The 57,671-nt window shown below is 42.2% G+C and carries 43 protein-coding genes, 19 tRNA genes and 6 rRNA genes (2 of these 68 only partly in view); 17 read left to right on the forward strand and 51 right to left on the reverse strand.

Annotation, left to right across the window (positions count from 1 at the left end):
- The 16 genes from QNH17_RS26745 to QNH17_RS26820 all read right to left on the reverse strand — a co-directional run.
- A protein-coding gene (locus QNH17_RS26745) for an NAD(P)/FAD-dependent oxidoreductase (protein WP_283876346.1) crosses the window boundary here: on the reverse strand, positions 1-16 show its beginning. 1,256 nt of this gene lie to the left of the window's left edge; 16 of the gene's 1,272 nt are visible here — the first part of the coding sequence; the start codon lies at positions 14-16; its stop codon lies beyond the left edge, outside the window.
- Positions 17-58: 42 nt separating this feature from the next.
- Positions 59-802, reverse strand: coding sequence for an amino acid ABC transporter ATP-binding protein (locus tag QNH17_RS26750; protein WP_283879608.1), 744 nt, complete (start codon positions 800-802; stop codon positions 59-61).
- Between the two features lie 32 nt (positions 803-834).
- The gene (locus tag QNH17_RS26755) at positions 835-1,491 is read right to left on the reverse strand and encodes an amino acid ABC transporter permease (protein ID WP_283876348.1); all 657 of its coding nucleotides are present in this window, start codon (positions 1,489-1,491) and stop codon (positions 835-837) included.
- A gap of 11 nt (positions 1,492-1,502) precedes the next feature.
- Positions 1,503-2,315 (reverse strand): transporter substrate-binding domain-containing protein, encoded by an 813-nt coding sequence (locus QNH17_RS26760; protein ID WP_283876350.1) that lies wholly within the window; start codon positions 2,313-2,315, stop codon positions 1,503-1,505.
- A gap of 65 nt (positions 2,316-2,380) precedes the next feature.
- Positions 2,381-2,659: a YokU family protein gene (locus tag QNH17_RS26765; RefSeq protein ID WP_283876353.1), complete on the reverse strand. Its 279-nt coding sequence runs from the start codon at positions 2,657-2,659 to the stop codon at positions 2,381-2,383.
- A 2-nt stretch (positions 2,660-2,661) separates the two neighbouring features.
- Positions 2,662-4,071 (reverse strand): lysine 2,3-aminomutase, encoded by a 1,410-nt coding sequence (gene kamA / locus QNH17_RS26770; RefSeq protein WP_283876354.1) that lies wholly within the window; start codon positions 4,069-4,071, stop codon positions 2,662-2,664.
- A 252-nt stretch (positions 4,072-4,323) separates the two neighbouring features.
- Entirely contained in the window at positions 4,324-4,803 is a 480-nt protein-coding gene (locus QNH17_RS26775) for a GNAT family N-acetyltransferase (RefSeq protein WP_283876355.1), read from the reverse strand.
- A complete protein-coding gene (locus tag QNH17_RS26780; RefSeq protein ID WP_283876356.1) occupies positions 4,791-6,311 on the reverse strand; it encodes a M81 family metallopeptidase in 1,521 nt (506 codons plus the stop codon). The genes QNH17_RS26775 and QNH17_RS26780 overlap by 13 nt, the downstream gene beginning before the upstream one ends.
- Before the next feature lie 34 nt (positions 6,312-6,345).
- A complete protein-coding gene (locus tag QNH17_RS26785; protein WP_283876357.1) occupies positions 6,346-7,806 on the reverse strand; it encodes an aldehyde dehydrogenase family protein in 1,461 nt (486 codons plus the stop codon).
- A gap of 41 nt (positions 7,807-7,847) precedes the next feature.
- On the reverse strand, positions 7,848-9,143 hold the full coding sequence (locus tag QNH17_RS26790; protein ID WP_283876358.1) for an aspartate aminotransferase family protein: 1,296 nt from the start codon (positions 9,141-9,143) through the stop codon (positions 7,848-7,850).
- Positions 9,127-10,512 (reverse strand): aminotransferase family protein, encoded by a 1,386-nt coding sequence (locus tag QNH17_RS26795; protein ID WP_283876359.1) that lies wholly within the window; start codon positions 10,510-10,512, stop codon positions 9,127-9,129. Before QNH17_RS26795 ends, QNH17_RS26790 begins: the two co-directional genes overlap by 17 nt.
- The gene (locus QNH17_RS26800; RefSeq protein WP_283876361.1) at positions 10,500-11,690 is read right to left on the reverse strand and encodes a thiolase family protein; all 1,191 of its coding nucleotides are present in this window, start codon (positions 11,688-11,690) and stop codon (positions 10,500-10,502) included. Before QNH17_RS26800 ends, QNH17_RS26795 begins: the two co-directional genes overlap by 13 nt.
- Positions 11,690-12,352, reverse strand: a complete 663-nt coding sequence (locus QNH17_RS26805) for a 3-oxoacid CoA-transferase subunit B (RefSeq protein WP_283876364.1) — start codon at positions 12,350-12,352, stop codon at positions 11,690-11,692. Before QNH17_RS26805 ends, QNH17_RS26800 begins: the two co-directional genes overlap by 1 nt.
- A gap of 1 nt (position 12,353) precedes the next feature.
- Positions 12,354-13,010: a CoA transferase subunit A gene (locus tag QNH17_RS26810; RefSeq protein WP_283876367.1), complete on the reverse strand. Its 657-nt coding sequence runs from the start codon at positions 13,008-13,010 to the stop codon at positions 12,354-12,356.
- A gap of 190 nt (positions 13,011-13,200) precedes the next feature.
- Complete coding sequence (locus QNH17_RS26815) at positions 13,201-13,530, reverse strand: DUF3870 domain-containing protein (protein WP_283876371.1); 330 nt, start codon at positions 13,528-13,530, stop codon at positions 13,201-13,203.
- A gap of 451 nt (positions 13,531-13,981) precedes the next feature.
- A complete protein-coding gene (locus QNH17_RS26820) occupies positions 13,982-14,611 on the reverse strand; it encodes an FMN-dependent NADH-azoreductase (protein ID WP_283876372.1) in 630 nt (209 codons plus the stop codon).
- A gap of 221 nt (positions 14,612-14,832) precedes the next feature.
- Between QNH17_RS26820 and QNH17_RS26825 the strand changes: the two genes are divergently transcribed.
- The 6 genes from QNH17_RS26825 (at position 14,833) to QNH17_RS26850 (ending at position 19,769) form a co-directional block, all read left to right on the forward strand.
- Positions 14,833-15,639, forward strand: coding sequence for an alpha/beta hydrolase family protein (locus QNH17_RS26825; RefSeq protein WP_283876374.1), 807 nt, complete (start codon positions 14,833-14,835; stop codon positions 15,637-15,639).
- Between the two features lie 275 nt (positions 15,640-15,914).
- Positions 15,915-16,397, forward strand: a complete 483-nt coding sequence (locus tag QNH17_RS26830; protein WP_283876377.1) for a sigma-70 family RNA polymerase sigma factor — start codon at positions 15,915-15,917, stop codon at positions 16,395-16,397.
- A gap of 349 nt (positions 16,398-16,746) precedes the next feature.
- Entirely contained in the window at positions 16,747-17,235 is a 489-nt protein-coding gene (locus QNH17_RS26835) for a hypothetical protein (RefSeq protein WP_283876379.1), read from the forward strand.
- Between the two features lie 106 nt (positions 17,236-17,341).
- On the forward strand, positions 17,342-18,346 hold the full coding sequence (locus QNH17_RS26840; RefSeq protein ID WP_283876382.1) for a peptidoglycan recognition protein family protein: 1,005 nt from the start codon (positions 17,342-17,344) through the stop codon (positions 18,344-18,346).
- A gap of 175 nt (positions 18,347-18,521) precedes the next feature.
- The gene (locus tag QNH17_RS26845) at positions 18,522-18,785 is read left to right on the forward strand and encodes a hypothetical protein (RefSeq protein WP_349632553.1); all 264 of its coding nucleotides are present in this window, start codon (positions 18,522-18,524) and stop codon (positions 18,783-18,785) included.
- A 219-nt stretch (positions 18,786-19,004) separates the two neighbouring features.
- Positions 19,005-19,769, forward strand: coding sequence for a sulfite exporter TauE/SafE family protein (locus QNH17_RS26850; protein ID WP_283876383.1), 765 nt, complete (start codon positions 19,005-19,007; stop codon positions 19,767-19,769).
- A 202-nt stretch (positions 19,770-19,971) separates the two neighbouring features.
- Here the strand turns inward: QNH17_RS26850 and QNH17_RS26855 are convergent.
- From QNH17_RS26855 to QNH17_RS26970, 24 genes are all read right to left on the reverse strand, one after another.
- Positions 19,972-20,046 (reverse strand) — tRNA-Asn (locus QNH17_RS26855).
- Between the two features lie 10 nt (positions 20,047-20,056).
- A tRNA-Ile gene (locus tag QNH17_RS26860) sits at positions 20,057-20,133 on the reverse strand.
- Positions 20,134-20,137: 4 nt separating this feature from the next.
- A tRNA-Gly gene (locus QNH17_RS26865) sits at positions 20,138-20,211 on the reverse strand.
- An 11-nt stretch (positions 20,212-20,222) separates the two neighbouring features.
- Positions 20,223-20,296: transfer RNA gene (locus QNH17_RS26870), tRNA-Cys, on the reverse strand.
- Positions 20,297-20,312: 16 nt separating this feature from the next.
- Positions 20,313-20,388: transfer RNA gene (locus QNH17_RS26875), tRNA-His, on the reverse strand.
- Positions 20,389-20,393: 5 nt separating this feature from the next.
- Positions 20,394-20,478: transfer RNA gene (locus tag QNH17_RS26880), tRNA-Tyr, on the reverse strand.
- Between the two features lie 14 nt (positions 20,479-20,492).
- Positions 20,493-20,565, reverse strand: a tRNA-Phe gene (locus tag QNH17_RS26885).
- 45 nt (positions 20,566-20,610) lie between these two features.
- Positions 20,611-20,687: transfer RNA gene (locus QNH17_RS26890), tRNA-Asp, on the reverse strand.
- A 3-nt stretch (positions 20,688-20,690) separates the two neighbouring features.
- Positions 20,691-20,764: transfer RNA gene (locus QNH17_RS26895), tRNA-Met, on the reverse strand.
- A 23-nt stretch (positions 20,765-20,787) separates the two neighbouring features.
- Positions 20,788-20,880: transfer RNA gene (locus QNH17_RS26900), tRNA-Ser, on the reverse strand.
- Between the two features lie 8 nt (positions 20,881-20,888).
- A tRNA-Ala gene (locus QNH17_RS26905) sits at positions 20,889-20,961 on the reverse strand.
- A gap of 16 nt (positions 20,962-20,977) precedes the next feature.
- Positions 20,978-21,054 (reverse strand) — tRNA-Pro (locus QNH17_RS26910).
- A gap of 6 nt (positions 21,055-21,060) precedes the next feature.
- Positions 21,061-21,134, reverse strand: a tRNA-Arg gene (locus QNH17_RS26915).
- 22 nt (positions 21,135-21,156) lie between these two features.
- Positions 21,157-21,245 (reverse strand) — tRNA-Leu (locus QNH17_RS26920).
- Positions 21,246-21,250: 5 nt separating this feature from the next.
- A tRNA-Gly gene (locus QNH17_RS26925) sits at positions 21,251-21,325 on the reverse strand.
- Positions 21,326-21,341: 16 nt separating this feature from the next.
- Positions 21,342-21,414, reverse strand: a tRNA-Lys gene (locus QNH17_RS26930).
- Between the two features lie 10 nt (positions 21,415-21,424).
- A tRNA-Thr gene (locus QNH17_RS26935) sits at positions 21,425-21,497 on the reverse strand.
- 21 nt (positions 21,498-21,518) lie between these two features.
- Positions 21,519-21,594 (reverse strand) — tRNA-Val (locus QNH17_RS26940).
- Between the two features lie 5 nt (positions 21,595-21,599).
- Positions 21,600-21,674, reverse strand: a tRNA-Glu gene (locus tag QNH17_RS26945).
- 37 nt (positions 21,675-21,711) lie between these two features.
- A 5S ribosomal RNA gene (gene rrf, locus QNH17_RS26950) occupies positions 21,712-21,828 on the reverse strand.
- A 76-nt stretch (positions 21,829-21,904) separates the two neighbouring features.
- Positions 21,905-24,839: ribosomal RNA gene (locus tag QNH17_RS26955) — 23S ribosomal RNA — on the reverse strand.
- Positions 24,840-25,036: 197 nt separating this feature from the next.
- Positions 25,037-26,574: ribosomal RNA gene (locus QNH17_RS26960) — 16S ribosomal RNA — on the reverse strand.
- The 16S, 23S and 5S rRNA genes sit together here with 19 tRNA genes alongside, the layout of an rRNA operon.
- A 459-nt stretch (positions 26,575-27,033) precedes the next feature.
- Complete coding sequence (locus tag QNH17_RS26965) at positions 27,034-29,217, reverse strand: transglycosylase domain-containing protein (RefSeq protein WP_283876385.1); 2,184 nt, start codon at positions 29,215-29,217, stop codon at positions 27,034-27,036.
- A gap of 101 nt (positions 29,218-29,318) precedes the next feature.
- Complete coding sequence (locus QNH17_RS26970; RefSeq protein WP_283876387.1) at positions 29,319-29,735, reverse strand: hypothetical protein; 417 nt, start codon at positions 29,733-29,735, stop codon at positions 29,319-29,321.
- A gap of 95 nt (positions 29,736-29,830) precedes the next feature.
- Between QNH17_RS26970 and QNH17_RS26975 the strand changes: the two genes are divergently transcribed.
- Positions 29,831-30,850, forward strand: a complete 1,020-nt coding sequence (locus tag QNH17_RS26975; RefSeq protein WP_283876389.1) for a DUF3231 family protein — start codon at positions 29,831-29,833, stop codon at positions 30,848-30,850.
- A gap of 66 nt (positions 30,851-30,916) precedes the next feature.
- Here QNH17_RS26975 and QNH17_RS26980 read toward each other — a convergent pair whose 3' ends face one another.
- The gene (locus QNH17_RS26980; protein ID WP_283876391.1) at positions 30,917-31,594 is read right to left on the reverse strand and encodes a PspA/IM30 family protein; all 678 of its coding nucleotides are present in this window, start codon (positions 31,592-31,594) and stop codon (positions 30,917-30,919) included.
- A gap of 1 nt (position 31,595) precedes the next feature.
- Complete coding sequence (locus QNH17_RS26985) at positions 31,596-32,000, reverse strand: hypothetical protein (RefSeq protein ID WP_283876393.1); 405 nt, start codon at positions 31,998-32,000, stop codon at positions 31,596-31,598.
- A gap of 301 nt (positions 32,001-32,301) precedes the next feature.
- Between QNH17_RS26985 and QNH17_RS26990 the strand changes: the two genes are divergently transcribed.
- From QNH17_RS26990 to QNH17_RS27000, 3 genes are all read left to right on the forward strand, one after another.
- Complete coding sequence (locus QNH17_RS26990) at positions 32,302-32,844, forward strand: hypothetical protein (RefSeq protein WP_283876395.1); 543 nt, start codon at positions 32,302-32,304, stop codon at positions 32,842-32,844.
- 236 nt (positions 32,845-33,080) lie between these two features.
- Positions 33,081-34,391: a phytoene desaturase family protein gene (locus QNH17_RS26995; RefSeq protein WP_283876397.1), complete on the forward strand. Its 1,311-nt coding sequence runs from the start codon at positions 33,081-33,083 to the stop codon at positions 34,389-34,391.
- On the forward strand, positions 34,357-35,214 hold the full coding sequence (locus QNH17_RS27000) for an RNA polymerase sigma-70 factor (RefSeq protein ID WP_283876398.1): 858 nt from the start codon (positions 34,357-34,359) through the stop codon (positions 35,212-35,214). The genes QNH17_RS26995 and QNH17_RS27000 overlap by 35 nt, the downstream gene beginning before the upstream one ends.
- 260 nt (positions 35,215-35,474) lie before the next feature.
- Here the strand turns inward: QNH17_RS27000 and QNH17_RS27005 are convergent, their stop codons facing one another.
- From QNH17_RS27005 to QNH17_RS27025, 5 genes are all read right to left on the reverse strand, one after another.
- Positions 35,475-38,504, reverse strand: a complete 3,030-nt coding sequence (locus QNH17_RS27005) for an efflux RND transporter permease subunit (protein WP_283876399.1) — start codon at positions 38,502-38,504, stop codon at positions 35,475-35,477.
- Positions 38,505-39,367: 863 nt separating this feature from the next.
- A 5S ribosomal RNA gene (gene rrf, locus QNH17_RS27010) occupies positions 39,368-39,484 on the reverse strand.
- Between the two features lie 76 nt (positions 39,485-39,560).
- A 23S ribosomal RNA gene (locus QNH17_RS27015) occupies positions 39,561-42,495 on the reverse strand.
- A 198-nt stretch (positions 42,496-42,693) separates the two neighbouring features.
- Positions 42,694-44,231 (reverse strand): 16S ribosomal RNA (locus tag QNH17_RS27020).
- 337 nt (positions 44,232-44,568) lie between these two features.
- Positions 44,569-44,859, reverse strand: a complete 291-nt coding sequence (locus QNH17_RS27025; protein ID WP_283876400.1) for a hypothetical protein — start codon at positions 44,857-44,859, stop codon at positions 44,569-44,571.
- A 318-nt stretch (positions 44,860-45,177) separates the two neighbouring features.
- On the opposite strand from QNH17_RS27025, the gene QNH17_RS27030 reads away from it, so the two are divergent.
- Both QNH17_RS27030 and QNH17_RS27035 read left to right on the forward strand, forming a co-directional pair.
- Positions 45,178-46,125, forward strand: a complete 948-nt coding sequence (locus QNH17_RS27030) for an L-lactate dehydrogenase (protein ID WP_283876401.1) — start codon at positions 45,178-45,180, stop codon at positions 46,123-46,125.
- A gap of 48 nt (positions 46,126-46,173) precedes the next feature.
- Entirely contained in the window at positions 46,174-47,415 is a 1,242-nt protein-coding gene (locus tag QNH17_RS27035; protein ID WP_283876402.1) for an MFS transporter, read from the forward strand.
- Positions 47,416-47,504: 89 nt separating this feature from the next.
- Here the strand turns inward: QNH17_RS27035 and QNH17_RS27040 are convergent, their stop codons facing one another.
- The 3 genes from QNH17_RS27040 to QNH17_RS27050 form a co-directional block, all read right to left on the reverse strand.
- Positions 47,505-48,182 (reverse strand): copper homeostasis protein CutC, encoded by a 678-nt coding sequence (locus QNH17_RS27040; RefSeq protein ID WP_283876403.1) that lies wholly within the window; start codon positions 48,180-48,182, stop codon positions 47,505-47,507.
- Between the two features lie 78 nt (positions 48,183-48,260).
- On the reverse strand, positions 48,261-48,875 hold the full coding sequence (locus QNH17_RS27045; RefSeq protein ID WP_283876404.1) for a YARHG domain-containing protein: 615 nt from the start codon (positions 48,873-48,875) through the stop codon (positions 48,261-48,263).
- A gap of 314 nt (positions 48,876-49,189) precedes the next feature.
- A complete protein-coding gene (locus tag QNH17_RS27050; protein ID WP_283876405.1) occupies positions 49,190-51,925 on the reverse strand; it encodes a sigma-54-dependent transcriptional regulator in 2,736 nt (911 codons plus the stop codon).
- A 240-nt stretch (positions 51,926-52,165) separates the two neighbouring features.
- Between QNH17_RS27050 and QNH17_RS27055 the strand changes: the two genes are divergently transcribed.
- Genes QNH17_RS27055 through QNH17_RS27070 form a run of 4 tightly spaced genes read left to right on the forward strand, consistent with a single transcriptional unit; the run spans position 52,166 to position 55,549 of the window.
- The gene (locus tag QNH17_RS27055) at positions 52,166-52,489 is read left to right on the forward strand and encodes a PTS lactose/cellobiose transporter subunit IIA (protein WP_144554921.1); all 324 of its coding nucleotides are present in this window, start codon (positions 52,166-52,168) and stop codon (positions 52,487-52,489) included.
- Between the two features lie 15 nt (positions 52,490-52,504).
- Positions 52,505-52,825: a PTS sugar transporter subunit IIB gene (locus tag QNH17_RS27060; protein ID WP_283876410.1), complete on the forward strand. Its 321-nt coding sequence runs from the start codon at positions 52,505-52,507 to the stop codon at positions 52,823-52,825.
- A gap of 26 nt (positions 52,826-52,851) precedes the next feature.
- Positions 52,852-54,132: a PTS sugar transporter subunit IIC gene (locus tag QNH17_RS27065; RefSeq protein WP_283876412.1), complete on the forward strand. Its 1,281-nt coding sequence runs from the start codon at positions 52,852-52,854 to the stop codon at positions 54,130-54,132.
- Complete coding sequence (locus QNH17_RS27070; RefSeq protein ID WP_283876414.1) at positions 54,122-55,549, forward strand: glycoside hydrolase family 1 protein; 1,428 nt, start codon at positions 54,122-54,124, stop codon at positions 55,547-55,549. Before QNH17_RS27065 ends, QNH17_RS27070 begins: the two co-directional genes overlap by 11 nt.
- Positions 55,550-56,002: 453 nt before the next feature.
- Here the strand turns inward: QNH17_RS27070 and QNH17_RS27075 are convergent, their stop codons facing one another.
- Positions 56,003-57,250, reverse strand: a complete 1,248-nt coding sequence (locus tag QNH17_RS27075; protein ID WP_283876415.1) for a TerD family protein — start codon at positions 57,248-57,250, stop codon at positions 56,003-56,005.
- Between the two features lie 229 nt (positions 57,251-57,479).
- On the opposite strand from QNH17_RS27075, the gene QNH17_RS27080 reads away from it, so the two are divergent.
- Positions 57,480-57,671, forward strand: partial view of a DUF1835 domain-containing protein gene (locus QNH17_RS27080; protein ID WP_283876416.1) — the 5' portion only. 861 nt of this gene lie beyond the right edge of the window; 192 of the gene's 1,053 nt are visible here — the first part of the coding sequence; its start codon is at positions 57,480-57,482; its stop codon lies beyond the right edge, outside the window.

Below are 57,671 nucleotides of genomic sequence, written 5' to 3' on the forward strand. Positions count from 1 at the left end.
CCATTTCTTCCTTCATATTGGTTTACATCCTTTGAGATATTTATGGAGAACTCAATTTTTACCTGACCAAACGTAAAAATGATATGAGTCTCTCACTCTTCGGTTGGATCAAGACTTCCTTGGGGTCACCTTGTTCCTCGATAACTCCGTCGGCCATAAAGATGACCCTGTCAGCCACCTCTTTCGCAAAGCCCATTTCATGAGTAACGACTACCATGGTCATGCCCTCAAATGCTAATTGCTTCATTACTTGCAAGACTTCCCCAACCAATTCCGGGTCTAATGCGGATGTAGGCTCATCAAAAAGCATAATCTTCGGATTCATCGCTAGTGCTCTTGCAATGGCGACACGTTGCTGCTGCCCTCCTGATAGCTTTTTTGGATATACATCCTTTTTCTCCTTCAAGCCTACTTTTTCCAAAAGCTTGATCGCTTCCATCTCTGCTTCAGCTTTATTCTTATTCAATACTTGAATGGGACTAACCGTTACATTTTCTAATACGGTCATATGTGGAAATAAATTAAATTGCTGAAACACCATCCCCACTTCTTGACGAACTTTACTAATGTTTTTTATAGAATTGTCCAATTTGATATTGTCGACGATGACATTTCCGCTAGTTGCCGTTTCGAGTCGATTGATACAGCGGAGTAAGGTACTTTTCCCAGAACCGCTTGCACCAATTAATGCAACGACCTCACCTTTATAGATTTGAAGGTCAATCCCTTTTAATACCTCTAATTGATCAAAGCTCTTATGGAGATTTTCAATATGAATAATGGGAGATAATGGGCTCGCCATTTCTATCTTCCTAGCTTCCACTTCATTTCCTCCTAGCGTTCACTTATGGACATTCGTTGTTCAATCTTGTTCAAAATAAACGTAAAAATGGTTGTCATCACTAGATAGAAACCAGCCGCGACAATATAAAATTCAATAAACGCGTAATTCGTAGCCGCAAATCGCTGCGACACCATCATTAATTCGGATACAGTTACAAGTGAAGCCAACGATGAATCCTTCAGCATCATGACAGCTTGGTTTCCAAGGGAAGGTACACTGACTCGAAGAGCCTGTGGCAGGATGATTTTTTTCATAATGGTAGGGTATCTCATCCCTAATGATTCTGCAGCCTCCATTTGTCCAATTGGAACGGACATAATGCCGCCACGGTATATTTCTGCAATGTAGGCAGCCGCATTCAACCCTAATGCAATGACAGAAGAAATAAATGGGGTTAGCTCAATTCCTATTTGCGGTAATCCGAAATAAACGAGAAACAATTGAACGAGCATGGGCGTCCCACGAATGATCCAAATATAGAATTGAGCAACATAGGACAAGATTTTTATTTTAGAAATCCTCATTAATGCAATAAGAAGACCAAAAATCATGCCTATGATTATGGATACTAACGACAGTTGAATCGTTACAATTGCCGCCTTTACCAAGAACGGGATAAACTCGCCAACTAAACTAAAATTAAGCATCCTATCTCTCCTTAGCGAATATCTTCACCGAACCATTTCTTACTAATTTCTTCGTATGTTCCATCTTCCATCATATCCTTAAGATGTTTATTGATTTCAGCTTTTAATGCTTCTTCATGCTTGTTTAATGTGATCCCAGCGGCATCCCTGTAAAGCATGTCTCCAACAGCTTTAACCTTAAATCCTTTTTCTTTAATCATTCTAGAACCAACAGCTTTATCTGTAATAACTCCTACCACACGTTTATTCGCCAAATCTTGGAAGGTTAAAAGATCGCTTTTATAATTCACAATCGTTGCCCCAAGCTCAGTGGCTTTCTTTTCAAATGTCGTACCAATGGCTACACCGATTTTTTTACCGTTAATATCTTTTTTAGGATCTTTAATTTCTGAATAATCCTCATTTACAAATAATTGGGCACCGGTATGATAGTATGGATCCGTGAAGTCTACTTTTTGTTTCCGTTCTTCTGTGATTGCCATACTCGAAATAATAATGTCGTATTTCTTTGATTGTAATCCCCCGATAATCGTGTCCCAAGGAGTCGCTATATAATTAGGCTTAACTCCCATTCTTTTTGTAATTTCATTGGCAATATCGACATCAAATCCTATTAACTTATTACTCTTATCAAAATAGTTAAATGGAGGATACGCACCCTCGATTCCAATATCCATCACGCCTTTTTTCTTAATAGCTGCCAGGGATCCGGAATCTTGATTAGTAGCCTTTCCGCCAGTGCTAGTGGTTTTCTCACTACTGCCGCATGCAGCTAGCATAAAAATGAAACATAACGTCATTACGAGTAACATAGGTTTCTTCATATTAGCCCCTCCTAAATAAAGTTCATCTCCCGCTTACGATTGAAAAACGGGAGATGGCTTGCTAATTATTTCGAAAAATCAAAGTAGTTTCGCTTCAATAAGCGTGGAGCTGTCATAAGTGTTTCATACGTCATACTTCTTTCAAGCTTTGAGCAATCTATTAAAAATAGCTGATCCTCAATTTCTTTCACCGTTTGATCCGTTTGATAGGTCATTCCACATTCCAAGCAATGAATGGTCGGCGTGTCCTGAATCTCGATTACTTTTGTTCCATCTGGAAGTTCCCAATACACTTTGCTGCTCGTTTCACGTGCTGTGTCAGATTCGCACCATTGACAAATCAAAATTATTCCTCCCCTGCTCCCACTGTTTCATATTTCTTCATTTGTGATTGGAATTTTTTCTCTTTTAACTCGTCACGTTTTTCACGTTTATCTTTTAATGAACTATGCTCATTGTTTTCGTTATACGTTTTGCGGCGGTCTAATCGTTTTAATCCTTCAGGTGTAAGGTTAAATTTCGTATCATCAATAATCGATAGGACTCCATTACTTTCAAACTTTTCGAACACTTCAGGATATACCTTTTTGTAGTAATCCTCTGCACTGCCTGACTGATAATTTGTTGGTTCTGGATAAGAGGTAATGACACCTTCAAAGTTACGTAATACAACTTTATTAGCACTTTGAGAAATGATATAGTTCGGCTGCAATGGAATTTTGCCTCCTCCACCCGGGGCATCAACAATAAATGTCGGAACGGCATAACCCGATGTATGACCGCGAAGTCCTTCCATAATTTCCAATCCTTTGCTGATTGGTGCACGGAAATGGCCAATCCCTTCTGATAAATCACATTGATAAATATAATATGGACGAACGCGAATTTTAACAAGGTCATGCATAAGCTGTTTCATGATCGGTACACTGTCGTTAATGCCTGCTAAAATAACCGCCTGGTTACCAACAGGTACACCAACATTTGCAAGCATTTCACATGCACGCTTCGATTCTTCTGTAATTTCAATAGATGTATTGAAATGTGTATTCAACCAAACTGGATGATACTTTTTCAAGATATTACAAAGATTTTCGGTAATACGCTGCGGGAATACGACAGGTGCTCTTGTACCGATACGAATAATTTCTACATGCGGAATCTCACGTAAACTTTTTAAAATATATTCTAAAATATTGTCATTAATAAGGAGCCCGTCTCCTCCGGAAATTAACACATCTCGGATCTGTGGGTTCGATGCGATATAATTAATCGCGGTGTCTAACTGTTTCTTTGGTACGCCCATTCCGATTTGTCCGGAGAAGCGTCTTCTTGTACAGTAACGGCAGTACATGGAGCACTGGTTTGTAACTAAGAACAACACTCGGTCCGGATAACGATGGGTTAACCCAGGTACTGGTGAATCTTCATCTTCGTGAAGGGGATCTTCTAAGTCATATCTGGTTTTATGCAATTCCGCAGAAATCGGAACAGATTGCATTCGCACCGGACATCTTGAATCATCAGGATCCATAAGCGATGCATAATATGGCGTGATGTTTAAAGGGATTGTTTTTGTTGAGATTAAAACCCCTTCCTCTTCTTCTGGTGTTAAGTTGACTACTTTCTTTAAGTCTTCTAAATTTTTGATTGTATTCGTCAGCTGCCAAACCCAATCGTTCCATTGCTCATCCGTTACATCCTTCCAAAGCTCGATTTCTTTCCAATGTCTTTTCGGTTTGAATAAAGTGTTTCTCATGATTAAACTCCCCCTAAATTGGTTGATTTTTTATGACATCTTTAATGAATACTCTGTTTATTAAGAAGGCTGTGTTAAACTTGTCTGTTGATTTCCGTTCCAGGCACTGCGCTTTCCGCGGGCGTGCCGGGGAGCCTCCTCGTCGCTTTGCTCCTGCGGGGTCTCCCCTGCCCCGTACTCCCGCAGGAGTCTTCGTGCCTTCCACTCCAATCAACAGAGTGCCAAAATCAACATTATTCTTTAACACAGCCATTAAGAAATGGCGTATTCCATATAATAGCGATTTTCCCCTTCACCAAATTCATCGAATCTGGTCTCTTTTATAGCAAATCCCATTTTTTCATATAGCTTAACAGCTGACTTATTCTCAACATTGACCGTTAAGCATACTTTTTGAAATCCATCTTGCTTCAAAATCGGATAAATATCCTGAAGGAATAATTTTCCGATTCCTTTTCCTTGCTGGTCGGAGCGGACATAAAACCCAAAAATGTAGGCTTTATGAATATCATTGTAAGCTCTCATCACTTCGCAAATCGCAATCGGCCTTGGATCATCCTGCTGCCGGTATTGAATGAGTTTCCCGTAGCGTGTAAGTGGGACAAGGGCTTGTTCATCTATGGCTCCTAATCCTGGAAACGCATCTCGCTCAAGCTCCATCATCATATTTAGCTGTTCTGGATTCAATGAAGCTGGTACTTCGACATAATAGGTTTGGTTTAATGTGTCCATTTTTCTGTCCCCCTCCGTTTTACTTCATATTGGATATCATCGAGCGGCCAAATTGGCTTAGGAATGTAATGATACGTAAAAGTTGTTAAACGATTGGATGCTACACCAGGTGCATCCACATAAATGATCCGGCCAACAATCGGCTCAAACGCTGCCCGGAAATGATTTTTAGCCTTTAGCCCAAGAATTCTTTTTGTGGCTGGCTCAAGACCAATATGACGAAACATTTCCGGATCATTCGCTGACATTGGTCTTCCAATAAGGAGGATATCCATCTTGCCAACGCGAATGTGAGCCGCCCCCTTTAAATCAACTCTTAAATGCTGATTGAATGGCCCAGAATTGTGAAATACACCGTCTGATAAGGCCACGACTGTTGCTTCAACCTGAACGGGCTCCCCAAATTCTGGTGATACTTTCCCACCGAGGGACAGCGATATCTTGTTTCCGACTCCTGCGTTAAGGCAAGCCTCAATGGATTCTGGATCGTAAAGTCCTCCAAACAGCGTGTCGGGAATGTTCATCTTCACCATCTCCCGAAGCAGCTCTGTTGTATCCCCGCTTCCGCAGCTTAGAGGATTATCCGAGATGTCCGCCAGCACGACCGGTTTGTCGTCTTCAATCGACATCGCCAAAGCGAGCCCTTCTCTTACACCGGGCAAATCCATGATAAATTCTTCTCTTACGCTCCAGAACAAGGAGGCCATCTTTTGGGCGGTCTCTTTTCCTTTTTGTGGATCAAGCGAAACAACAAGAACACTTGCACCGACCACGGGAATATCCGAGTAAGGAAATCCTCCAAATACGGACACATTATAAATTCCTGCTTCCTCTTCGGCTTGTTTCGCCCACTCTATCATTTTGTGCATCGGCCCTTCTGCCGTTCTCATATTGATAGAGGGAGGCATCATCGGCAATTTTTCAAAAGAAGCGTAGTAAGTCACACCTTCCTTTAATTGATTTAACAAAGCGATTGCCGCATGGGTGCCTTGTTCGTACATATCAATATGCGGATAGGTCTTAAATCCAAAATGAAGCGGTGTGTAATCAATCATTTTTTCGCTTAAATTGGCGTGCATGTCCAGGGTCGTCGCAATTGGAACATTCGGTCCAATCAGCACACGAATTTTTCCTAGTAAATGCTCTTCCGGATCAAAGAGGTGCTCCACGACCATCGCACCATGGAGAGCAAGCAATAATCCGTCCAGCCTTCCCGCCTGCTGGATGGACTCCAGCATTTGTTTTTCAATGATGGAGTACGCTTCTGTTGATACTACGCCCGATGGGATCGCTGCCGCACAAAGCAGCGGTACGATTTCTACGTCCTCGTCATGTTTCAATACATCCAGAAACCCACCCACTTCTGTTTTCGTTCCTGTATAGGCATCATAAATTTCATCGCCGATAAAGTAGCCTTCATTTCGAAACTGTTCGATTTCAGTTTTCATCGGGCTGAAACTGTGGGATTCATGGTAAAAGAATGCAATACCAATACGATGTTTTCTCATGTTCTCCCACCTTATAATAGATATTGTCTTTTCATTAATAGTTCGTATAAATGGACTTCCACTCAGTCATGACATCAAATGCATGATGGGAAACTTCACGGTGACCGTTTCCGGACATCTTCATACCCCCAAACGCCACTCCCATCTCGGCATTGGACGTTCCGTTATTTATATAGACAAGTCCGCTTACCGCTTCCTTTGCCGCACGGTTCGCATAATGAAGGCTCTCAGTATAAATGGAAGTCGATAGCCCATAAATCGTTCCGTTATTTACCTCCATGGCTTCCTCATATGAATCTACTTCAATGATGGCAAGAACTGGACCAAATATTTCTTCCTGTGCAATGGTATCATTCGGTTTCACATTCTCAATGATGGTCGGCTCATAATAATAGCCGCCCAATTCTTTGACACGCTGACCGCCTGACACAATTCTTCCACCTTCTTCAATCGCTGTTTTTACATATTTTTCGACTGTATGAAGCTGGTCTTCATTTACGAGAGGGCCCACTTGTTTCCCTTCCTCAAGTCCATTTCCTATTTTCATAGACTTTGTTAAATCTACTACTTTTTGTACGAGCAGTTCCTTTACTGGACGCTCGACGATTACTCGACTTGCCGCTGTACAGCGCTGACCAGTTGTTGTAAACGCTGATTTTACGATTCCGTCTGCCGCCTTGTCCAAGTCCGCATCCTTCAAGACGATCACGGCATTTTTCCCACCCAATTCCAATGAGATACGTTTTAATGTTTTACTGCTCATTTCAGCCAGCTTTTGTCCGACTTCTGTTGAGCCCGTAAACGAAATGATTTTTACATCCGAATGCTCTGCAAGTGTTTGACCGACTGTTCTTCCTGAACCTGTAATTAAGTTCACAACTCCTGCTGGCAATCCTGCTTCGTCTAACACTTCCACAAAAATCTTTGCCGATAGCGCAACCTCTGAAGCAGGCTTCCATACGACGGTATTACCAGCAATTAGGGCTGAAAAGATTTTGTAGGAAGCAAGTGCAACTGGGAAGTTCCAAGGGGTAATGCACGCTGCAACTCCAAGAGGTTCACGAACCATTCTTACATTCCGGTCTGGGAAGCCCGCAGGAACCGTTTCTCCAAAGAGGCGTCGTCCCTCGCCTGCCATATATTGAGCAGTCGCGACGACCACTCCCACTTCGCCTAAAGACTCAGGCAGCACTTTGCCCATTTCCATGGTCATCACTCTAGCAAGTTCATGTTTTCGTATTTCAAACAATTGGGCTGCTTTCGTTAAATAAGCCGCTCGTTCTGGAATAGGGGTGTTCTTCCATTTTAAATAGGCTTTATTCGCTTTTGTGACAGCCTCATCCACTTGCTCCGTTGTGGCGGCCGCACATATCCCGACAAGTTCCCCCGTTGCCGGATTGATGCTTTCAAAGTAGGACTGATCGGGAGCACTCACCCATTTTCCATTGATATAAAGATCTCCCTGAAGAATATCTGTTTTGATTTGACTAGACATAAACTTGACCTCCTTTTTGGTGGTAATCCGAGGTAACAAAATTAGTTTCCTGAGATGGTTTCTGTTATCACATCTTCTAAAATCGATAATCCTCTATCAAGCACATCTTCTTGAATATTAAGAGGTAGCATTAATCGGATGGTTTGTCCGCTTACACCGCAGTTCATAATGAGCAAGCCATTTTCCAGTGCTTTTGATTTAATTTTCGGTACAAATAAAGCAGCAGATTCGGAATCGAATTCAATCCCGATCATCATGCCGACTCCTCGGACTTCAACAATGCCCGGTAAATGCCCGACCGAGTTATGAAGCCTGCCGACAATCTCGGCACCGAGTTTAGCACTTCGTTCTACTAATTTCTCTTCTTCAATAACCTCAATGTTCGCCAATGCCGCAGCACAAGAAACTGGATTTCCTCCAAATGTCGAACCATGACCGGCCGTCGGCCATTTTTCATGAAGTTCTCGACTTGCTACAATGGCCCCAAGAGGCATGCCGCCGGAAAGGGCTTTTGCCAGTACTAAAATATCAGGAGTCACATTCGCATGCTCTGCCGCGAACATTTTGCCTGTACGGCCAAATCCTGTTTGTACTTCATCAAAGATAAGCAAAATGCCGTGTTCCTCTGTAATTTTTCTTAAAGCTTGCAAAAAGCTTGGCGGTGCCGGATAATAGCCGCCTTCCCCCATTACCGGTTCAATGATGATAGCCGCTACACGAGAAGGATCCACTCGTAAATCGAATAATTTTTGAAGCTGATTCAAGCAGTACTCTTCCGCTTCTTCTTCTCTAATGTTTTTCAGCTGGCCTGGATACGGATAGGGAACGTGGTACACCTCGCCTAAAATCGGTTCATAATAACGACGGTATTTAGAGCTTGATGCCGTAATGGCAGTTGCTCCTAATGTACGGCCATGAAACGATCCTTCAAAAGCAATAATCGCAGGTCTGCCTGTGGCCGCTTTTGCTAGTTTAAGAGCACCGTCAATAGCCTCAGCTCCCGAATTGGAGAAAAAGACAGTGTCTAGGTTTCCTGGGGTGATATGTGCAAGCTTTTCCGCCAAATTCGCTGCCGTTTCATAATAACCATAGTTCAATCCAAGATGAATCAAGGCTTCAGCTTGCTTTTTAATGGCTTCTACCATTTTTCCATGGGTATGCCCGACTGCATTAACGGCTACTCCTGAAACGAAATCGATATATTCCTTTCCGTCAGTCGTCCAAAATTTGGCACCATGCGCTTTTTCAATGACAAGCTCCGTTACCCTGGTCATAACCGGTGATAAATGTTTTTGTGCTTTTTTTTGAATATCTTCTGTTTTATTTTGTAATTTCATATAGCTCATCCTTTCTTAATTGACCTTTAAATATCGTGAATGATTCATCTAAAATTCTTACCATCTCATCAATATCTGTTCTCGTAACATTTAAAGGAGGGCTGATGATGAGGTGCTCCCCCTTTGTGCCGTCAATGGCACCGGAACCGGGATAAAAAACCGCACCGAGTTCCATCGCAATTCCATTCAATCTTTCTGCAGCTTTTTCAGATGGATTGAACAGCAGATCCTGCCCGCGATCCTTCACAAGCTCCAAACCGATTAATAGCCCTCTGCCACGAACATCAGATATATAAGTATGTTTTTGCTTCAGTTCCAAAAGACGTTTGACTAGGTAGGAACTTTGTTCTTTGACGTTATCAAGCACCATCTCTCGCTCATATACGTCCAATGCAGCAAGACCGGCAGCAACAGCCACAGGATGCCCGCTATAGGTGTAACCGTGAATGAATTTCCCGTCGCTGTTTTGTATGAGCCCGTCAATTAACCGATCATGAACAATCATTCCGGCAAGCGGCGCATATCCCGCTGATACCCCTTTTCCGAATGTGATGATATCAGGCGTGATTCCAATCTGTTCTGTCGCGAAGTTGGTACCCGTACGGCCGAATCCAGTCATCACTTCATCGATAATTAAGACGATTTCGTAACGATCACACAGTTCACGAACTTTCTCAAAATACCCCGTCGGCGGTGGAACAGCACCTTGCTGGCTTCCGACAATCGGTTCGGCGATAAATGCCGACACGTTCTCAGGACCAAGCTCTAAAATGGTTCTTTCAATATCCGTCACACATGTCCAGTTTTGTTTGGAGAGACAATCCTCTTTTTGACGATCGTACGGACAACGGTGGCAGTACGGAGAATAGACATGGGCATAGTTTAAAAGATTAGGAGTGTATGCATGTCTTCTTTTAACGTCTCCTCCTGCTGATAAAGAACCGATGGTGTTCCCGTGATATGATTGCCATCGCCCGATCACCATATGTTTTTGGGTTCTGCCGGCATCCCGATGATATTGCCGCGCCAGCTTCAAAGCACTTTCATTTGCTTCTGAGCCTCCGGTTGTAAAATACACTTTATTTAAATGGTCTGGGGCCATTTTTCCGATGGTTTCAGCCAGTTCATGCAATGCTTTCGTCTCGAAGCGCATGGTATGGACGAAAGCTGCTTTTTTTGCTTGTTCCGCCATGGCCTCCCCTATAGAAGTAATCCCATGGCCTAAGTTAGCTGCAACCGCACCCGAGCAAGCATCCAAATATTTTTTTCCGTTCTCATCGATGAGATAGACACCTTCACCGTGGGTAATAATCGGATACTCCTTTTTTAAATCCCGATGAAACACGTAGTCTTTTTTTATTCCATCCATCTTTCCACCACCATTGCCAATCCTAATCCCCCCGCCACACAAATCGTCGCAAGGCCATATTGCCGTTTTTGTTTTTCAAGCTCATGACATAATGTAGTGACGATCCTTGCACCGGAGCACCCAAGTGGGTGGCCTAAGGCAATCGCCCCTCCGTTGACATTTACGTTATCTCCTTTTATGCCCCATTCTTTTAAACAAGCAAGACTTTGAGCAGCGAATGCTTCATTTAATTCAATTAAATCGATATCTTCCAAACGAAGACCTGCTTTTTTCAACGCAATTTGGGATGCTGGAACCGGACCAATTCCCATTTCTTTTGGTGATACACCCGCTGCAGCAAAGGAACGAATCCTGGCCAATGGGACCACTCCAAGTTGTCTGGCTTTTTCTTCAGACATCAACAATAGCATCGAGGCCCCATCATTTCTGCCGGAGGAGTTTCCGGCTGTTACCGTACCATCCTTTTGAAACACAGGACGCAGTGTTCCTAACTTTTCAATGTCCGTCAATCTTGGGTACTCATCGACCGCAAAATGTCTGATTCCCTTTTTTCCTTCCTTTACCGGAACAGGAATGATTTCTTCTTCAAAATGGCCCATTTCAATGGCACGTTTCGTTTTCTGCTGACTCATGAAGGCAAATTCATCTTGTTCACGGCGGCTAATCTTATATTTTTCAGCCAGCCACTCAGCTGTTTGCCCCATCGTGAAACGTCCATATATCTCCTCCGGCTGCGATTTTGGCTGACTCTCCGTATTCGAATCATAGAGCGTTATATCTCCCATCTTCTGGCCGAATCGAGTACCAATCATATAATGAGGAGCTTGTGACATGCTTTCGACACCTCCTGCTAAAACGACGTCCGCCTGACCTGTCATAATCGACATCGCCCCGTTAATGACGGCCTGCATACCCGAACCGCATTGACGATGAACGGTATAAGCAGGAATCGATTCTGGAAAATGGGCCTGTAATGCTGAGACTCTTGCAATATTCGGTGCATGCGCACTCTGCTTTGTTTGGCCGACAATGACTTCATCGACAATATTGGCGCCATAACCGGAAGCAGAAAGATTATTTTTCATGATGAGAGATACAAGCTCTTCTGGAGGCGTATCTGCCAATGATCCGCCGAAACTTCCGATAGCAGTCCGAAATGCATTTACAATTACAACCACTACGCGGTCACCTCTTTGCCTTTATTGAAAGATTCAGCAATTTGAAAAGGTGCTTCCGTTTTCTGTTGAACTTCCTCAAGAGAAACTCCAGGTGACAGCTCAATAAGATGGAGCCCATCTTCCTTTACAGCGAAAACTGCTAAATCGGTTATAATTAAATCCACAATTCGCTCCGATGTGATCGGATAGGTTAATTCTTTGACGATTTTTGACTCTCCCTGGTTAGACGTATGCATCGTTGTTACGATTACCTTTTTGGAGCCTTCCAATAAATCCATCGCCCCGCCTACACCAAGAACACTTTTTCCTGGCACGGCCCAGTTGGCGATCCGCCCCATTGCATCGATTTGCAGCACACCAAGAATCGAAACGCTTACATGTCCTCCGCGAATCATCGCAAAAGAGGAAGCACTATCAAAAAAGGATGACCCTTCCAATACTGTGACAGGCAGTTTCCCTGCATTGACAAGATTTTGGTCAATATGCTCTGGATCAGGGGTAGGACCTACACCAAGGATGCCGTTTTCTGAGTGTAAAAAAACCTTAACATCGGATGGAATGTAATCAGCCACCAGCGTTGGAATCCCTATGCCTAAATTGACGATATCGCCATCCTTCAATTCCTTCGCCGCTCGTGCAGCAATGTATTGTTTCACGTTCAAGCTAGTTCCCGCCCTTCACTACGATAAAATCAACGTATAAATGAGGGGTCACAATTTCTTCAGGAGAAATTTGGCCTACCTCCACAATCTCATCCACCTCTGCAATCACCACATCCGCAGCTGTTGCCATCATCGGATTGAAGTTCCTTGCCGATTTGTTGTAGATGAGATTTCCTAATTGATCCGCTTTTTTCGCTTTAATGAAAGCGAAGTGGGCTTTAAGAGGCTCTTGGAAAACATATTTTTTACCGTTAAGGATGCGCTCCTCTTTATTTTCGGCGATTTTTGTTCCTACGCTGACCGGCGTATAAAACCCTCCTAGTCCTGCACCACCCGCTCGAATAGCTTCAGACATCGTTCCTTGCGGGAGAAGCTCCACATCCATTTCCTTTTCCTGATAGGATTTAACCACCTCCGGGTTGGATGTAAAATAAGATCCTATCGCTTTTTTCACTTGTTTTTGCCGTACTAAAACCCCAAGGCCTCTACCTGGTTCACCAAGGTTATTACTAATAATCTCTAAATCTTTCACTTCCGACTGAGCCAAAGCGGCTATTAAACTAAGCGGACTTCCAACAAGTCCAAATCCACCTACCATAATTCGTGAGCCGCTTTTAACCATTTTTACAGCTGCTTCGCATGTAATCAGCTTGCTCATGTTTTTTATCCCTGCCTCTCCATCGACTTTTGTGGATGTTAACAGTTCGGTAAAATAAAAAACCGAGCAAAACATAAATCTCTATAAAGAATGTCGTTCTAAAGAACATTCCTTACAAAGAGTTCATGTTTGCCCGGTTTTAATAAGACCATGGGAAGAGGTCATCCTCCCACTTTATTATAACCAAACGTTATGTATTAATTTGCTTCACATTATCCCAGTAACGTTGAACTGCAGCTTGAAGAGCCACAATGATCGCTTGCTGGGATGGAGCAAAATAAAAACTTTGAATTCGTTTAATCAACTGCTCAACACCGTCTTGTAGACAGTAGCCTATCAGCAGTTTTTGAAAATAATTTTTTGTTAGTTCAGTTACGAATGTGAATTCAGCTCCGATAATCTTATGATCTTTCAGATCTACTTCGAGGACAATTCCCGCATGCTTATACATTTCATACATGGAAGTTCCCTGTGGAGCTTTTGCATATCCTGTAACAATCACTGTTTCCAGTGCTTGCATGCCCTTATCCACCTTTCATAAACCCACTGAACATGTTTCTAACACGAGTATACGGGTCAGAATAAACAATGTCAATGTGAATATTTTAAATTTTCGAAAATGTTGAAGCGCTTTCAGTATCAAAAAAGAGCTTACGACTATTTTTTTAGACCTATCACATTTTCTCCCTTGCCTGTTAAAATCCTTCTAGAAAAGTTGCTTCCTCTGCTACTTTTGCTTTTTCAGGATTCACTCCTTTCATCTCCTAAAAAATATACGAACTTGCTTATCACTATTTTCAACTTATAAACTTGCAATTTCTGTACCAAAATTAAAAACGCTATTTTGCTAACCTTTTTTGGAAACAATATGCCAAATCTTTTGGCACTTTCCTTATTTTTTTGCACCTTAACTGCAAAAAGCTCTTTCCGATAAAATGGAAAGAGCAAAAATTATAATCTATTTTTTTGACTTAGGCAGTCACTCCTGAAAAACTCTTTGCTACCTTAGCCACTTTTGCAAGACCTTCGGCAATAATCGTCTCTGCCTTGTCTGGCGCTGCATTATGACCTTCAATAATTACTTCATCGACGATTTGCATTCCGAATAAGCCGCCTACCATATTTTTAATATAAGTAGCTGCCATCTCCATTGGAGCTGCTTCAGGTGTTGAGTAAATACCGCCGCGTGCAGTTAGGATCACAGCCTTTTTGTCAGACATCAAGCCGACTACACCAGCTTCAGTGTATTTGAAAGTGAAACCTGCTCCAGCTACATAATCAAAAAATGTATGCAATTTTGCTGGGATAGTTAAGTTCCATAGCGGGAATGCAAATACAACAACATCTGCTGCAGAAAGAGCATCCATTGCTTTTTGTTTCGCAGCTATAATACGTTGCTCAACATCAGTTAACTCTACACCAGATTGTAATTTACCGAAAGCATTGAATAGATCTTGGCCAAAGTAAGGCATATCCTCTGCAAATACATCATAAGTTGTTACATTAACGCCTTCAAGATTCTCCATGAATGTTTCATACATTTTACTAGAAACAGCCTCAGAAGCTGGACGGTTGTTTGCTTTTACTACTAATATGTTCATCTATTAAAATCTCCTTTTCCGATATCTTTAGTTTTGTTATCTCGAACTCATAATATATTAATATAAGACATTCGTCAAACAATTGATACTGACAATGGAGGAAAATTTGGGGATTGACTTTGTAAGGAGCATTTCTGAAGAGTTGATTCGTTCGCGATATTGTTCATGATAGTTTAAAATGTACATAGTTTCTAAAATTTCCTATAGATTGAGGGATGGAATTGATAAGAAATGAAAATCCAAGCATGTTAAATCTGTTGAAAATTCCAAGTGGAGAAGATCTTATCATTGGACGAATGTATATTGCGGAGGGGGTAGGCCCGCATGCCACGGTGGTACTATTGCATGGTTTTCCTGGGGTTATGATGAATCTTGATACGGCTTCCGAGCTTCAACGGCAAGGCTGGAATGTCCTGGTTATTAATTATCGCGGCGCCTGGGGAAGTCAAGGCAGCTTTTCATTTACCCATTCGTTAGAAGATGTTCGTGCAGCGCTTCAGTACATCAAACAAACGGAAATTGCCAAGGAAAATAGAATTGATATCGAACGAATTGCGTTAGTGGGACACAGTTTCGGCGGCTTTTTAGCACTGAAGGCAGCCTCTTTAGAGCCATCAATCAAAGCCGTTGCTTCCCTTTCAGGAGCCAACTTTGGTTTATTTGTACAAATGCTCGAGCAAGACCCATCCTTCGAGGCTCAAATAAGGGAAGTTTTACAGGAGGGTATCTTTTTCCTAAATGGTGCTTCTGTAGAGTCGATTATAGAAGAAGTCCGTATCCATAAGCATGAATGGAATACCTTTTTACTCTCCCCTCTGCTTAAGGATCGAAAGCTTCTCTTAACTGCAGCTGTTTTTGATAAGGAACTACCAAAATTATATTTTCATGACCCGCTCGTGAACATCCTTGAAAAAGATGGCGCAAAATATCTTCAATGTGAAGTTTTTGAAACAGACCATAATTATGTCGATAAACGCAAAGAAATCGCACTCACACTTCACAACTGGTTAAACGAGGCCCTATCTTAAAAAACGTATCTAAAAAAGGCGATTCCAATTGGGACCGCCTTTTTAGATCGTTGAAGAACAAATGGACACCATTCTGAGAAATGCAATTCACCCCAAAATCGTCTAAAACTGCAAAAATCCCCTCCAAAAATAAAATTTGCGAGCAAAAATACCTTCTTTTAGCCCAAAAACCGCTCCAAATTTGAATAATGTCGATTCGATAGGAACCTGATTTCCCGTTATGGTAAAGGTACCCGGGAATACATGAAAAGCGCGCTTTCTGAAAGGAATCACCCTTGGAAAGCTTTGAACAATTAGTTGACCAGTACGAACCCATGCTCCACAAGATCATGAACTCGCTCCACCTATACAAAAACCATGACGAATTCTATCAACACAGTCTCATTGCCCTTTGGGAAGCAAGTCAACGCTTCGAACCTAACAAAGGAAGCTTCACCAACTATGCCTACACCTACATCAAAGGCTGCCTCCTCATGGAATTGAAAAAATCACACCAAGATTATGAACGAAATGTACACCTAGATGAGCCATTTTGGGACCTAGTAGAAGATTCCGATTCTGATGAGCCATTACAGAAAGAAATCCTGCTATCCTACTGTGAAATGCTGACACCGAACCAAAAGAAATGGCTCCTGTACACCGTCTTTGATCAACTATCGATCAAAGAAATCGCCGAACTAGAAAAGGTGTCCCTATCAGCAGTGAAAAGTTGGCGCAGCGGGGCTCGGGAAAAAGTGAAAAAGTTAATTAGGGATTAGCGAGACCAGTTATTAACTTACTGTCTTTAAAATTTTACTTTGAGTCGGTCGTCTGACCAAGGACAAACCTTTTTGGGTTTGTCCTTACATAAACTGACACTCATTCGACTAATTAACATATAGGCTATACAAGTCAAACGTTTGATGAAACAGGCACAAGTCTTGAATTAAATAAATTTCCAAAGCCGTACTTGCGTGAATCATGTCAAACCCCGCTTGAAAATTTCGCAGGAAATATTCCACTATTCTACAAAATTCCTTCATGGTGAATAACCATTTTTATGAAGAAAAAGTGTATACAACTTCCTTAAATAAGCAACATATAAAAAAACAGGTAGGGTGATAACAAATGCTTGCAACTTTTCTTAGACTAGGGCTTCTCTTAATTCCTTGGTTAACCGTTCCTTTTATGCCGAAAGATGAGTTAAAAAAGTATACGCCTGTGGCAACATTTGCTTCATTTTTGGTACTAATCGTAAGCTTTTTATCGATCCCATTTAAATGGTGGACTATAAAAGGCGGACTCAAAACTAAAGCATTCAATGACCTTAGCTTTATATTAGGACCATACTTTGTTGGAACGATTTGGATTTTTCGGATGACATTCGGAAAATTTGGCCTCTTTGCTTTGATTAATGTATTGATGGATTCCTTCCTATCCTTCCCTTTCACTTGGTTGGCTCAAAAACTAAAGATGTACAAATTAGTAAATTTTAAGCCAAAACATATTTTTTTCATCTCTACTTCTTTTGCACTTGTTAGCTACATCTACCAGTTATTTATTTCTCGCGATTCTACAGAGAAATTCCATAACCACCAAAAAACAGGCAGGTACTAGTCTGTTTTTTTTGTTACATATGTGGTCATTCCACACTGAATAAATTAATCGGTGTTTTACACACTATTAAGGTAGCTCTTGACCACATCATGAAAGGAATTCATCCATGAAAAAACGATCTGTACTTCTCTTTAGTTTGTTCTTCCTTCTGCAAATTAATTTATCATCGGCACTTGCAGCTAATAATCCACGAAATCTATATGAGGTGAAATCGGGCGATTATTTATGGAAAATTGCTAAAACCTATGGGACAACTGCCTCAGACCTAAAACTAATCAACGGATTACAATCGGATTTAATCCTTGTTGGTCAAAAACTAAGGGTTCCGATCATGTATGAAGTAGTTGGAGGCGATACACTTTGGAAACTCTCACAAGCCTTTAATTCAACCGTTTCTTTGATAGCTACTACGAATGGACTCTCCTCCGATCAGATTTATGTAGGGCAAAAATTAAAAATTCCTCCTCAGCAACTGACCATGGATGGAAAGTTCATAAGGATGAATCGAGAGGAATTTAAAGATTGGATTTTTAACCACAAATTCACTAGAAAAGTGGGCAAAATTCAACAACATCACACCTATCAACCCTCTTATCAGCAATTCAATGGGTCGAATCATTTCGCATTGATGAAGGGGATGGAGGAGTATCATATATCGGGGATGAAATGGAGTGAGATCAGTCAACAATTAACCACCTTTCCGGATGGAACCGTGGTAGTAGGCAGATCTTTTAACAAAGCGCCTGAAGGTTCATTCGGATTACTAAATAAAGAAGCAATGCACGCAATCGAAGCAGATGCAATCGCCATTGAAAACGTTGGAAACTTTGATGCAGAACATATGACAGCCGAACAAAAAGAAACAATTGTTACAGTTGCGGCACTACTTATGTTGAAATACGGATTAACCCCTTCTGTTGACACGATCACCTATCATCATTGGTGGGATATTAATTCAGGAGAACGAGTGTTAGATTACAGTGAAGGACATGCAGTTAAAACGTGTCCAGGTACTGGATTCTTCGGCGGAAATTCCACCACAGACGCAAAAAACAATTTTTACCCGCTCGTAACACAAAAAATGCAAGAAATCTTAGCATCGATGCGTTAAGCCACTGGGAGGGTTCTCTTGTGCAGTTGTGTGAACCCTTCCCTGCTCCTCTTCCCGAACCAAAACACCCACCTTTTGGGCTTATTCCTTTAATAAAATTATCCAATCTAGTTAAATTTTTCTGGTATAATTTATTCTTAGTATAAAATTTTGAACAGGATAAGGAGAGTGTATTTTGGAAGGTACATTTGGATTACTTTTAAACGTAGTCATCACCATTTATTTAATTATTGATTCTCGTAAGCATGGTAAAAGCCCCGTCCTTTGGGGAATTCTCGGTTTCTTTTTTGGTGCGATTGCCTTAGGGATTTACTTAATTAAAACAAATCGAAAAGTGCTTGGTTGGATTATTACGATTATTAGTATAATCGGTTATGTTGTCTTACTCTTAGTCATTTTATTAGGAGTGGCTCTAATCATGGGCGGAGGATTTTCTTAAGCAATCTCCCCATAGGTTTATAAAGGGGAATATACAAAACTATTAAAAACCATGCTGATTAAACAGCATGGTTTTTTGTTTTGTATCAATCACCTTGTTATTTTTCTATAAAGTAATCCTCCAATTATCTGAATCTAATAATTAGTTTGTTATTTACAAGATGCGAATAAATGTATATAATCCTATATAAATACTAGGAATTGTTAGGGCGTGCGGATTATGAGTATAGGGATTACATTGATGGGTTTACTTGTAGGTTTTTTGGTAGGATTGACGGGTGTAGGCGGAGCAGCACTCCTAACTCCAGTGCTAATTTTAATAGGGGTTAATCCTTCAATTGCTGTAGGTACAGACCTTGTTTATAATTCAATCACAAAGCTATTCGGACTTGTTCAACATTGGCGACAAAAAACAGTTAATCTTCAGATGGTAAAGTATTTAGCAATGGGAAGTATTCCTAGTGCAGTCATTGCAATTGGTTCCCTTCACTATTTTGAAGCATATTACCACAATCAAGAACAGATTATTAGGCATTCCCTCGGTTATATACTGATATTTGTTTCACTAGCTATCATTATCAGAACGTTTGTAGAAAAAAAATTAAGACCTAATCGCTGGCAATTAAAACCTTTAAGTGAAAAGAAGATGCTAACAATCTTAATTGGCTGCGTTTTTGGATTTATCGTCGGACTCACTTCTTTAGGGTCAGGTTCTTTATTTGCTGTGGCAATGATCTACCTTTATCGAATGAAGACATCAGAGATGGTTGGTACCGATATTACTCACGCGTTTCTCTTGGTTACAGTAGCAGGGATGCTTCATATCGGTTATGGTAATGTTAACTATATGCTTGTGGGTAATTTACTTATGGGCTCCATTCCGGGAGTATTGATTGGCAGCAGCATTTCTGCAAAGGTTCCAACGAGACCGCTGCGAACCGTTGTTGCTGTACTAATCTTTGTAAGTGGACTGAAGTTAATCTAATTTTGCATAAAAAAAGTCAGCATATATGCTGACTTTTTTATATGAACCTAAATATCTATTATTATTATGATGCCTTCTAATGTTTCCTAGAGAAGTCCGAACCGTCCCCAAGGTCCATGTAAAAATAAAAAAACCACCTTCAAAAAATGGTTACTTTTTTAAAGGCAGTTATTATTAAGTGAATATCGATTAGTTTAAAAAATGGCTCCGCAGGTAGGACTCGAACCTACGACCGATCGGTTAACAGCCGATAGCTCTACCACTGAGCTACTGCGGAATAAACAATATGGTGGGCCTAAATGGACTCGAACCATCGACCTCACGCTTATCAGGCGTGCGCTCTAACCAGCTGAGCTATAGGCCCAATTTGGAGCGGGTGATGAGAATCGAACTCACAACATCAGCTTGGAAGGCTGAGGTTTTACCACTAAACTACACCCGCATTTTAAAATTTGGAGGCAACACCCGGATTTGAACCGGGGATAGAGGTTTTGCAGACCTCGGCCTTACCACTTGGCTATGCTGCCTAACTAGTAAAATTAATGGGGCGGCTGATGGGAATCGAACCCACGAATGTCGGAACCACAATCCGATGCGTTAACCACTTCGCCACAACCGCCATAATGGTGGAGGGGGACGGATTCGAACCGCCGAACCCTGAGGGAGCGGATTTACAGTCCGCCGCGTTTAGCCACTTCGCTACCCCTCCATATAAATAAAAAATGGCTCAGGACGGAATCGAACCGCCGACACAAGGATTTTCAGTCCTTTGCTCTACCGACTGAGCTACTGAGCCTAAAAATATGTATAAAAAACAGTAGGTTAACTACTGGGATAAAAATGGCGGTCCGGACGGGACTCGAACCCGCGACCTCCTGCGTGACAGGCAGGCATTCTAACCAACTGAACTACCGGACCAAATTGCGGGGACAGGATTTGAACCTGCGACCTTCGGGTTATGAGCCCGACGAGCTACCGGACTGCTCCACCCCGCGACAATAAAATATGGTGATAAATATGGAGGAGGAAGAGGGATTCGAACCCCCGCGCGGTATGACCCGCCTGTCGGTTTTCAAGACCGATCCCTTCAGCCAAACTTGGGTATTCCTCCGAATAAAGTGGAGTCTAGGGGGATCGAACCCCTGACCTCCTGCGTGCAAAGCAGGCGCTCTCCCAGCTGAGCTAAGACCCCGTATTAAAATAAAGAATGGTCGGGAAGACAGGATTCGAACCTGCGACCCCTTGGTCCCAAACCAAGTGCTCTACCAAGCTGAGCTACTTCCCGTAAAAATGCGCCCTGAGAGATTCGAACTCCCGACCTTTTGATTCGTAGTCAAACACTCTATCCAGCTGAGCTAAGGGCGCAAATGAATTAAATTAACTTAAATGGTGCCGAGGACCGGAATCGAACCGGTACGGTAGTCACCTACCGCAGGATTTTAAGTCCTGTGCGTCTGCCAGTTCCGCCACCCCGGCATTGTTGGAGCGGAAGACGGGATTCGAACCCGCGACCCCCACCTTGGCAAGGTGGTGTTCTACCACTGAACTACTTCCGCGTATTAATTTTAAAAGTGAGCCATGAAGGACTCGAACCTTCGACCCTCTGATTAAAAGTCAGATGCTCTACCAACTGAGCTAATGGCTCGTACTAAAGGTGCCGGCGAGAGGACTTGAACCCCCAACCTACTGATTACAAGTCAGTTGCTCTACCAATTGAGCTACCCCGGCGTAATCTATGAAAGATAAATATGGTGGAGGATGACGGGATCGAACCGCCGACCCTCTGCTTGTAAGGCAGATGCTCTCCCAGCTGAGCTAATCCTCCAGATATGGTGACCCCTACGGGATTCGAACCCGTGTTACCTCCGTGAAAGGGAGGTGTCTTAACCACTTGACCAAGGGGCCAGATTATATTGACGAAAAAAATAACCCATAAGGGCTTGCCTGGCAACGTCCTACTCTCACAGGGACGCGTGTCCCAACTACCATCGGCGCTGAGAAGCTTAACTTCCGTGTTCGGTATGGGAACGGGTGTGACCTTCTCGCCATTGCTGCCAGACTATTTAATTGAGGTTTCATTCCCTCAAAACTAGATAATGCAGAAGAAGTTTGTAAACTTTGAGTTCACCTTAAAAATGGTTAAGTCCTCGAACGATTAGTATCAGTCAGCTCCACATGTTACCACGCTTCCACCTCTGACCTATCAACCTGATCATCTTTCAGGGTTCTTACTAGCTTGCGCTATGGGAAATCTCATCTTGAGGGGGGCTTCATGCTTAGATGCTTTCAGCACTTATCCCGTCCGCACATAGCTACCCAGCGATGCTCTTGGCAGAACAACTGGTACACCAGCGGTGCGTCCATCCCGGTCCTCTCGTACTAAGGACAGCTCCTCTCAAATTTCCTGCGCCCACGACGGATAGGGACCGAACTGTCTCACGACGTTCTGAACCCAGCTCGCGTACCGCTTTAATGGGCGAACAGCCCAACCCTTGGGACCGACTACAGCCCCAGGATGCGATGAGCCGACATCGAGGTGCCAAACCTCCCCGTCGATGTGGACTCTTGGGGGAGATAAGCCTGTTATCCCCGGGGTAGCTTTTATCCGTTGAGCGATGGCCCTTCCATGCGGAACCACCGGATCACTAAGCCCGACTTTCGTCCCTGCTCGACTTGTAGGTCTCGCAGTCAAGCTCCCTTGTGCCTTTACACTCTGCGAATGATTTCCAACCATTCTGAGGGAACCTTTGGGCGCCTCCGTTACTTTTTAGGAGGCGACCGCCCCAGTCAAACTGCCCACCTGACACTGTCTCCCACCCCGATCAGGGGTGCGGGTTAGAATTTCAATACAGCCAGGGTAGTATCCCACCGACGCCTCCACCGAAGCTAGCGCTCCGGCTTCTCAGGCTCCTACCTATCCTGTACAAGCTGTACCAAAATTCAATATCAGGCTACAGTAAAGCTCCACGGGGTCTTTCCGTCCTGTCGCGGGTAACCTGCATCTTCACAGGTACTATAATTTCACCGAGTCTCTCGTTGAGACAGTGCCCAGATCGTTACGCCTTTCGTGCGGGTCGGAACTTACCCGACAAGGAATTTCGCTACCTTAGGACCGTTATAGTTACGGCCGCCGTTTACTGGGGCTTCGATTCAGAGCTTCGCTTGCGCTAACCCCTCCTCTTAACCTTCCAGCACCGGGCAGGCGTCAGCCCCTATACTTCGCCTTGCGGCTTCGCAGAGACCTGTGTTTTTGCTAAACAGTCGCCTGGGCCTATTCACTGCGGCTCTTCGAGGCTATTCACCTCAAAAAGCACCCCTTCTCCCGAAGTTACGGGGTCATTTTGCCGAGTTCCTTAACGAGAGTTCTCTCGCTCACCTTAGGATTCTCTCCTCGCCTACCTGTGTCGGTTTGCGGTACGGGCACCTTTTATCTCGCTAGAGGCTTTTCTTGGCAGTGTGGAATCAGGAACTTCGGTACTAAATTTCCCTCGCTATCACAGCTCAGCCTTCACGAGAGGCGGATTTGCCTACCTCTCAGCCTAACTGCTTAGACGCGCATATCCAACAGCGCGCTTACCCTATCCTCCTGCGTCCCCCCATTGCTCAAACGATAAAGAGGTGGTACAGGAATATCAACCTGTTATCCATCGCCTACGCCTTTCGGCCTCGGCTTAGGTCCCGACTAACCCTGAGCGGACGAGCCTTCCTCAGGAAACCTTAGGCATTCGGTGGATGAGATTCTCACTCATCTTTCGCTACTCATACCGGCATTCTCACTTCTAAGCGCTCCACCAGTCCTTACGGTCTAGCTTCAACGCCCTTAGAACGCTCTCCTACCACTGACATCAAAGATGTCAATCCACAGCTTCGGTGATACGTTTAGCCCCGGTACATTTTCGGCGCAGAGTCACTCGACCAGTGAGCTATTACGCACTCTTTAAATGGTGGCTGCTTCTAAGCCAACATCCTGGTTGTCTAAGCAACTCCACATCCTTTTCCACTTAACGTATACTTTGGGACCTTAGCTGGTGGTCTGGGCTGTTTCCCTTTTGACTACGGATCTTATCACTCGCAGTCTGACTCCCACGGATAAGTCTTTGGCATTCGGAGTTTGTCTGAATTCGGTAACCCGATGAGGGCCCCTAGTCCAAACAGTGCTCTACCTCCAAGACTCTTACTACGTGAGGCTAGCCCTAAAGCTATTTCGGAGAGAACCAGCTATCTCCAAGTTCGATTGGAATTTCTCCGCTACCCACACCTCATCCCCGCACTTTTCAACGTGCGTGGGTTCGGGCCTCCATCCAGTGTTACCTGGACTTCACCCTGGACATGGGTAGATCACCTGGTTTCGGGTCTACGACCACATACTCATACGCCCTATTCAGACTCGCTTTCGCTGCGGCTCCGTCTCTTCAACTTAACCTTGCATGGGATCGTAACTCGCCGGTTCATTCTACAAAAGGCACGCCATCACCCATGAACGGGCTCTGACTACTTGTAGGCACACGGTTTCAGGAACTATTTCACTCCCCTTCCGGGGTGCTTTTCACCTTTCCCTCACGGTACTGGTTCACTATCGGTCACTAGGGAGTATTTAGCCTTGGGAGATGGTCCTCCCTGCTTCCGACCGGATTTCACGTGTCCGGCCGTACTCAGGATCCACTCAGGAGGGAACGAAGTTTCGACTACAGGGTTTTTACCTTCTCTGACGGACCTTTCCAGGTCGCTTCATCTACCCCGTTCCTTTGTAACTCCATGTTGAGTGTCCTACAACCCCAAGAGGCAAGCCTCTTGGTTTGGGCTATGTCCCGTTTCGCTCGCCGCTACTCAGGGAATCGCGTTTGCTTTCTCTTCCTCCGGGTACTTAGATGTTTCAGTTCCCCGGGTATGCCATCAATACCCTATGTATTCAGGTAAAGATACTGTTCCATTACGAACAGTGGGTTCCCCCATTCGGAAATCTCCGGATCAAAGCTTACTTACAGCTCCCCGAAGCATATCGGTGTTAGTCCCGTCCTTCATCGGCTCCTAGTGCCAAGGCATTCACCGTGCGCCCTTTCTAACTTAACCTAAAAGGTTTATAACTCTTACTAAATAAGAGAGAAAAACTAAAATGGCGATTACTCGATGTTTACTTTGCTTCTTCATTACGATTATCTAGTTTTCAAAGAACGAATGGTTTGAGAGAATTGCACTCTCAAAACTAAACAAACAAAGATCGTGTACAAACTGTTTTGTCTGGCTCACAGGTCCAGCTTTATCCTTAGAAAGGAGGTGATCCAGCCGCACCTTCCGATACGGCTACCTTGTTACGACTTCACCCCAATCATCTGTCCCACCTTAGGCGGCTGGCTCCTTACGGTTACCCCACCGACTTCGGGTGTTACAAACTCTCGTGGTGTGACGGGCGGTGTGTACAAGGCCCGGGAACGTATTCACCGCGGCATGCTGATCCGCGATTACTAGCGATTCCGGCTTCATGCAGGCGAGTTGCAGCCTGCAATCCGAACTGAGAATGGTTTTATGGGATTGGCTAAACCTCGCGGTCTTGCAGCCCTTTGTACCATCCATTGTAGCACGTGTGTAGCCCAGGTCATAAGGGGCATGATGATTTGACGTCATCCCCACCTTCCTCCGGTTTGTCACCGGCAGTCACCTTAGAGTGCCCAACTGAATGCTGGCAACTAAGATCAAGGGTTGCGCTCGTTGCGGGACTTAACCCAACATCTCACGACACGAGCTGACGACAACCATGCACCACCTGTCACTCTGTCCCCCGAAGGGGAAAATCCTATCTCTAGGAGTGTCAGAGGATGTCAAGACCTGGTAAGGTTCTTCGCGTTGCTTCGAATTAAACCACATGCTCCACCGCTTGTGCGGGCCCCCGTCAATTCCTTTGAGTTTCAGCCTTGCGGCCGTACTCCCCAGGCGGAGTGCTTAATGCGTTAGCTGCAGCACTAAAGGGCGGAAACCCTCTAACACTTAGCACTCATCGTTTACGGCGTGGACTACCAGGGTATCTAATCCTGTTTGCTCCCCACGCTTTCGCGCCTCAGCGTCAGTTACAGACCAGAAAGCCGCCTTCGCCACTGGTGTTCCTCCACATCTCTACGCATTTCACCGCTACACGTGGAATTCCGCTTTCCTCTTCTGCACTCAAGTCCCCCAGTTTCCAATGACCCTCCACGGTTGAGCCGTGGGCTTTCACATCAGACTTAAAGGACCGCCTGCGCGCGCTTTACGCCCAATAATTCCGGACAACGCTTGCCACCTACGTATTACCGCGGCTGCTGGCACGTAGTTAGCCGTGGCTTTCTGGTTAGGTACCGTCAAGGTACCGGCAGTTACTCCGGTACTTGTTCTTCCCTAACAACAGAGCTTTACGACCCGAAGGCCTTCATCGCTCACGCGGCGTTGCTCCATCAGACTTTCGTCCATTGTGGAAGATTCCCTACTGCTGCCTCCCGTAGGAGTCTGGGCCGTGTCTCAGTCCCAGTGTGGCCGATCACCCTCTCAGGTCGGCTACGCATCGTCGCCTTGGTGAGCCGTTACCTCACCAACTAGCTAATGCGCCGCGGGCCCATCTGTAAGTGTCAGCCGAAACCGACTTTCAGCTTTTCCTCATGAGAGGAAAAGGATTATCCGGTATTAGCACCGGTTTCCCGGTGTTATCCCAGTCTTACAGGCAGGTTGCCCACGTGTTACTCACCCGTCCGCCGCTAGACTCCGAAGAGTCTCGCTCGACTTGCATGTATTAGGCACGCCGCCAGCGTTCGTCCTGAGCCAGGATCAAACTCTCCAAGAAAGTTGATTAGCTCATTTTGTTACGTTGGCTCGTGTTCTTCATATTAATAGAAGAAACACGATTAATATTGTTTGTTTGCACGATTTTGTTTGTTTAGTTTTCAAAGAACAATTCATTACGTCAGAAGCGACATTTGTTATTATATCAACTCACTATTAAGATGTCAATATAATATTTTATTTTTATCAACCACTTTTAGCAATCAAATTTCGTTTGTTAAAAGCGACATTTGTAATTATATCGAACCTCTATTTCTATGTCAATATAATTTTTTATTCCTTTTTCAATCACCTTTAACAATCAAAACTTGCTGTCAAAAGCGACTTCCTTATAGTATCACCCTCATATTAATTATGCAACAAAAAGTTTTTTTTTTAGGAAAGTCTTACGGTTTTCGGTTGAATAAAAAACCAGGAGATGAGCATATCTCCTGGTTCTTCACTGGTCTTACCCATCCTATTAATGATTCTTCTTTCCTTTACCTTTCCCTTGGTGCTTTTTCTTTGGCTCTTTTTGTTTTTTCTTTTCTTCTTTTTTTGGCTTCTGTACACCATGATTCTTAGCATTATTAATCGCAGGTTTCGCTTTGTTGATAATAGGTTTTGGTTTTGGCGGCACTTCTGCAGAAGTAACCCCTTTAATATACAGTTCATTATTTACTCGGTAGACACTGCTTGGCTGCTGAAAACCCGATGCATCCGTTCCAAATGACTGCATCATGTTTTTGAACATATACTTTGCAATTGGTGTCGTCGTTGCGTCCATAAAGTTACCAGAACCGTTTTGTGCATATCCGGTCCAGACCGCCATGGTGTATTGAGGTGTATATCCTACGAACCAGCTATCATTCGTGGCGTTTTCCGGGTATCCAAACTTTCCTCGGGTCGGTGCGTCAAAATTCGTAGTCCCTGTCTTCCCTACCACATATAGTCCGGGAACATTAGCCATTGCACCACCCCCATTTGTTACAACGGAGCGTAACATATCAGTCACCATATAGGCCGTATAATCCTGCATTACCCGTTTCGGTTTCTCCTTAAAATGAACGACTTTACCATTGGGCAGGACCACTTTTTGGACAAAATGCGGTTTATTGTAGTTCCCATTGTTTCCAAATGCACTGTAGGCCCCTGCCATATTTAGAGGACTAACGGAATTACTACCAATCGCATAGGATTCATATACTTGGTTATCTTTAAATGTAATACCGAGTTGTTGTGCAAAATTCTTTCCCTTTTCCATTCCAACCGCCCTTAGTGTGAGAAGCGCAGGAATATTGTAAGAATTGTTCAGTGCATTCCGTATGGTCAGCATTCCATGATACTTATGATCCCAGTTTGAAAGCGGCTGTCCCGTTGAATACGCTGTCGGCTGGTCATTAATTAGGTGACCAGTGGACCATTTCAAATATTCAATCGCAGGACCATAGTCAAAAATCGGTTTAAATGTCGAGCCCGGCTGACGACTGAGATCGACCGCAAAGTTGTTACCCAAAAATTCAGCTTTATATTCGTTTCGCCCGCTGCCAATCGCCCGCACTTCACCGGTTTTTGTATCCAAAAAGACAAAAGCCCCCTGAAAAGCCGCATTTGGATAGGCAATGATTTCATTGGTGTTCAACATTTTATCTGCATAATTCTGTGCTTTTGGATCGAGGGTAGTATAGATAGATAATCCATCTTTACTGATGTCGACATCCTTCAGTTTCCTCTTTACCTCTTTTACAACTGCATCCAAAAACGCTTCGTAAGGAATAGTTTGTTGGTTGCTTTTTGGGACAAGTCCCTCAGTAACGGGAACTTTTGAAGCTTCCTTATATTGTTTCTCCGTTATATAACCATCTCTAAGCATCGATCGCAAGACGATATTACGACGATTCGTGGCCGCTTCTTTGTTTTCCGGCTTGGTTGGATCGTAATTATTGGGACTCTGCGGCAGTCCGGCTATCAAGGCTGCCTGCGCGAGCGTCATTTTTTTCAAATCCTTTACTTCGATACCATAGTAACTCTTTGCTGCAGCAGCAACTCCGTAAGAGCGGTTTCCAAGGTAGATTTTGTTTAAGTACATCATTAAAATATCGTGCTTGGAATATTTCTGTTCCAGCTGATAGGCCAATTCCCATTCTTGCACTTTTCGCTTTAATGTTTTCTCCGGCGTCAAAAAGGAATTTTTAATCACTTGCTGAGTAATCGTACTTCCGCCCTGTGAGCCGAAATCTCCAGTTACGTTGACAAAAATGGCCTTAGCCGTCCGTTTAATGTCGATCCCATGATGCTCATAAAAATGGGAATCTTCCGTGGCGATAAACGCTTGCTCCACCACTTTTGGAAGTTGATCATAGGTAATTTTCGTTCGCTTTTCCTTCCCGTACTCATAAAGAAATTTTCCATTTTTATCATAGAATTTCGTAGAAAGTGGATCCACTAGCTTAGAATCATCCAAATTAGGCGAATCCTTAATCATAGAAGCGAACGCAATCGCTCCTGCCCCTGTTGAAACAAGTCCAAGCACGAGACAGAGAATGATTATTTTTTTAAACAGCGACCCTTTTTTCTTGGGTTTCCGATTGCTTCTTTGTTGATTCTGTTTTTCCCTTTCCGCTTGCTTTCGTTCCTCACGAGATTGATAGGTCTCTTCTGACATTCTTCTTCTCTCCCATGTAAATTTATGGTTTGGCAAAGTTGCTTAATAATGGAGATATTTATTTATCTGCTAATAATAAAGTTTCGTAAGTGGTTTGAAATTTATGAGGGGAATCTGACATCTTTGTTGATTGTTTCAAAAAACAAAAAAATTCCTCTTCCATTTTTGGAAGAGGATACAGTAAAAACTAAAAGGTAAACCAATAAAATGTTGCACAAAAAAGTAGCGGCATATAGGGTCTGGCCAAATAGTGCGAGTCCCAAAATGACAGCTGGAATAAACTTCGTCTGAACGAGAGCCGCCTTTCTACCCGGATTGCTCCGCGACATGAACGCTTGTTTGCACACTTGAATCACACAAATAATCGATTGTGTAAATAGAATCGCTGCTAAAAATATACTCAAATGAACAAGAATCATTTCATTTTGAAGGATTTCCATCCACCTTCCAAACAAACATTTATGACCATGCAGATCTGTATTGAAAGAAATTGTTGCTTTTTGAATTTGTTTCATCAACTGCGCGACATTCGCACGTGATGACAGCAATCATACATATTACAGGTAATTTATGGGGAAGGTATCCTATAGCACTGAGACGTTGGAGGTTACTTATGGAGGCAAAGGGAACACAGATTAGGTTAACTGCAGGTGAGATGGCCCAACTATGGGCGCAATACTTAAATGATAGTGCAAGCATTTGTGTCCTTACGTTTTTTTTAGAAAAAGCGGAGGATGACGAAATGAAGCCTATAATTAAATATGCTCTAGAGCTATCTACATCACACATTCAAACGATTACAGCTATTTTGACCGAGGAAAAAAATATAGTTCCGCATGGTTTTACTATAGAAGAAGATGTAGATTTAACAGCACCTAGACTTTTTTCTGATGCATTTGTGCTCAATTTTATTCACCATATGTCGAAGGTCGGACTTACTTTATATGGAGCGGCTCTAGCATCATCAGTAAGAAATGACATAAAAACTTATTACATGGACTGCCTTACGGAAACCATGGAATTATATAAACAATCAACGGAATTATTATTATCCAAAGGGTTGTTGATCAGGTCTCCGAACCTGCCTAATTTAGAGAAGGTTGAATTTGTAAAAAAGCAATGGTTTATGTTGGATGTGATTGGAGAAAAAAGACCATTAGTCGCATCAGAGGTCGAGAATTTATTTGCGAATATGCAAAGAAATGCTATCGGAGTTGCTGCGCTTACTGGATTTAGTCAGGTTGCAAAGGACAAGGATGTAAAAAAATTCTTTCTAAAGGGTTTAGAAATTGGGAATAAACACATTAAATTATTTAGAGCGAAGTTAGAGGAAAGTAAACTTCCTGCACCGATGGGATGGGATGCAGAAATAACAAACAGTACCACACGTACATTTTCTGATAAACTCATGATGTACTTTACCTCTGGTTTAATTTCTATGAGTGTTGGATATTACGGTACAGGCGTCAGTTTAAGTCCCAGAGGAGATCTGGCTTCATTGTATAACAGGCTATCCATAGAGGTTCAAATGTATGCAGAAGATGGAGCCAATATCATGATAAAAAATCACTGGATGGAGCAGCCTCCAATGGCATCCGATAGAGATGAGTTAATAAGAAGAAAGAATAAATAGCGAAAATATAGCAATCAGATAGAAAGAAAAGCACCAGCCTAATTGGCGGTGCTTCTCTTCATTCAATTAAAATGCTTCCACTTTCTCTTTTTCACCTTTTAACTTTTCGAGTTCCTTTGTGAGCTCTTCCTCGCTCACATAGCTATTGTAGGCCGCATCAAACTGAGCTAACGGAGCCGCAAACTGATTGCCTGCCTGTACTTCTGCTTCCATCATTAAGATCCGCTCTTCCGCACGAGCCACTCCTCTTGATATATCATCCGTATTGAAAGCGACCGTTACTTTTTGAATTTGTTTCATTGACTGAGCGACATTCGCACGTGATGCCAGCAAGATTTTCTTTTGCTGCATTTGGTTGTACGTTTCTTTGAGCTGGTCCAATTTTTCGATGAGGATTTGCGTTTGTCCCTTAATCGACGCTAATTGGTCCACATATAGCTGCAACTGGTTTTCTTTGCTGAGTTTTTCTTGCACAGCTAGTTTGGCCATCGACTCATCTCCTTGCTCAAGTGCTAGTTTCGCCTGACGAGTACGCTTGTCCACCAAAGATTTGGTTTCATTGATCAGCGCTTCTTGTTTTTTCTCTACAAAGATTTGTCGTGCTAACGCATTCTGACCTTTGACAATTTCCTTTTCCATTTCTCTTGAATACTCATTTAGCATCGCAATCGGATCTTCCATCCCATCTAATAATCCGTTAATGTCCGCCTTTGCAATTGTCTTTAATCTTTTAAAAATACCCATGTTATTCCTTCTCCTTTTTAGTTAAAATATTAATTTCCCATTGATCCAAAACGCTAGCATTTTGGTTTGTGACCGGTATATGCGAACCTACTACAGAGGTGTCAATAAACTGTTTCATAGATGAAGTTTTCGATTTCTTTCTAAGCCATCTTACTAAAAGAACTAGAACAGCTAGTCCAATAATAAGGAAGAGCCAAGGGAATCCTCCGCCATGGTGAGCGCCATGTATCATCTCCTGGCCTCCTCGAAATCCGCCGTGCTGCCCCATTTGACCAGCACCATGTCCATGGGGACCTCTAGCAAAAGCACTGCTCCCACCTAGAAGAGCATGGAGTAAGTTGATCACCAGTACAGTAGAAGTAACGATGACACTCCAGAAAATACCCTTTTTTACTTTTGAATTCATTTCTTATTACCTCCTTTCGTTATCTGATGTAATGAATATTAATAGAGAATGGTGAAAACTTGGTGAAAGGAAAAACTATTTTTAAAAAAAATCCACAGATTCTTATGAGCAGTTTTCGTAGATATAGGGCGACGCCAGATGGTACTGATCTCATCCGAATATCTTAATGTTTGAATATATAAGGATATATACCTAACAATCGTGTCTTTTTTACCAAAAAAAGGGACAAAAAGAGGGATTGGAGATGCGTTTGAAGAAATTATGATTCTATAACATATTTTTTATTGGGGGAAAGGCCGCCATGAGACAAAGCCGACAATACAAATCTCCATACGCAGCAATGTTGTGGTCATGTGTTTTACCTGGATTCGGGCAATTTTACAATAAGGATTATATGGTTGGGGCAGTGTTGATTGGCTTGGAATTTTTAGTGAATCTGAACTCGAATCTAAACCTATCTCTAATCGAATCCTTTATAGGGGATATGCATTCAGCCCATCACATAATTGATTATAGATGGGCGCTATTTTACCCATCCCTATACGGTTATGCCATTTGGCAAGCATTCAATGCTGCCATAGCCAATAATAATAAGATGATTGGTAAAGATGCGGAACAAAGGACATATTTGTCGGGCTTCTTTCTTGGAATGGTATTAGGTATGGATTTCGGATTATTTTGGCACGACTCTACCTTTATCACACACCATACCGTCATTAAACTATTAGATTTTCCTGTCTTTAATGGACTTGCTTTTGGAATATTGATAGGAATTTTGGGACATATCATGGAAAATAAGGTTTATCGAAGACAAAAAGAGCATCTGTTACCAGGTAAAAAATAGGGCCCAAAAAGGACAAATGTTTTCATATTGTCTTGCTTCACTATTTAGGAAAGCGGGCTCCATTTACCATTTCATCGAAAAATGACCTCTTGCGGGCAATCCAAGCGGCCTCCTTTTATCTCTTCTCACGTCTATACTCCCACTTGACTACCGTTCCTTCGCTTTTTCATCGTTCCTGTCACATTTCTTCACCCAATATCGTCTTGAGTTTTAAATAACATAATGGAGGTTATCTTATGACTCAAAAATGGGATATTGTCATTGTTGGCGGTGGGTTAGCAGGTTATATTGCAGCTAATTATTTATCTAAGACCAATTTATCGATATTAATAGTAGAAAAAGGAAAACAAGTGGGTGGAAGGGCTCGTACAAACAAGATGGACCAACAGTACTTGAATCTTGGCCCGCATGCCCTTTATAAAAAAGGAAAAGCCAAGTCTATTCTCGAAGAATTAGGTATTAATCTTCATGGAAAATCACCCAAACTAAGCGGTATTTTAATGGAAGACAATATGGAATATGCTGCTCCCCTTGCTCCTTTCGAACTTTTTACAACAAGTCTTCTGAATGGAAAGGAACGGATTGAGTGGGTCTCAGTTTTGTTGAAGCTGATGAATACTGATCCTGAAAAGTTAGCAGAACTTACCCTCCAACAATGGGTAAAGCAAACAGCCCACTCTAAAAAAGTGGAATCATTACTATATATACTTGGCAGACTGGCGACCTATTGTCATGCCCCTGAAATGGTAAGTGCAAAAGTAATCGTAGCGAATATGAAAAATGCAATGGGCGGCGTCCTTTATCTAGATGGCGGCTGGCAAACCATTATTGACCAGCTCCACAATAAAGCATCCCTCTCAGGTGTTGAGGTTAAATCACCTACCCTTGTTAAACAAATGAAACCCGCCCAACAGGATCACTTAAAACTAGTTCTTTCAAATGACGAAGAAATTCTCGCGAAGTATGTGATTTGTACAACCGGCCCCCACGAACTAAATGAAATGCTAGTTGAAACGGAACAAAATCACTTTTTTTCAAAAATAACACCTGTACGAGGGGCCACATTAGACGTTGCTCTAACCAAGCTGCCTAACCCAAAACGATTGTTCGCCATGGGCATCACTGATCCCCTCTATTATTCCGTGCATTCACCTTATGCCCGTCTCTCTGATGATCCAAAGAACGCCGTTCTTCATGTATTTAAGTATCATCATCCAAATGACACACACGATCGAGCAATTGTTAAAAACGAACTTGAAGAATTTTTAGATCAACTGCAGCCAGGGTGGCAGCAATATGTGATTACACGACGGTTTATCCCTAACATTATCGTGAACCAACGCTTACCGCTAATTGGAGATGAACAGAAGCTGCAGCGTTCTAAAACAGAAATTCCGGGATTATATATAGCAGGAGACTGGGCTTCTCCCCACTCCATTTTGGCAGATGGCGCCGTTAGCAGCGGAAAACAAGCAGCAGCGGAAATCATTTTAAACGAAGAGAGGAAAGATAGTGCAAATTACGAAAGAAGATTACCAACAATTTAAACCATTGTTGTTTTCGTTAGGTTATCGGATGTTAGGTTCTGTAGTGGAAGCAGAAGACATGGTCCAAGAAACTTTTCTAAAAGCATACCAAGTAAGCGGGGCGAACATAAATAATAAGAAGGCATATCTCTGCAAAATAATGACGAATCTCTGTCTTGATGTAGTAAAGTCTGCCCGGTACAGACGAGAACAATATGTGGGGCCATGGAACCCAGAGCCATTAATACCAGAAACATTAACCTTTGATCCCGCGGAAATGATGATACAAAAAGAAGGATTGAGTATCGCCTATTTACGAATGATGGAGCATTTGGCACCAGATGAACGGGCAGTCCTCCTTTTAAGGGAGGTATTTGATTTCCCATACGCAGAGATTGCAAACATGATAGAAAAGAAAGAAGATAACTGTAGGAAAATTTTTAGCAGGGCGAAATCAAAGCTCTCACTTATTGAGGGCGAAAGCCTACACTATGAGAAGAATAAATCAATGGTTAATCGCTTTATTGAAGCGTTTCAATCGCAAAATAAAGATGTCCTATTAGAGCTTATCTCTGAAAATGTTACACTATTTTCTGATGGCGGTGGCAAAGTCACGGCTGCCGTCCGTCCAGTCATATCCGTAGCCAATGTTTTAGCCTTATTATACGGAGTCATCAAAAAGGCACCTAAAGACACTTATTTTGAAGTGAAAAATGTCAATGGCCAACCAGCGATCGTAATCTACATGAATGGCAAAATTCAAAGTATCCTTAGTTTTTATATCCAAAATGAAAAAATAAGCGAAATGTATATAACAATGAATCCTGATAAGTTACCTATTTAATACCACAGGGACAGTTCTCATGGTTCAATGAGTTTAGGGCATTCCACCAAAACCGTCCAGAGGGTCACCCAATGGGCGAATTTTTAAGTTTAATGAGCGAATCTCGACACTTAATCGGCGAATTCTCAAAGATTATGAGCGAATCTATTAATTCAATGGGCGAATTTAAGAGAAGCAACACAATAATGGAGAAAATAAATTTGCAAACAATAAAAAGGAGAGAAGTGATATACCACTTCCCTCCTACAATTTTGAGTTGTTTACGCTGTCTCCCTCTCACCATCTACATCCACGCGTTTCTTGCCAATTCTTCCTTTTATCGACTTCATCACATGGTACGTAGTTGGTACGATCACCAAGGTTAATAAGGTTGATGTTAATAATCCTGAGATAACCACAATCGCTAGGGATCTTGAAATCAATCCGCCTTCGCTAGATAGGGCTAACGGCAATAATGCACCAATTGTGGCGAGTGCCGTCATAAGAATCGGACGAAGACGTGTTTTTCCAGCTTCCAATAACGCTGCTTTGAGCTCCATGCCTTTCTTCTCGTTCTGTTTCACGCGCTCCATTAACACAATCGCATTGGTAACCACAATTCCGATTAACATTAAGAATCCAACTAACGCCGGCATCCCTAGTGCTTGATTCGTCACATATAATCCTAACAACCCACCCGAAAATAGGAACGGCAGCGACGATAGAATCGCCACAGGCATTAACATATTCCCGAACGCGACAAGCATTACGATAAACACGAGCACAACGGCAACCGCCATTGCCAGCATCATATTCGTAAATCCTTCATTCATCGCTTGAGCCTGACCCTCTGAACGAACGTTTACGCCACTTGGTAAATCGATAGTTTTCAATCGTTTATCCACCTCAGCTTGAACACCTGACGAATTATCCGTCGTGATTCGCCCCGTTACCTGTACATATTGCTGTTGATTTAAGCGGTACAACGCAGACGGACTTGGTGCTTTTTTGAGGGTGGCCACTTCGGAGAGACTGACTTGCTGCCCCATCGGATTGGTCAACTTTTGACTCATAATCCCAGCAATAGAATCTACTGAACCTCCATCTAATAACAAATTCACACTCGTTGTTTTTCCCTCTACTTGCATATCTCCCACATGGTCACCTGCAATCAGTTCCCGAACAAATCCGGCAACCATAATCGGGCTTACGCCTTTTTCAGCGGCTTTCGCATCATTGATATCCAATTGAAGCTGTTCCTTCACACCAGACAGATTCGATTCGACATTTTCTAAGCCATCGATATTTTTAATTTTATCCGTAATCAGCTTCCCTGCGGTCACTAAATCTTCGGCATTGCCGCCTTCAACAATTAAAGCAATACCACTCGTTCCAACAATCCCAACCGGGGCAAGGGCTACCTGTATCTCACTGTTAAGATTCTCTACTTCAGTTCGTACCCTTTTTTCAAAACTACTAGTCTGTCCCTTTGAAGTATCGTCCTCTAGATCAATCGAAAAACGAATATGTTCCCCATTCACAATCGTTTGGGTATATTTAATCTGCTTTTCCTCTTTTAGAATTTTTTCAATATCACTCGCCATCAGGTTTGCTTTTTCCAGTGAAGTTCCCTCAGGTAAATCGGCAGTTAAGCGATACGAGACCGCTTTTTCCTGCGGCAAAAAGTTCTTCGGAATCATCGGGACTAATGCTAATGATCCAGCAAACATAACCACCGCCAGCACAATCGTTAAAGCCCGTTTATTTAAGACCCATGAGAGTGTATTCTTATAAGCTTTTTGAAAAAATGTTTCCTTTTCCTCCTTCGGTTTAATACGAAGTAGGAATAACTTGGCGAGCAATGGCACGACCGTCAACGAAACGATTAGCGAAAACGCCAGCGCCACAATGACCGTAATCCCAAACGGCGCAAAGAAACGGCCGATAATACCTGGAACAAAGGAAAGCGGGCCGAAAACAGCAATGGTTGTAAGGGTAGAGGACGTAATTGCCCCGCCCACTTCTTTGGCTGCCGTAAGAACCATTTTTTCATCCCGTTTTGGGCTCGTTAAGGTGCGGCGGTACACATTTTCAATGACAACAATCGAATCATCGATAACACGACCCACTGCCACCGCGATTCCCGCTAGAGTCATCATGTTTAAACTATAGCCAAAATATTTCAAGGTAATCATGGATGCTAAAATCGATAACGGAATGGAAAGAACAGCGACAATTGTTGCCCTGATATTACGAAGGAATAAAAACGTAACCAGCACCGCAAACAAGGTTCCAAGCAGCACTTCCCGCAGCATTCCATCAACAGATGTTTTCACTTCTTTAGATGTATCATATAACTTAGTTAAGGTGTATCCAGCAGGAAGGTCTAATTCGTCCAGCTTTTCTTTGGCTTGCCCGACCACTTCAACGGTATTAGAACCCGCCTGTGCTTTCATCTCAACCAGAACAGCAGGTTTTTCATTTAATCGAGTATAAACCGTTTCTTTTTTATTGCTATAAGAAACGTCCGCAATCTCAGCCATCTTTATTTTTTGGATGCCATTTGGTCCTTGCGACAAAATTTGAATATCCTCTACATCACCGACAGAATTCAGCTTATAGTCAGCTTGCACATTCAAGGTTTTATCGTCGACATTTACTTGGCCTGCTGGAAAGGAAAAATGATGCGCTATAAACGTTTGCTTAACGGTCTCATAAGTAACTCCATGCAACTTCATTTTTTCAGGGTCCAGCTTCACCGCGACTTCCTTTTCCGTTTCACCCGAAATATCTATCGTTCCCACTCCATCAATTCCAGTCAACGCTGGTTTAATGCGTTCATTGATGTATTCGGTCAGGTCGGATTGATTGGCTGTGTTCGATGACAGTGCAAATGTAAAAACCGGCATCGCAGAAGGACCGTCCTTGAGGATTTGAGGTTTTTCTGCTCCTGCTGGCAGTTGGATCGAAGCAACCGCGGTCGTAACATCCTTTTCCGCCTCATCCATATCCTTACTCATCTCAAATTCAAGAATTCCCACGACCATATTACTGTGTGCTTCAATATACAAATTATCTAGTTTCTTTATTCCCGATAACGTGTTTTCTAACGGTTTTCCGATATCCTCTAATCCCTGTTCAGGAGTCGCTCCAAGATATGGAACCTGCACGATGATATAAGGAATATCGACATTTGGCATTGATTCCATCTTCATCGTTTTGACTGAATAAATTCCCCCTGCAATCACCATCAACATGGCGATAAAAATAACCCCCGCATTCTTTAACGAAAACTTAATCCAAGATTTCATCTCTCTTTTCCCCTCCGCAATATAAGTACTTTTTCAGTTTAACTACTTTCTCAACCTACTAAACTCCCTTTTTGGTTCTTTTTACCTTTTTTATTATAGGTTTTCCATCTAGGAGCCAACATCGGGCAGTTGCTGTAATCTCATCTACGACCTAAGACTTAGAAAATTGCTCCGGTGTCAGGCACCGAAATTGATTAAAATGGTAAATTTCTAGTAAAATTTACTTATACAGAAAGTTTGGTTTGGTTGAACGATTGAAAATGAGCCATAGGGAGAAGGAGTTAGGGAAAAATAGAATGAAGATGTTTAGGAAGTTGTCCAATGGGGTATTAGCGCTGCTGATTACCATCCTGATTTATGCGTTATTTTTTGCGGTAGTTTCACAGAGTCCTGGGGATGAATCGAATAATGGTTTGATCGCTATGGCAACCTTTATAGCGATGACTTTTTTTATAAACTTTCCGGTGTGTTGGTGGATTATGAAACGGATCATTAAAGCGAGTCGAAGCAAGAGGAATTGATTAGGATCTTACCAGCACATCTTTTTATCGACATTTGCGAAAGTACTGTACTTAATTAAGTAACCAGCGACAGTAAAATAAGCGGAGGTTTTCCGATTATCCAAAATAAAATCCTCCATTTTCACGTTTTTCGAGTCAATAGGCGGAATCTCTCCGTCTATTTAAGCCAGTTTTAGTGCTATTTACAAATTAAGCGAAATTTTTCCGTCTATTTATCAGACCGGTGTTAACCTGTTTCCCCAACCGATAAGTGCGGACCCCCATGATAAATGCGGGCACAATTAAGCCCCATACAAATTTTCACACAAAAAAAGACAACCATCTCTGATTGTCTTTTTTTGTGCCTGGCAACGTCCTACTCTCACAGGGACGCGTGTCCCAACTACCATCGGCGCTGAGAAGCTTAACTTCCGTGTTCGGTATGGGAACGGGTGTGACCTTCTCGCCATTGCTGCCAGACTATTTAATTGAGGTTTCATTCCCTCAAAACTAGATAATGCAGAAGAAGTTTGTAAACTCAGAGTTCACCTTAAAAATGGTTAAGTCCTCGAACGATTAGTATCAGTCAGCTCCACATGTTACCACGCTTCCACCTCTGACCTATCAACCTGATCATCTTTCAGGGTTCTTACTAGCTTGCGCTATGGGAAATCTCATCTTGAGGGGGGCTTCATGCTTAGATGCTTTCAGCACTTATCCCGTCCGCACATAGCTACCCAGCGATGCTCTTGGCAGAACAACTGGTACACCAGCGGTGCGTCCATCCCGGTCCTCTCGTACTAAGGACAGCTCCTCTCAAATTTCCTGCGCCCACGACGGATAGGGACCGAACTGTCTCACGACGTTCTGAACCCAGCTCGCGTACCGCTTTAATGGGCGAACAGCCCAACCCTTGGGACCGACTACAGCCCCAGGATGCGATGAGCCGACATCGAGGTGCCAAACCTCCCCGTCGATGTGGACTCTTGGGGGAGATAAGCCTGTTATCCCCGGGGTAGCTTTTATCCGTTGAGCGATGGCCCTTCCATGCGGAACCACCGGATCACTAAGCCCGACTTTCGTCCCTGCTCGACTTGTAGGTCTCGCAGTCAAGCTCCCTTGTGCCTTTACACTCTGCGAATGATTTCCAACCATTCTGAGGGAACCTTTGGGCGCCTCCGTTACTTTTTAGGAGGCGACCGCCCCAGTCAAACTGCCCACCTGACACTGTCTCCCACCCCGATCAGGGGTGCGGGTTAGAATTTCAATACAGCCAGGGTAGTATCCCACCGACGCCTCCACCGAAGCTAGCGCTCCGGCTTCTCAGGCTCCTACCTATCCTGTACAAGCTGTACCAAAATTCAATATCAGGCTACAGTAAAGCTCCACGGGGTCTTTCCGTCCTGTCGCGGGTAACCTGCATCTTCACAGGTACTATAATTTCACCGAGTCTCTCGTTGAGACAGTGCCCAGATCGTTACGCCTTTCGTGCGGGTCGGAACTTACCCGACAAGGAATTTCGCTACCTTAGGACCGTTATAGTTACGGCCGCCGTTTACTGGGGCTTCGATTCAGAGCTTCGCTTGCGCTAACCCCTCCTCTTAACCTTCCAGCACCGGGCAGGCGTCAGCCCCTATACTTCGCCTTGCGGCTTCGCAGAGACCTGTGTTTTTGCTAAACAGTCGCCTGGGCCTATTCACTGCGGCTCTTCGAGGCTATTCACCTCAAAAAGCACCCCTTCTCCCGAAGTTACGGGGTCATTTTGCCGAGTTCCTTAACGAGAGTTCTCTCGCTCACCTTAGGATTCTCTCCTCGCCTACCTGTGTCGGTTTGCGGTACGGGCACCTTTTATCTCGCTAGAGGCTTTTCTTGGCAGTGTGGAATCAGGAACTTCGGTACTAAATTTCCCTCGCTATCACAGCTCAGCCTTCGCGAGAGGCGGATTTGCCTACCTCTCAGCCTAACTGCTTAGACGCGCATATCCAACAGCGCGCTTACCCTATCCTCCTGCGTCCCCCCATTGCTCAAACGATAAAGAGGTGGTACAGGAATATCAACCTGTTATCCATCGCCTACGCCTTTCGGCCTCGGCTTAGGTCCCGACTAACCCTGAGCGGACGAGCCTTCCTCAGGAAACCTTAGGCATTCGGTGGATGAGATTCTCACTCATCTTTCGCTACTCATACCGGCATTCTCACTTCTAAGCGCTCCACCAGTCCTTACGGTCTAGCTTCAACGCCCTTAGAACGCTCTCCTACCACTGACATCAAAGATGTCAATCCACAGCTTCGGTGATACGTTTAGCCCCGGTACATTTTCGGCGCAGAGTCACTCGACCAGTGAGCTATTACGCACTCTTTAAATGGTGGCTGCTTCTAAGCCAACATCCTGGTTGTCTAAGCAACTCCACATCCTTTTCCACTTAACGTATACTTTGGGACCTTAGCTGGTGGTCTGGGCTGTTTCCCTTTTGACTACGGATCTTATCACTCGCAGTCTGACTCCCACGGATAAGTCTTTGGCATTCGGAGTTTGTCTGAATTCGGTAACCCGATGAGGGCCCCTAGTCCAAACAGTGCTCTACCTCCAAGACTCTTACTACGTGAGGCTAGCCCTAAAGCTATTTCGGAGAGAACCAGCTATCTCCAAGTTCGATTGGAATTTCTCCGCTACCCACACCTCATCCCCGCACTTTTCAACGTGCGTGGGTTCGGGCCTCCATCCAGTGTTACCTGGACTTCACCCTGGACATGGGTAGATCACCTGGTTTCGGGTCTACGACCACATACTCATACGCCCTATTCAGACTCGCTTTCGCTGCGGCTCCGTCTCTTCAACTTAACCTTGCATGGGATCGTAACTCGCCGGTTCATTCTACAAAAGGCACGCCATCACCCATGAACGGGCTCTGACTACTTGTAGGCACACGGTTTCAGGAACTATTTCACTCCCCTTCCGGGGTGCTTTTCACCTTTCCCTCACGGTACTGGTTCACTATCGGTCACTAGGGAGTATTTAGCCTTGGGAGATGGTCCTCCCTGCTTCCGACCGGATTTCACGTGTCCGGCCGTACTCAGGATCCACTCAGGAGGGAACGAAGTTTCGACTACAGGGTTTTTACCTTCTCTGACGGACCTTTCCAGGTCGCTTCATCTACCCCGTTCCTTTGTAACTCCATGTTGAGTGTCCTACAACCCCAAGAGGCAAGCCTCTTGGTTTGGGCTATGTCCCGTTTCGCTCGCCGCTACTCAGGGAATCGCGTTTGCTTTCTCTTCCTCCGGGTACTTAGATGTTTCAGTTCCCCGGGTATGCCATCAATACCCTATGTATTCAGGTAAAGATACTGTTCCATTACGAACAGTGGGTTCCCCCATTCGGAAATCTCCGGATCAAAGCTTACTTACAGCTCCCCGAAGCATATCGGTGTTAGTCCCGTCCTTCATCGGCTCCTAGTGCCAAGGCATTCACCGTGCGCCCTTTCTAACTTAACCTAAAAGGTTTATAACTCTTACTTACATAAGAGAGAAAAACTAAAATGGCGATTACTCGATGTTTACTTTGCTTCTTCATTACGATTATCTAGTTTTCAAAGAACGAATGGTTTGAGAGAATTGCACTCTCAAAACTAAACAAACAAAGATCGTGTACAAACTGTTTTGTCTGGCTCATAGGTCCAGCTTTATCCTTAGAAAGGAGGTGATCCAGCCGCACCTTCCGATACGGCTACCTTGTTACGACTTCACCCCAATCATCTGTCCCACCTTAGGCGGCTGGCTCCTTACGGTTACCCCACCGACTTCGGGTGTTACAAACTCTCGTGGTGTGACGGGCGGTGTGTACAAGGCCCGGGAACGTATTCACCGCGGCATGCTGATCCGCGATTACTAGCGATTCCGGCTTCATGCAGGCGAGTTGCAGCCTGCAATCCGAACTGAGAATGGTTTTATGGGATTGGCTAAACCTCGCGGTCTTGCAGCCCTTTGTACCATCCATTGTAGCACGTGTGTAGCCCAGGTCATAAGGGGCATGATGATTTGACGTCATCCCCACCTTCCTCCGGTTTGTCACCGGCAGTCACCTTAGAGTGCCCAACTAAATGCTGGCAACTAAGATCAAGGGTTGCGCTCGTTGCGGGACTTAACCCAACATCTCACGACACGAGCTGACGACAACCATGCACCACCTGTCACTCTGTCCCCCGAAGGGGAAAATCCTATCTCTAGGAGTGTCAGAGGATGTCAAGACCTGGTAAGGTTCTTCGCGTTGCTTCGAATTAAACCACATGCTCCACCGCTTGTGCGGGCCCCCGTCAATTCCTTTGAGTTTCAGCCTTGCGGCCGTACTCCCCAGGCGGAGTGCTTAATGCGTTAGCTGCAGCACTAAAGGGCGGAAACCCTCTAACACTTAGCACTCATCGTTTACGGCGTGGACTACCAGGGTATCTAATCCTGTTTGCTCCCCACGCTTTCGCGCCTCAGCGTCAGTTACAGACCAGAAAGCCGCCTTCGCCACTGGTGTTCCTCCACATCTCTACGCATTTCACCGCTACACGTGGAATTCCGCTTTCCTCTTCTGCACTCAAGTCCCCCAGTTTCCAATGACCCTCCACGGTTGAGCCGTGGGCTTTCACATCAGACTTAAAGGACCGCCTGCGCGCGCTTTACGCCCAATAATTCCGGACAACGCTTGCCACCTACGTATTACCGCGGCTGCTGGCACGTAGTTAGCCGTGGCTTTCTGGTTAGGTACCGTCAAGGTACCGGCAGTTACTCCGGTACTTGTTCTTCCCTAACAACAGAGCTTTACGACCCGAAGGCCTTCATCGCTCACGCGGCGTTGCTCCATCAGACTTTCGTCCATTGTGGAAGATTCCCTACTGCTGCCTCCCGTAGGAGTCTGGGCCGTGTCTCAGTCCCAGTGTGGCCGATCACCCTCTCAGGTCGGCTACGCATCGTCGCCTTGGTGAGCCGTTACCTCACCAACTAGCTAATGCGCCGCGGGCCCATCTGTAAGTGTCAGCCGAAACCGACTTTCAGCTTTTCCTCATGAGAGGAAAAGGATTATCCGGTATTAGCACCGGTTTCCCGGTGTTATCCCAGTCTTACAGGCAGGTTGCCCACGTGTTACTCACCCGTCCGCCGCTAGACTCCGAAGAGTCTCGCTCGACTTGCATGTATTAGGCACGCCGCCAGCGTTCGTCCTGAGCCAGGATCAAACTCTCCAAGAAAGTTGATTAGCTCATTTTGTTACGTTGGCTCGTGTTCTTCATATTAATAGAAGAAACACGATTAATATTGTTTGTTTGCACGATTTTGTTTGTTTAGTTTTCAAAGAACAATTCAATATGTCAGAAGCGACATTTTTTATTATATCGAAACTCTATCATTATGTCAATATAATAATTTAACTTTTTTTCGCCATCACTTTTAACTCATTAATCCGTCGTTAAAAGCAACTTTTAAATCATAACACCATCTATTTAATTATGCAACAAAAAGTTTTTCTTTTTTCCTGGTCACAAAAAAGAGAGGTTTCTAAATAGATAGAAACACTCCCTTTTACAATTACGAACATGTACATTTAAACATGCATCCAAGATTTCTGCATCGTTTATATTCTTTATGATCGTCTTTTTTATTATCGTGATTATCGTGATTTTCGTTAGATGGCCACCATATGACGGACTCTCTCTCTTTATGATCCTTCTTGCAGTGGCAATTACTTTTGTCTTTTTCCTTATCATCCCACCAATTGCCGTGATCGTCTAGATTGTCGTGTTGATCATGTTGTTCATGATCTTGGTTGTCATTTTTATGACTCTTGCTGTGTTTTTGACGATGTTTCTTCTTTCCCATGTCCCACTTTCCTCCTTAAAACAGATTTATTTATAATTAGTTTATTTAGAGTAAGAAAAATGGGTTGTACGAACACCCAGCCTGTATTTTTTTCTTATAGTAAGTTCACATTCCCCTTCCCCTGGGCCATGATAGCGTATTCATTCATAAAATCACCTTTTTGTAAAGGCTTTCAGTAAAAGCTTCATTTTTCTGTCACATTTATTGTGAAATATTTCACAAACAGATGTTATACTAACATCATCAAGTTATTAATTACCAAATAATCACTACTAGATTAGATCAATCAAAAATTCCACTAAAAAGGAGATTATCATCATGGAAAACAGAAATAAAAAAGTAAACCGGGTTGTCTTAGTTGGAACTGGTGCAGTCGGTTGCAGTTATGCCTATTCTATGATTAATCAAGGTGTTGCCGAGGAATTAGTTCTTATTGATGTGAACGAGGCCAAATCAGAAGGCGAAGCGATGGATCTTAACCACGGAATCCCATTTGCTCCATCACCTATCAAAGTTTGGAGCGGTTCGTATCAAGATTGTGCACAGGCTGACTTAGTTGTGATTACAGCAGGATTGGCACAAAAACCTGGTGAGACACGCTTAGAATTAGTAGAAAAGAACACGAAAATTTTTAAACAAATCGTAAAAAACATTATGGCAAGTGGATTTGACGGTATCTTCTTGGTGGCGACAAACCCTGTCGACATTTTAACCTACGTGACTTGGAAAGAGTCCGGGCTGCCAAAAGAACGGGTGATTGGTTCTGGTACCGTACTAGATTCCGCGCGTCTCCGCTTTGCGCTTGGCCAGCATTTCAACATGGATACTAGAAATGTTCATGCTTATATCATTGGAGAACATGGAGATACTGAACTTCCCGTTTGGAGCCGTGCAGCAGTGGGTGTCGAGAGACTTGAAGAACTCCCAGCTGAAAAACTAAACAAAGAATCTTTAGAAGAAATTTTCGTAAATGTCCGTGATGCGGCTTATCACATTATTGAACGAAAAGGAGCAACGTACTATGGAATTGGGATGTCCCTCGTCCGAATCACGAAAGCAATTTTAAATAATGAAAACTGTATCCTTACGGTTTCCTCTTATCTAGATGGACAATATGGACAAAATGATGTGTTTATCGGGGTACCTGCAGTTATTAACCGCGGCGGAATCCGTGAAGTCCTTGAAATTGAACTAAATGAAAAAGAAAAAGAACAATTTAGCCACTCTGTTAATGTATTAAAAGAAACAATGAAACCTGTAATCTAAGAAATACTTTAAGCACTCCATTTTTTCGATGGAAAGTTGAAATCACTAATGAAAGCAGATGAAGATATGGAAACGATCAATCATACAAAAAAAGGTTATTTTATGATGGCGGTATTGTGGCTGGCTTATGTAACCTTTGCCATGAACTGGGTGGCGGGCTCTTCATTGACCCCACAAATAACCGAAACGTTTTTCGGTGGGCCGGTGGATCCTATTATATCTCAATTAGTGAATTATTCGATTACGACCGCACGTGTCTTTGCGAACATTTTAGCAGCAATGGTACTAATGAAATTAGGACCGAAAAAAGCTGCAGGGATGGCAATTGGGCTATTAATGATGGGACTTGTTGCGATCTATCTGCCTAATTACTGGGCCTATACTGCAGCGCGGATGGTCATGGCCGTTGGTGGCTCGATGGTGATTGTCTATATGAACCCCATTGTGGCACACTATGTCAAAAATTCAAATGTAAAACTGCGCATTAATGCGGCCAATACCGTAGCCTATAATGTGGGTGCCTTTATTGTCGCCGTCTTGTTTACAGTTTTTGCGAAGCAAATGGTGGCCAACTGGCGTTTAACATTAACATTCTTTGCCTCATTAACGATTTTGTTTTTTATCGGCTGGCTTTGGAAAGCGGAAACCTTTGAAACAAAGGAAACCGGTGGTAAAGCTGAAAAGTATGGTTATAAAGACGCTCTTAAGGACGGATTTCTTTGGCGCTATGGCTTGGCGTTTGCTTCCTTTTTAACACTGTATGTATTATCACTAGTGAGCTTTAAAGTGATATTTGATCAATATACCTTGTTAAACGGCTCGGTTACGAACTTGTTAATCTCAGGCTTTGGCATACTCGGTACATTCGCAGGGATTCGCATCGGGAATAAAGGGGTAGCGCGGAAACCGATTCTCCTGTTTTCAGGAATCGTCATGGTTGGAGCCTTTGCTCTAGCGCTCGTTTTTGCGAATAAAATTCCGTTACTTTCCTACACTCTCATTTCAATCTCTGGATTTGCAATGTATATCCAGTATCCAATCTTTTTGAATCTTCCCCATGAGTTAAAAGGGATGACGCCACAAAGATTGACGATCATGTTCGGCCTATTCTGGGCAATCGCCTATGCGGGCCAAACCATTGCGACGATTGTGTGGAGCTTTATATTAGGTGCCTCCGGATATACGGCTGCCATGATCTTCTTTATTGCTGTCTCTAGTTTGTACATCTTTTTGGTGGCGACCTTCCCGGAAACACGGCAACGGGAAGTGGGTTTGAGGAAGGTAGCGTAAATTTTATAGGGTTGGTTCGAAGCCGGTGAAGGTTACTTATTCACCGGCCTCGTACAGTTCTTTTATTAAGTAACTACAACTGTCCACCATCACTTCAAAAGATGAACAATTTCAGCTGCTTTTTCTAACGAAACACGCTGAAACACACTATTTTCTTTTCGAACGGCTGATCCGAAATGATAGAAACCGGTACCGACAAGTTCATGGACTTCAAGGATATTTTCCTTTGTCAGCCCGCTCCCGATTAGTATATCCGTAGTCTTACATCGATTCTTCATCTTTACTAGCATCTCAAGCCGTGTAGGCCAGTCTCCATATCCGCCCGATGTTAAAATCGTATTGATTGCTTGATATTGATCCAATTTTTCTGCTGCTTCGAGTAGATTCTTTGAACTATCGATGGCGCGATGGAAGGTTACCTCCATATCGCCTGTTTCCGTTAAGAGCTCTTCAAGCTGACCGAAACCGATATTCCCTTCCAGATCCAGCATTCCCATTACGACCCCATTTGCCCCTAGCGACCGAATAATACGAATATCATTTTTCATGATCGCGAGGTCGTCTTTCGAATAGCAAAATGATTGACTATGCGGTCGTAACATGACATTTACCGGAATATCAACACTGGAAACTACTTTTTCAATCAAGCCATAACTCGGTGTTAAGCCGCCCTCTGTTAAGCCCGAAACAAGTTCAATTCGGTCTGCTCCTGATTTTTGAATTAATACAGCATCCTCAACCGTGACAGCAATATATTCAAGTAGCATGACATTTCCCCCTGGTTTACTTTTGGCTTAATTCTACCAAAAAAGATGCAGGAAAACATTTTCACGACATCTTACGAGCTAAAGACTGTCCTCTCTTGCTTTTATGAAGTTTACATTTTCCTTCTCTATTTCATTTAAAGAGCCATCAAAAGATTGGTCTGGTTGATACCAGGATTTACTCGAAAAATAGGTTTGCAAATCCTCCGATTTAAAAACATATCCATGACGCGCGTAGATCTCATTTCTGGCTAAACGCAGCTGCCCTTTTGTAAGATTAGCAACATCTTCTTCACTCATCACACTTTTATCACTCGCCGGTAAAAAATAATCTGAAGAGGAAATATCATGACTATTCTCTTCAGTTGAATTGTGATCAGGACTAGCTTGATCTTTATTTTCTACAACTTTATCTTTTGATTGATCAATTGTTTTTGTAACTGTTACATTCGATTTAGGTTCAGGCTTAGAAAAGTCTTTAACGATTAAGGTAACACTTATGACAATCAGCAAACCTATAAGTGATCCAACCACAACTAATAATTTCTTTTTTGAACGATTTTTCTTTATATCAATGCGCGTTTCTTGAGTGGAGGTCATGTTCTTTTGATCTACTGCAACAACCCTCGAACCGCAGTTTGGACAGAATTTACTAGATTCATTTACTTTTTCACCACAATTTGTGCATAAATCCATTTAAACACTCCCTTTATAATGAATATTCCTTAGTAAAGGACATCCAAAATTCTAAACATGCAATCATACATATTATAGGGGGTAATTATTTCAAACAGATTATTCTGATGTGACAGCAGCATTTCATTTTAAGAGGCTTTTTAGGATCCAGTTAATTGCTCCTATCTAATTGAAAGGGGTCAAACTACTAAAAAAAAGCGAATTAGAACACATATTTACATGTGTCTAATCCGCTTTCTTCTATCTCTATATCTATTCCACTGGCTTTTTAATAGGATTTTCACCTTAGTAACCACTGGTATCCTGGTCTCACCTCACAAATTCATTAACATTTGATAAATAAAACACATGGAATCATCACTAAGATTTATTTTATAGGCTAATTCTAGGGGGACAAAAATTTCCTTTAATACATGTAATCCCTTTGCATGGGTAATCATAAAACGATCCCTTTTTTGAAAGACTGCAGTAACTTTGTTGTTAATGGTGTTTTCAATTACATTTGCAATATGAAAGGTCATGCCTACTAATTTATCCATATCAAAGGAAACGTCCAATTCATGATTCACGCGCTGCAAAAACACCTCAAATAGTGGTTGAAATTCATTTGTCTTAATATATTGTAACTTTTGAGATAGACTATCAAGAATTTGTTCTAAAGAAAGTTGATCCTCATGTACTTCCCCGGTTGGCCCCGGAACAAAAATCGATTGATTGGTTTGTAATACTTGATTGATTTTATCGTAATGATTATACATAATAAGATCACTTAACGGCATAAATGGTATCCCATATATTTTCGGATCAATAGTCCCTACAATTAATAAAATCCTTTTCTTTTTAGAAATGGTCGAAATTCGTTTTTCCATTTCCAACCGATTGCTAATAGAAAGAGGAATTACCTCCGTATTGTGACCAGAGATATCAATATTATCTTCTATTAGGCTTTTAATTCTCATTGCACTACCTTCACCTGTTGTACAAACTGTCAAAATCGCAGTTTCCTTATTAGATGCAAGATAGTCATATCTTTTCGACCCATAGCTCAACGATAAGGGTAGTTGATTCGAAATTGACTGGTATATTTTCTCAATATTATGTTCAATTTCTGCCTTTCTAGCAATATCTAAAGCAACAACAGTCGTAATCATATCAATCGTTTTAATGTTGGCTCCTAACTCTTCCGCAATTAGTTCACCATACATAGCAAGCGAACCCATATCAACAAGTAATAAAACTCCTGATGGACTTTGATTAGTCTTAATAAGTTGCTTTAACTCTGTATACCCAGTTTGAGCACTTTTTTCAAGAGGCATATCATAAGCCAAAATATGATCAATCCCAAGTAAACGGTTGACCACTTCAGCCATGGAAGATGCAGTACTCTTTCCATGCATAGCAATAATAATCGTGGGAGGGGCACTTTGGTTCTTTTCTTCCATTTTTTCAAAACTTAAGAACATCGTGATAAAACTAATTTCATCCGCAGGAACTTTTACCTGATATTGCTCTTCCAACCTTTTACAGAATTCCTTAGCGAGGTTATATTCCAAGGGATACGTTCTTTGAATATCTAAAAGGTTATGATTAACAATTTCCCCTCCTTCTTTCAGTCTTACAATCGATGAATGAAGATGAAAACAGAGACCATAAAATATTCTTGCAGGAAAGTTTGTCCCAGTCTTGCTTGAAACTTCTAATAGTAATTTTTCCACCAAATTAATGAGTTTTTGGTCCACAAATTTTGTTAGATTTGTTTCAACACCTTCAAATTTTCCGACAAACCTTTTAAAATAATTCTCGATTTCCAAATTCATGATTAATTGAATATCTGGGTTTGAATAGTTTTTCTTTTCTAATTCACTTACCCTTGCCTCAATTTTCTCATAAAAATTGGCCTTTTCCTTTCCTACCTCATTTTTTCGATGAATGTGATCAAAAGAAAAGGAGAAGATTTCTTGGTCAGCCAATAACTCTTCAAAATCATCAATAAAATCACGGTAATGGATCATCCCTTTTTTAACATGGGATGGTAAATGCGCTAATTCAACATCAATATCGCTTCCACCATTTGAAATACAATCGAAAAAGGCATTGGCACATATTAATTGAATATCACTTTTTAATTGACCAACATTACCTGGACAAGGATAGGCTAATAAGTTCTTCATGCTTTCACGTTTTACATGAATAGCCCGATTAACCCGTTTCACCTCCTGCTTAAAAAATATGTTGATTAATTCAAATCTCTCTCTTGGTCCCCTCTCACGTAAAGCAGGAATCGAAATAGTCATCGGAATCCGTCTGGAAAAGGTCTGTAATAACGCACTATCTACATTTTCTGTAGTGGCACAAATAATTAACAAGTTGACTTTATGTTTGACCGTTGCTTCACCAAGCTTTGAATATTCGCCTTTATCGATTAAATAAAACAATAGCTCTTGGCCCTCTGGTGGAAGGCGATGAATTTCATCTAAAAATAAAATCCCATTATTAGCTTTTTCTACAACCCCATTAAAGTTTTCACTGGCTCCTGTAAAAGCACCTTTTTTGTATCCAAATAACTGACCTAATAGAAACTGTGAATTATTCGCATAATCCGCACAATTAAACGAAACAAAAGCAGCATTCTCTTGAATAAAATGGTTCTCAATCGCAAATCGATACATTAATTCTGCAAATAGAGTTTTTCCTACCCCGGTTGGGCCTAATAATAAAGTATGCAAACCATTAGGTGGATAAGAAATGGCAACCTTTGCCTGCTGAATACATTTTTTTAGAATTCCATCAATCCCAATCAGTTGATCAAAGCTTGATTGCGATTGAATCGTTTGTTGATGGGAAACCAATTTAAAATAAACAGGTCTCCCCTCCGATTTTGATAATATGTCCTCTTTATATAATTTGTTCAGAATATTACTTGCATTGGAGCGCTGAATCAAGAATTTCTCGGCAATTTCATTGGTTGTTATTCCAGGGTAATCAGGGGTTGTTAGGTGTTTATTTGCCTCGTCTTTTATATACTGTATGATTTCGTCTTCTATTTTCATGCTGTTTTCCCCCTTTTCATAATCAGTATAGAGACCCCTTCACTATTTGTCTAATATATTTTATACACTAATAAATACAGTAGTTGATATTGTGGATTAGTGTATATGTTAGTGTATAATCTCTTCTGTATTCTGTATAAATTCACATTAAACCGCTTACAAGATAACTATTTTAAAGTTTGGCATGGTTCTTGCATTATATTAAGGTGTAAAGCACAAGAAAAAAGGAGTTTGGAGTCTATGTTAAATGAAATTATGGCCATTATCACCCATGCTGGTGATGCCAAAAGCGATGCTTTCGAAGCATTAGAGAATGCAAGAGAGGGGGATTTTGATATAGCTAAAAAATTATTGGACAAATCAAGAACCACCATGATCGAAGCCCATAAAGCGCAAACACAATTATTACAAAAGGAAGCACAAGGAGACGATATGAAGATATCGATCCTTCTCATTCATGCCCAGGATCATTTAATGACAGCGAAACTTGCACAAGAATTAATCGAGCAATTAATCGAGCAAACTAAAGAAATTCAAGAATTAAAGAAAATCAATGGATTATAAGGAGACGTGAACAAAATGAAAATTTTATTATGTTGTGGTGCAGGCGCATCCACTAGTTTAGTAGCTCAAAGTATGATGAACTCACTACCAGAAAATGAAAAGGCAAATTACATTATCAACGCTATCACTTACGACCTTTTCCTTGATCATTATAAAAACTACGATGTGGTTTTATTGGGACCGCAAATCCGTTATAAGAAAAAGTCATTAGAGAAGGAAGCATTAGCGGACAACATTCCGGTAGACGTCATTAATTCAGTTGATTATGCCCTGCAAAATGGGACAAAGATTATTGAACACGCCAAACAGCTTTATAAGAAGGCTCATGGGGCATAAGCTCCAAATCATAAGGGGTGATTAAGTTGAAAAAACTATTTGATTTCTTCCAAGAAAAACTAATGGATGGTTTTGTAGCCGTTGGTGAAAACAAATATATGCAGGCGATTCGTAACGGGATGATGATGATCCTACCGTTTATCATCGTAGGAAGTTTATTTACCATTATTTCGAGTTTCCCCTTCAAATGGTGGACGAACCTGATTGAACCCTATGTTAAATACTTTAACGTAGGTTACGATTTAACATTTGGAATGATTGGTATTATCGCCACTCTTAGTATCGCTTACAATCTGGCAAAAGCATTAAAAATTGATGCAATTGGGACGGCCATAACAGCCTTAGTCGGTTTTCTCATCCTGCAAGTGGCGCCGCCTGACTTAAAAATAAATACAGCTAATTTCGGTGCATCTGGTCTTTTTACCGCTATTATTGTTGCTTTACTATCAGCTAAGGTAATTGAATTTTTTGTTAAGAAACGCATCACCATCAAATTACCCACCGGAGTACCATCCTATGTTTCTGACTCTTTTACCATTTTAATCCCTTCCTTTACCTTGATAATAGGGTTTTGGTTAATAAGAGTTCCATTAAACTTTGATATTAATGCGTTGATTGCAAAAATGATTTCGCCGCTTGTATTTGGTTTAGATACATTACCTGGAGTATTAGTCCTTATTTTCTTTACATTACTATTATGGATTTGTGGAATTAACGGAGATAGTATATTTGGTGGCATTTACTACCCTGTTATGCTTGGCTTTTTAGCAGAAAACGCAGAGGCAAATGCTGCAGGAGAAGCGGTCCCTCACGTAATCGCAGACGGTCTTTACTACTTTGGTATGTGGTTTGGAGGTACGGGCGGTACCATTGGTCTCGTGTTGTTAATGTTATTTTCAAAAAGTAAGACATATCGATCTTTAGGAAAAATTTGTTTACCACCTGGTATCTTTTGTATTAATGAGCCGCTCGTGTTTGGATTCCCAATCATGCTAAACCCGATTATCATGATCCCATACATTCTGACACCAATGATTTTGGTTACGATCACCTATTTCTTAATGTCCTTTGGAATTATCGGAAGGCCAATTGTATCTGTTCCATGGACTACGCCTCCTATATTCAGTGGTTTCCTAGTAACCGGTGGAGATTGGCGGGCAGCGGTATGGCAGGCAATTGAATTGGTATTATCTGTTTTAATTTACTTTCCATTCTTCAAAGTAGCAGAACGAGTAAAAATGAAAGAAGAAAAAGAACTAGAACAGAATGAAAGCCACTTGGAAGGACAGATTGCCAATGAAATATAACAACATGACTGGTTTTCCTGATGATTTCTTTTGGAGTGCCTCAACTGCTGCTTATCAAGTAGAAGGGGCTTTTCTTGAGGATGGAAAATCATTATCCATTGTAGATGTAAATATTAACCCTAACTTTGCTGATACGAGTATTACATCCGATCACTATCATCGGATCAAAGAAGATGTGGCCTTAATGAAAGAGCTGGGAATGACGGCCTACCGCTTCTCCTTCTCATGGCCACGTATATTACCAAATGGTCGAGGGCCTGTGAACAATGAAGGGATCGACTTTTACAACCAATTAATTAATGAGTTACTTAAAAACGGAATAACACCCTTAGCTACGATTTACCACTTTGATTTACCTTTGGTGTTACAGCAGGAATACGGCGGGTGGGCATCAAGAAAAATTTTGGATGACTTTGAGAATTTTTGCCGCGTCCTGTTTGAAAATTTCGGTGACCGTGTAAAATATTGGTTTACGATCAACGAACAGAGCAATATGTTTTTACTACCGTACCTTATGCCTGTTAATGAATCCAGCGACATCAGTGCGGAAAAGCAGAAATATGAAATGAATCATATTATGACACTTGCCCACGCCAGGGCTATTCAGTTATGCCATCAACTGGTTGAAGGCGGAAAAATAGGTCCAGCTATCGGCCTGGCACCGAATTATCCTGCAAGCTGTAAGCCGGAAGATATAATGGCTGCCCGTGTTGCTAATGATTTTCGTACCTACCTATTCTTAGATTTGTATTTATACGGAGAATACCGGGAGAATATTTGGCGATATATGCTAGAAAACGAATGCGAACCTACGATTCTACCTGGGGACATGGAGCTATTAAAATCAGCCAAATCTGATTTATTAGGGATTAATTATTATCAGAGCAGAGTAGTGAAATACGCACCTAAAGAGATGGCAAGCCGTGATTTTACAGTGAACAAAGATGGACAGAAAGGTTCCACGGAATTTGAAATCCTTCCAGGTCTTTATCAAGGTGCAGAGAATCCCTTCCTTGAAAAAACAGAATGGGACTGGGAAATTGACCCTATAGGATTACGGGTCTTATTGAACGAACTTCATGATCGTTACCATATCCCAATGATCATTACCGAAAATGGACTGGGCGGAATTGATGAACTTACCGTTGATGGCAAAATTCATGATGCTTACAGAATTGATTACCTGCGTAAGCACTTGGAACAGTGCCAGTTGGCTATTAACGATGGGGTTCAATTATTCGGCTATAGCCCATGGTCGTACATGGATTTGCTTAGCACAACGAGCGGTTTTCGAAAACGATATGGCTTTGTATATGTAAATCGCACAGACGACGAACTAAAAGATCTGAGCAGAATCAAAAAGGACAGTTTTTATTGGTATCAGAATGTAATCAAAACGAATGGTAAGGAACTTTAAGACGGACCATAGGGACGGTTCTCTTTGCTTTTTAATGACGCCTGAAGTCATTGTTGAATATTTTGCTAGCTTTTTCAATTAGATAGGAGAACTTCCAAAATTTCCGATCATTAATATATCATCGTAACCCTCAATTGGATGAAAACTCTTGGGGCTGCTCCATCGATCCAGTGGATTAAGAACATTCCTTAACCTATTCTATGATTGTTATCAGTGCTCTATCTACAAAATTTAGAGTAGTTCCACAAAAGTTTCTAACACACTAAGATTAGTAGCACAAACCAGGACCCTGGATTGTGCTACTTTTTTTATAATAGAAACGAAGTTTAGTAAATCCACTGGAATAGCCATAAATACTTCTTTTAGAATATGTTATGAAATAACATGTTAAATCTATCAAAAAAGCCTATCAATCTTCGACAAATATCGAGGAGTGGCAGGCTGGGAATTTAGTTACTTGTAATCATTTATTGGTCCTTGATCCATCAAAACTTCGACCATATTTGAAGACCCCATCCTAAGTTCAGGCCTATGCTCTGAGTTCGGTTTACTATAAAGCTCCAATGGGCTTATTATAACTCCATCTGGTGTATTATGAAGTATTCCAGGCACACAAGAATAAATTCTATCATTATTATTTGCATTCTTGGCGGTTATGGTAACGGAGGTTCCACTATGATTATCTATACTCATGGACACCTTGTATCTGTAGAATGAGCCTGTCCCATTTGACTGAGCAGAATAAACTACTGGAACAACTGCGAGTATATCATTATTTAACCTTAATTTAATTACTTCTGTCTTAGTGGAATAGCTACTCCTCCCAACATCTCCCATATGTTCCACTGCTCCGTTGCTAAAACTCCTGAGGGGAGGTGTTCCTTTCGCCCCAAACATAGCTACATCTATCTGCTTACCATTCTTAGTATAGACTAAAGCATATATATCATAATCTGTCCCGGTCTTCCAAGATACCGTAGCAGTAATTTCTGGTGTTTTTTCTATGATTACTGGCTTTTGGCCTTTGTCGAGACTTATCTTCCCCGTTACCTTTTCGAGGCTTATCGAGGACAATGTGTTTTGTTTATTTTTATTTTCAGGAATAGTTAGTGTCAGATCAGGTTCTTTTGGGGATTGTTTTTGAATAATTTTAGGATCAGAAGGCTTGTTTTGCTCATCAGATTCAACCTCAACACCATAATTTTTACATAACCCTTCAAGTCCAGAATCAAACCCACGCCAGATTGATCTTGCCTTTGTCTGACCGTTCCTTAGATATAATTCTAATACTACGATTCCATTTTCATTTTTGAAGCTAAATGGGGTTAACTGGATATTACTATTATCGGTACATATCTCGGCCTTCAAATTCCTTACATTTGAAAATCCCATGCTATTATCCTCTGTAAGTGTTATAGCTATTTTAGTAATACCTTCAGGGACTTTACTCATATCAAAATTAATTTTTTGTACTTTTGTATTACCTACTATCTCAGCTGATAAAAGGGTAGCTACTCCAGAAGAGCTCTTTGGTTGATTATAAAAAATAATCCCGCTATCTCCTTGTACCTTGCCAGATTCAGTTAAAAGGAAAGCTGTTAAGGATATATCTATTGGATTAGAAATTTCGTAACTAACAGTTACATTACCTTTTGGGGAACTTAAAACTGTATTTGCCCCCATCTGAAGAAATTGATTCATTTATACCACTCCCTACTCCTCATCCATTAAACCCATTAAAATCCTGATCCCAATCGTGCAAAATTATATTTTCCTACTCTAAATAAATAATAATACCAATATTCGACAAAAAATTAAAAAAATCCTGTTTTTAAATAAACTTATACTATTATGGATGGAACGAATCATAAAGTGGACCTCAATCGATCATCATATATACCAAAGAGTATGAAACAAAGATAGAGGAGAAATGAGGAGTAAAATGGATTTGCCGATCGAAGAGTTAAAAAAAATAATCAAGGACTTACCTGAACGTGAAGTTAGATCGTATTTATACCATATTCTCTTGAGTACGAGTTTATTGGATTGTAAAGAATATACAGCTGTCGAGTTTTCAAATCAAATGAAAGAAATATACAACCATATTTTATATCCAAAGGAC

It is taken from the genome of Neobacillus sp. SuZ13, assembly GCF_030123365.1.
GTDB lineage: Bacteria > Bacillota > Bacilli > Bacillales > Cytobacillaceae > Neobacillus.

Coding starts and splice junctions, on each gene's coding strand:
- QNH17_RS26750 (WP_283879608.1), bottom strand. CDS start 802: ATGGCGAGCCCATTATCTCCCATTATTCATATTGAAAATCTCCATAAG.
- QNH17_RS26755 (WP_283876348.1), bottom strand. CDS start 1,491: ATGCTTAATTTTAGTTTAGTTGGCGAGTTTATCCCGTTCTTGGTAAAG.
- QNH17_RS26760 (WP_283876350.1), bottom strand. CDS start 2,315: ATGAAGAAACCTATGTTACTCGTAATGACGTTATGTTTCATTTTTATG.
- kamA (WP_283876354.1), bottom strand. CDS start 4,071: ATGAGAAACACTTTATTCAAACCGAAAAGACATTGGAAAGAAATCGAG.
- QNH17_RS26775 (WP_283876355.1), bottom strand. CDS start 4,803: ATGGACACATTAAACCAAACCTATTATGTCGAAGTACCAGCTTCATTG.
- QNH17_RS26780 (WP_283876356.1), bottom strand. CDS start 6,311: ATGAGAAAACATCGTATTGGTATTGCATTCTTTTACCATGAATCCCAC.
- QNH17_RS26785 (WP_283876357.1), bottom strand. CDS start 7,806: ATGTCTAGTCAAATCAAAACAGATATTCTTCAGGGAGATCTTTATATC.
- QNH17_RS26790 (WP_283876358.1), bottom strand. CDS start 9,143: ATGAAATTACAAAATAAAACAGAAGATATTCAAAAAAAAGCACAAAAA.
- QNH17_RS26795 (WP_283876359.1), bottom strand. CDS start 10,512: ATGGATGGAATAAAAAAAGACTACGTGTTTCATCGGGATTTAAAAAAG.
- QNH17_RS26810 (WP_283876367.1), bottom strand. CDS start 13,010: ATGAGCAAGCTGATTACATGCGAAGCAGCTGTAAAAATGGTTAAAAGC.
- QNH17_RS26815 (WP_283876371.1), bottom strand. CDS start 13,530: ATGCAAGCACTGGAAACAGTGATTGTTACAGGATATGCAAAAGCTCCA.
- QNH17_RS26820 (WP_283876372.1), bottom strand. CDS start 14,611: ATGAACATATTAGTAGTAAAAGCAAACAACCGTCCAGCTTCTGAGGCT.
- QNH17_RS26835 (WP_283876379.1), top strand. CDS start 16,747: ATGCTTGCAACTTTTCTTAGACTAGGGCTTCTCTTAATTCCTTGGTTA.
- QNH17_RS26840 (WP_283876382.1), top strand. CDS start 17,342: ATGAAAAAACGATCTGTACTTCTCTTTAGTTTGTTCTTCCTTCTGCAA.
- QNH17_RS26850 (WP_283876383.1), top strand. CDS start 19,005: ATGAGTATAGGGATTACATTGATGGGTTTACTTGTAGGTTTTTTGGTA.
- QNH17_RS26965 (WP_283876385.1), bottom strand. CDS start 29,217: ATGTCAGAAGAGACCTATCAATCTCGTGAGGAACGAAAGCAAGCGGAA.
- QNH17_RS26975 (WP_283876389.1), top strand. CDS start 29,831: ATGGAGGCAAAGGGAACACAGATTAGGTTAACTGCAGGTGAGATGGCC.
- QNH17_RS26980 (WP_283876391.1), bottom strand. CDS start 31,594: ATGGGTATTTTTAAAAGATTAAAGACAATTGCAAAGGCGGACATTAAC.
- QNH17_RS26985 (WP_283876393.1), bottom strand. CDS start 32,000: ATGAATTCAAAAGTAAAAAAGGGTATTTTCTGGAGTGTCATCGTTACT.
- QNH17_RS26990 (WP_283876395.1), top strand. CDS start 32,302: ATGAGACAAAGCCGACAATACAAATCTCCATACGCAGCAATGTTGTGG.
- QNH17_RS26995 (WP_283876397.1), top strand. CDS start 33,081: ATGACTCAAAAATGGGATATTGTCATTGTTGGCGGTGGGTTAGCAGGT.
- QNH17_RS27005 (WP_283876399.1), bottom strand. CDS start 38,504: ATGAAATCTTGGATTAAGTTTTCGTTAAAGAATGCGGGGGTTATTTTT.
- QNH17_RS27025 (WP_283876400.1), bottom strand. CDS start 44,859: ATGGGAAAGAAGAAACATCGTCAAAAACACAGCAAGAGTCATAAAAAT.
- QNH17_RS27030 (WP_283876401.1), top strand. CDS start 45,178: ATGGAAAACAGAAATAAAAAAGTAAACCGGGTTGTCTTAGTTGGAACT.
- QNH17_RS27035 (WP_283876402.1), top strand. CDS start 46,174: ATGAAAGCAGATGAAGATATGGAAACGATCAATCATACAAAAAAAGGT.
- QNH17_RS27040 (WP_283876403.1), bottom strand. CDS start 48,182: ATGCTACTTGAATATATTGCTGTCACGGTTGAGGATGCTGTATTAATT.
- QNH17_RS27045 (WP_283876404.1), bottom strand. CDS start 48,875: ATGGATTTATGCACAAATTGTGGTGAAAAAGTAAATGAATCTAGTAAA.
- QNH17_RS27050 (WP_283876405.1), bottom strand. CDS start 51,925: ATGAAAATAGAAGACGAAATCATACAGTATATAAAAGACGAGGCAAAT.
- QNH17_RS27055 (WP_144554921.1), top strand. CDS start 52,166: ATGTTAAATGAAATTATGGCCATTATCACCCATGCTGGTGATGCCAAA.
- QNH17_RS27060 (WP_283876410.1), top strand. CDS start 52,505: ATGAAAATTTTATTATGTTGTGGTGCAGGCGCATCCACTAGTTTAGTA.
- QNH17_RS27070 (WP_283876414.1), top strand. CDS start 54,122: ATGAAATATAACAACATGACTGGTTTTCCTGATGATTTCTTTTGGAGT.
- QNH17_RS27075 (WP_283876415.1), bottom strand. CDS start 57,250: ATGAATCAATTTCTTCAGATGGGGGCAAATACAGTTTTAAGTTCCCCA.